Genomic DNA, 57,671 nt, shown 5'->3' on the forward strand with positions numbered 1-57,671 from the left:
TATTTCAATTGTTTGCTAAATATAATCTTTTCAATTTTCCTAACTTGAAAAGATTTGATGCCTTTTCACAATTCATTTAGGATTGCTATATTTTGACATTTTTATTAAGTTATTTTAGACTAACGAGCGAGATCGCAATTTTAGATTTTCTTGACTTTGCATATCATAAAGATGGAAAAACAGTTTTTTCTTAATGATATCTTTAGGTTTTGCTCGATGTTCAACAGCAAAGGAGCCTGTAACAGCAAGGACTTCGGTAAAATAATTAAAGTTTGTTGAAATTTATAAAAATAGCTGCAATACTTTGTAATGTAAAAAGGAAAGTTGAAAATTTTCTAAAGACAAACTAATTGGATTGCGATGTCGCTAAGGTAGTATACATGACTGTTTGTCAGAGAAAAAGAGTGTTAAGCTCGGCTAAGCTCAGCCACAGCAAAACCTCAATATTTAATTAAGTTCGATCGACAACAAAGGCTAAGGTAAATTTCATGGCAAACTCAGTTGTAAATCAGCCAAACGCAGCAGCAGGAGTGCAGTGGCAGCCAAAAGATATTATCCGCGGCTTAGTGTGGAAAATTGCGATCGCAACCTGGCTGTTAATGGCTGTAGGCAGCGCCACGCGAGTCATGAATGCGGGGCTCGCTTGCCCCGACTGGCCGCTGTGCTACGGTCAATTAATACCCGCAGCGCAAATGAATTTGCAGGTATTTCTGGAGTGGTTTCACCGTTTGGACGCAGCAGCGATCGGCTTAAGCGCGATCGCACTTTTAGGACTATCTTTGTTTTACCGCAGCCGCCTGCCAAAATGGCTGCCTTGGGCGAGCGCTGGGGCAGTATTTTTAATCGTTTTTCAAGGCGTATTGGGCGGCTTGACAGTAACACAACTGCTGAGATTTGACATCGTTACCGCTCACTTGGGAACAGCTTTACTGTTTTTTGGCGCGCTGCTAGTCATCGGTTTCATGCTGAATCCCTACGAAGCTACAGGCAATACGGGCAAATTGGCTTGGGTAAGTTCGATCGCAGCATTGTTAGTTTACCTGCAAAGTTTGCTAGGAGCATTAGTAGGCTCGAGATGGGCACTGCACCAATGTTTGAGCTCCTCAGAATTGTGCTCGGTAATGAACAGCCACATCGCCGGTATCGTACCAGCTACAGCAGCGACTTTAGCAGTATCAGTCATGGCTTGGCGGCAGCCTGCACTGAGTCCCAACTTGCGAAAACTGGCTAACTGGGCGAGTGTTTGCCTAATTGCTCAATTAGTTCTGGGATTAGCAACTTTCCGGCTGCACCTTCAGGTAGAACCGCTGACAGTCGCCCACCAAGCAGTCGGTGCTGCTTTGCTGGGAACCCTGATAGCTTTTAGTGTTTTAGCTTGGCGCGATCGAGTTTTATCAGCTTGAGAGATCAGACTAAAGTAAGAGGCGGCGGGTTTATTAATCCTTGTAGCTACACCAAATATTTTTCGTAAAACCCGCCCCTCCAACCTAATGACTAATGACGAATTCGCAAATAATTACTAACAGCTTACAACCGATGCAAGAAATCCTTACCAACGACAGGCCCCGCCTCCACGAAAACTTTTCGCAAGTCGTGAAAAGTTACTATCAACTAACAAAACCCAGAATTATTTTACTGCTGCTAATCACTACCTCAGCAGGAATGTGGATGGCCGCCAAAGGAGAAGTAGACCCGCTATTGCTGGTATCAACTATTACTGGAGGCGCTTTAGCTTCTGCGTCGGCGAATACGATTAATTGTGTCTACGACAGCGACATCGATTATATTATGGAACGCACCCGGTGGCGGCCGATTCCTTCGGGGCGTGTCAAGAAGCGGGATGCTTTGATATTTGCGATCGCCCTAGCTACAATATCCTTTACATTGCTGACAGTTGTTGCCAACTTATTAGCCGCATTGCTAGCAATGTCAGGCATCGTTTTCTACGTCCTAATTTACACCCACTGGCTGAAGCGTCACAGCGTGCAAAACATCGTCATCGGCGGTGCAGCAGGGGCGATTCCCCCGCTAGTTGGGTGGGCTGCGGTTACGGGAGATTTGAGTTGGGGTGCGTGGCTGCTGTTTGGGATTATATTCCTGTGGACACCGCCGCATTTTTGGGCATTAGCAATGATGATTCGCGACGAATACAAGGAAGTAGGCGTCCCGATGTTACCCGTAATTGAGGGCGACGAAGCCACAGCCCGCCAAATTTGGATTTACACGCTATTGATGATTCCTGCAACTTTGCTGCTAGTTTATCCCCTGCATTTAGCGGGCGCGGTGTATGCGGGAACAGCTATTTTCCTGGGTGCTATTTTTGCCCAAAAAGCTTGGTTGCTGTTGCAGACTCCAGAGGATAAGGTTGTTGCGCGATCGCTCTTCAAATACTCTATTCTGTACCTGATGCTATTGTGCGCTGGAATAGTCGTTGACAGTTTGCCTGTGACTCATAATTTGACTACTGCTGTTGTACAAAATGTGCAAACTTTGATTAGTGCAGTTGTGATGTAGTCTGCTTTTAGAGCCCCGGCTTCTTGAAGAAGTCGGGGCTCTGGATATATTATAAAATTTAAAGTGGAGGAAAGTTCTGATGGCTGAGAATACTGTGAAAGTAGACATCTCATTTCAATCACTGCTGGAAGCTATTTCGTCACTGGGAATTGCTGAAAGATACAAGATATGGGAATTTTTGGAAGCTGAATTATTCCCTAATGAGGACGATTCTCCAGAAGACATTGCCGAAATTGAAGCGGCCCGTGCTGACTACAATGCTGGAGATTACACAACTTTCGATCGATATATGGCACAACGGGCAAATTGCTGAGGCAAGTTAATGCGGTTTCTGGCAAATGAAAACTTTCCACCAAGTGACTTGACCATTTCGACAGATGAAATTACCCAACGGAGAGAAGGCACTGCTGGGCGACAAGCTTGAGCGATACTCACTAAATATGCAGCATCCCAAAGGAAAAGATAAAGCAATCCTGTTTAGAAATCGATTGGGAATTACACTAGAAAACAAAGCTATTTTAGAAGTCGCTTTATTAGAATGTGCGGTCAATCAGGAGGCAGAAATTTATAAAACAGACAACTATGGAACCCAGTATGATATCAAATTTTTCATGACCACGGAAACCGGAAGCTCTTGGGTGCTGTCATGTTGGATGATTCGCACCGATGAAGACTTTCCCCGGCTAACTAATACCTATCCTGTCAATAAGTGAGGATACTGTGATGACGTTACACGAGTATAATGTTGTTGCCTTGACCGAAGAAATTCACGCAATCCATAAAGCCACCTCTCAGCCAATTTTGCTCCGACCGGGACAAGTTGGCACTATTCTCATGAGCTTTGACGATCGCGCTTATCTAGTAGATTTTGCCGATACTCAAGGCAATACCTATGCAATGGAAACCATTCCCTCAGAAAAACTCATGGAACTTGTTTATGAACCACTTCCTGCCTACGCTTAAGGCACAAATAATACTTTACAGAGTATTTAGCTGGAAGTGGCATCGCAGAATTATATCGCGGTGTGAGTTTGGGGTGATAAATGAAGTAAGCTAGAGACAAAGGTTTAAGACAATTCTAAACCCATGCCAGCATCCGTTCTTCCTCTGTTTGACAGAATCACAGTGAACCCAAGACAATGTGGCGGTCGTCCCTGCATCCGGGGAATGCGGATTCGAGTCATCGATATCCTAGAGTTGCTAGCTGCTGGTTTGAGTTTTGAGCAAATTATCGAAGAATTGCCAGACTTAGAACTTGACGATATTAAAGCTGCGCTTCTGTATGCAGTCCGCAAACTCGATCGTCCAGTTTTAGCCACATGACAATTTGGTTAAATGCTCATCGATCGCCAGCAATTGCTGTGTGGATTAGTGCCACTTTTAGTGACATACATCAGCGAAGCGATCGGCGGTATTTTTCTATTATATTGGGTATTGTACCGCAACTGCGATACAATTATAAGATTTATCGGCAGCACGGTAAACAATCTGCAAAAGCTCAAGGTTTCTTGTATGGGGTGCTTCGATAAATCTAGTCGTTGCAACTGACGCGAATTTAAGATTGTTAGCTTCGTTGAGAGGCGAGCGCGCGGTTGAACTAAATCGTTATGCCGCCTAAGTTCTGGGTTGAGGCAGTAGTTTGAAGTTTATTTGTTAAATGACAAGGTTAAGTTCTTAAGAAAAAGTTGACAGACCTTAACGAATCTTTTGCTTCTCGAATAATTTCCTTCGCATTCATTGCCAAAAGTTGACCGTTTCGCTTTAGAATCCTTCCATCTACGATCACAGTATCCACGTTTGAGGGTTGAGCCGCTTCAACTATTAAATGGGCTGGATCGGTGAACACTCCCAGATTCAGATTTTCCGTGGATATCATAATCAAATCAGCACGCTTACCAGGTTTAAGAGAGCCAACTTGATGATCGATTCCCAACGCTTGCGCTCCGTTGATAGTTGCAAATTCTAAGATTCGTCGCGGAGAGAAAGCAAACTCACTCTTGGCTTGAGCGTTACCAACATTTTGAATTACTTTCATGATTGCAAACATATCTGCATTTCCTGACAAGGCTGTTGTATCGATTCCAAGGCTGATCAACACGCCTGCTGAAAGCAGTTCTTGAATCGGAGGAAAGCCAAAACCAGTTCGCATTTCTGTGAAAGGGGTCAGGCTAACGGCTGCGTTACTTTTTGATAAGTGCCGCATTTCAATTAGCGTTGCCGCAGTCGCATGGACAATGAGTACATCTTTTTCAAGTAAGCCGTCTTTGTAGAGTCGATCGATCTCTCCAGCTTCATCCAGCGAGGAACTTGCATGAACCGTAATTGGAAGCCCTATTTTTCGGGCTATCTCCCAATCCCGGTGATAGTTTTTGTAGGCAGAAACCTCTCGCGGCGCAAATCCTAAAGATATCAAACCATACTGGGAATTTTTCATCTCACGATGCAGCCTCATGATGCTGTCAAAGTCAGTGGCTTCTTCTGACGCTTGATCTTTGTAGTACCCGTAAGAAAAACGAGCACGAATACCTGCATTGGCGATGGCGCGGACGGATGCCCTAGCGTAATCAATCGTGCGGGCGTTGTGGTTAAAGTCGTGTATCGTTGTGATTCCTGAATAGAGTGCCTCAGCCGTTGCCAATTGCGCTGCGCGATACATATCTTCTGGCGTGTATCGCTTGCCCAAACGCTCGGTCATGGAAAAATACCCCTGTTCTCTGGTATCACCGGACATACTTCGCAGCAAGGCAGTCCACAGATGCCAGTGTGTATCAATAAGACCTGGCAAGACGATCATATTTTGTCCATCAATCGTTTCGGCTGTTGGAGCATCTAACTGAGTTCCGATCGCAACGATTTCACCATTCCGCAAATGGATATCCCCGGTCAGATCTCCAAGTGCTGAGTCCATTGTCATGATGTAAGCATTTCGGATGATTATCTCTTTGCGATCGGGCAATCTCACTGCCGATTGTGCCGCCATGACTGGGGATGTCCAAGTCTGGGTTAAGCTAACTGTTCCTAAAACTGCTACTCCAGCTAAAAAACTGCGTCTGTTTAATCTGCCTTGTTCTTTCATCTGCGATCGCTTCCTAATAATTCGTAGCACAACCTTCTCGATGAAGTGAGCAAGACTATGGTTTGAGAGTGATGACTCAATCAACATTTTAACAATACTTCGGACAGTTTTTTAACGGCCCTGTAAGCTTTACGGAGGAAGCTCTGCCATTTTTAACGGATTTTCTGAAACTTAGCGCTGAACTTAAACCTTGAAAAAATAGTCCAGCATATAGCCAGCAAGGGTTTAGGACACTAGACTAGATCTAAAACTGTCCGAATTATTGTTTTAACTATTTGCTTAATTAATCACCTCTCTTATTAGTCAAGGCAATTACGGCGGCATAACAACGCAGTGGAGCGGACATGATAAAAGCTTTGCGCTTCGTTTGGATGATGCTTGCTGCCGCTCACTTTAGCCGTTAGACCGCTAAATCTGAGTTCGGTAGTGGCTTGAATGTATTTATCAAATTCTAACCCAAAGGTGAATGCCATGCAAGCTAAACTTCAAGAACAACTTTCTCCTGCTGATGCCGAAGTTATTTTGGGACGTTTGCCAGAACGAATTAAAGCGGCTCTAATTGCGCGTGCTGCGGAAATTGAATATCCGATCGCAGCGGCGATCGTCATTTCGATCGCCAGTTTTCTCGACACAGAAGCATTAGGTTTCGTATACCAAATTAGAGCGGCTTACTATGCTTAAACCCTTCAAATTCGACTGCAAAGCCTTCACCTTGGGGAGCCGCACACATTAACCCAACTTGAACCATTGGTGACTCAGTGAGATATGCCAGTCGCATCATTGAATACTCTTCCCCATCCAACGAGTATTGCACTTCCACCGTTTCAGCTCGGCGCTTTACCCGCAGCCACAGGGAAACAGGCGGCACTTCAAGTGGAATAACAGACCAATCGGAATAGTCTCGTGTCACAACCGCACTCACGTTTTGCACTCCCTCAACAAACTCAATGCCGCACTTGAGCCAGATATTTTCGCTCTCTCGAATCATCAATCCTGCTTGATCGTACAGCGATTGATAGCAACCAGTAATTTTGACTTCGGCTGTAAAGTCGCCTGAAACTTGACGGTAGTAAAAGTTGCCGTTATCGCGAATGAATCCGTAATGAGTTTGCCGCCAAAAGTCAGTCTTTGCCCCGGCGGTAATATGGATAACACCGTTATCCTCATGCCATTGTAAAGGTTCGTTGTACCATTGCATTGTTTGCATATCCTGCTAACTTCCTCCTATTCCATGCAGTACCAAATCTGCCAAAAAATGAGATAACATAGCGTATTCTAATCCCCAACGCCAGTAAAGAAAACCAAAGGGAATCCCTAAGAGGGCATTGAGCAAAATCGTTCGGAAAATCACGATTGGGGTTAGTCCCCAGAGATTGGCAGCGGCAGGCAAATGGCCCACACCAAACAGAATCGCCGCAGCCACAATTGCCAGCCAAAAAATTGATTCACTAGGTTCCGATCGGCGCCCCTGAAAAATCTTCCAAAGTAGCCATGCAATCAATGTCATACCGAATAATCTAACCAAGAGTTCTTCGGTAATGCCTCCGTAGAAAGAAGCTAAGATGCGTTTCCAGAAGTCAATCTTTAACGCAGTTGTTGAAGTCATTGGAGGCATCCAAGGTTCAAACCCTAAACTCAATCCAATTAATACGATTCCACCCACGCCACCCACTATCAGCGCCGTTTTGATAGCAGATTTAGAAAGGGTGGGAACAGGCTGTCGATACACCAGCGCACGAATGAGGGGGGTATCAAGTCCCATTGAGTTGCCTAGGCGCAGTCCAATCCAATTCAGGAGAATCAAAAAAAGTCCAGTCTGGAGGGCGGACCCAATAGCTATAACAGGTAACGGTGCAGGCAGTTGCCTGACTGCTGGATTCAGAGACAGCGCATAAGGAAATAATGCCAACGCTGCCAGACTCCCCAGTAATGCCCAAAATAGCGCCAATTGCAGGTGATGTTTGTTGGAAGTATCTGTAGTCATAATTTTTGATTGCAGATAGAAACACCCTATTAATAAGTCAGGAATTACGCACTTCCACCAAAGAAACCTGGTTTTTTATCGAATCTGCAGGCTGCAAGGAAATATTATCGTAAAAAACCCGGTTTCTGAACCCCCATGCGTAAGCCCTATATAAGATTAATTCGACTGAATCTGCGAATTCAAAACCTTAGAAATCCGATCGCGCGTTTCCTCCAAATGAGCCCGCGTATAAGCATCAGCATTCCGGTCCAAATTCCGAATACTCTTGCTCAAACCCTCCCGCAACTGCCGCAACTCGTACCAAGCCAAACTCCGCGCATCCTCTGGAACACTCGTTTTTCGCAGCACCATTCCCATCAAAATCGCCAAATGTTCCCGCTGCAAAGAACGCCGAAAAGTTGAAATTTGCATCTTCTTTTCCGCCTGCAAAACCTCTTTCCAGATATCCTTTTGCAAAGTATCCAAAACTTCCGGCAACCTCAAAGCAGTTTCCGGCGCCGATTTTAACTCCGCATCCCGCAGCCTCGCCAGCCGCGTCGGAGATAGCAAAACTCGCAACACAAACCGCTGCAAAAAAGTAATTCGATCGCCGATCGGGTAATCTAGAGGAAACACCAAAGCCGGACTTCCCCAGTGCTCCCAGCGCGAAGGCGCCAATTTGTTGAGCAACTCCGGCGCAAAACTAAACGCATCTGGGGCAAAAACGTACTTCTCTAATGTTGCTAAAGCTTCTCGCTGCTGAGAAAGTTCGATCGGCACAAACGGCAACTTCGCATTAGTATCTCCAGGGCGAATCCGATTAAACGACTGTCCCCCCACATACAAAGTCGCATTCATCACCTGCTGAAGATAATACCCGAACACCGAATCAAACATCACCCGCAGTTCGTTATAACCGTCTTCCCCAACCGGAATTCGCTTTTCTAAACGTTGCCACATCGCCCTCGCATTATCCAATTGCCATTGCGAATACCTCAGCATATTGGCGCTGAGATCGAAGGTATTTGCAGCGGGATCGAGAATGTCAACAGAATCCTCATCCGGCGCGTAAGCTAATTGCTGTTCCGCAGCGCGGCTGGCAACTTGTTGCAGCGCTGGTAAGTCACTGTTCGGGTTTACGCCGCCAATCACCTTGTAACCGTACTCGATCGCCCAATCGTCGTAAGGCCCTACAATCGTCGGATAATAGTCGCCCTGCACAGTTCCCTGCGGTGCCAAATTAATCGGCACATAATCCATCACCGACGCAATCATACCTTGCGTGCGAGTTACCTGAGTATTGTTCAAATCCTCAGGTTGCAGCATCGTACTCCCGTGAAAATTGTGCCTCAAACCGAGAGTGTGACCGACTTCGTGGGCCGTCAAAAATCGGATATATTCATTAACATAATTGTCAATCGTCCCACTGCTAGGCGCTGCATTTTCCAACAGATCCATCGACATTGCCCCGATCGCAAACTGCCGGCTCGATTCTAACCCAAAACACATATCCGAACTCGACATCAACCGCGACACAGGCGATCGCTTTTGCTCTTGGTATCTTTCTACCAAAGTCGGCAAATCATCAGCAATTCCACCTCGAGCATTTTCCCCGCTGCTTTTTCCTAAATCCCCATTTTCTAGCACCTGCAAATAGCGAGAATATATCCCGAACTGACAGGGATTAGTATTAGAATCGTTTCGCCCTTGAAAACTCTTAGATACCGATCGATTTTGTTCCACCAAAGATCGATATCCCTGTTTGATTTGTCCGACAATATTAGCATCCAAAAGAATGTCAGCATCCAAAATTTCCCCCGTCAGCGGGTTAGTGCGAGACGGCCCGATGCCCGCAAACTCAGGCTCAAAAGAACTCGACCAGCGAATAGTATTGTAGCGAACGTCAGCCGGGTCCCATTTAGCATTGTCCGGCATTTGTTTGACCTGAATTGCCTCAGTAAAACCTGCCTTTTCAAAAGCTTTGTTCCACTCCAAAACGCCCTCGCGAATTGCATTTCGGTATTCCACAGGCACATTATTTTCAATCCAAAAGACGATCGGCTGCACCGGAGGCGACATCGGCGCCGTCGGGATTTGCTTTTGCAAATGCCAGCGATTGATATAGCGCACAAAAGGCTCGCGGCTGCTCTTGTCAGAAAAGTCCTTATATGCTGTCAGAAAATAGCCCACTCGCTCGTCCGCAAGTCTGGGGCGGTAGCCGTTATTTAGCGGCACTTCCGAGAAACTGTAGTGAATGCGGAGGTTAAAAGCCCGACTGTCAGGAACCGAAGGTAAATAGTTAACCGCACTGTCATTATCGCTAGAAAAACCGTAAATAGAAGCAATTTCTACATTCAGCGGAAACGCTTTAACATCTTTAAAATAAGACTTGTCTTCATCGATCGAGTAAGAAGCGCCCAAAATCATCGGCAAAATCGCTTTTACCCCTGGTAAATCGCGCTTTTCGCTCATCAGCAAATCGCCTAAATCGATCAGCAGAGTTTGTTTTTGCGGATGAATGCTTTTGAGCGGCAAAGAATAGAGAATCGACTCGCTAAATGCCCTTTCTACCGAACCAGCTTGCGGGTCGCCCGGACTGGTGCGAAAATTGATATTTGGTATCACAAACTGCACGTTATTTTGGACTCGGCGCAGTTGAAACAAGAAATCGCCGATCGGCAATCCGCTAAAAATGCCCCCTTCCCCCAAACCAGAAGCCAATGTCACGAAACACAGGAACTTTTTGTCTAGTTGTTGCTGCGTAATTTCCAGATAAACTTTATTAGTTGCTTGATTGCGGTAAAGGGTAAATAGTCCCTCTAACTTTTGTGCGTCTTTGACAACCTGTTCAAAGGGTTCCAGAGTTTGCTGTTCGCTACTTTGTTCCTGGCTGGGCGGCGGAGATGATAAAGCTAAAGGTAAAAAGAAACCTTTATACAAACTCCAACAGAAAAATGCTAAAGATAATATAAAAAATATCAAAGGCAGATTTTTTTTTGCACTTTTTATCTGTGTATTTTTGCTAGTTTCAGGAAATATCAATCTTTTCATTTTCAGTAGCCGCAGGAAAGAATAGTTTTGAGATAGTCGCGCCGCACTTGCAACGTTGGGATCGTTTAACTTCTAAAATAACTCAAAACTCAAAATTCAAAACTATTGTTTCGCTGGCCAGGGAATCATGGGATCTTGAGCCAACCGTTTAGAAACTGCAACAGCACCGTAACGGTTGAGGTGGCTGGGGTCGGAAAAAGATTCTCGCGCCTGGGGCCACAATAAACTCTTATCTAGGAAAATTAGTCCGCTTTGAGCTGCTAATTGTTGCATATATTGCCGGAATTCTTGTTCGTAGCCTGTCCGCACGGGATCTAAATAATCTTCCGTCAGAGGCATATTCACGAACACGAGATTGATGTTGCGAACCTTAGTAAATTGGATCAGATTTTTGAGTGCTAGAGCTTGTTCGCCTATCAATTTAAAATCTTGATAGTCGGAGTCGTAGTAGCCAGATACTTTCGGGTGGCTCTGAAAGTAAGTATCAGGATTGAAGCGTATATCGATCGGCAAAAAGCCGTTTGGTTGAAACTCGCTGAGGGGTTTACTCGCAGCAGTTGGCTGGGCATTTTCCGTTGTTTCTGAGCCCAGGGCTGCGGTTTGAGGGATCTCGGTTGCAACAGGGGCTGATGGATTGGCGAGCGATCGCAAAAACCCTTTTAGCCGATCGCGCTTTTTGTAAGTTGCAGAACCCTCCACAAACTTTTGACTCACCAATTGCTGAACGTTAGCTTGAGCTTGTTCCAAATTGTCCACCAATTCAGTAGCAGTCGCCACCGGATTGTTGGCACTCTCTTTCGATCCTTCGGCATCTAATTCATTGGTGCGGATCAGAAAACTACCTCGGCTCAATTGCCTGTAACCTTCCGAAGAAGCGATCGCGCTAAAAGTCAAATCCGGCCGCCCGCTGTTGAGAGCCCTCGCCCCGTCCGCCAACACCAGCAATTTTGGCAGTTGTTGCGGCGGCAAAATCCGGCGGACGATCGAATCTACAACCTGGAGAGTAGCTCCATTAACCCCAAAATTGTAAGCCCTCAGCCCCGGATAGCCCGAAGCTGCCAAAGCTGTTTCCAAAACCGCCGGGTCGATGCCCCGCAGCGCCCTGGAACTACCGACAATTAAAATATCCGGCGGTTTTTTGTGTAGGTGGATGTACTCTTGATAGCGCGCTATCTGGTCGTCAAGCTGCTCGCTCCTCAAAGTAGGGAACACCGGAGGAGCAGAAACATCAGCTACAGGAACGCTAATATTTCCCGGTTTCGTAAACCCAGAGCCATTGAAAGCCTCTTCCTGGTTAGCTTCCGGCGACGGTTGCAACGGAATTCGAGGCAAATTTACCTCCCCAGAAGGGGGAACGGGGTTCGCGGTTTCGTTCGGAAGTCGGGCTGTAACGTCGCCAAAAGCCTTGGGGGATGATTTTTGACAATTTGGACCGCTGCAAACTTCGGAAGTGCTAGGAGCTTGACTGACCGTCGCAGATTGCAGAAATAGACCGAGGAGCCAATCGGTATTGAATGTCAGCAGACAGCCGGCGAGCGCCCAAATCAAAGCCATGCCGGCGGCGCGATCGGCTCTCACGCCCCCCGGCGCAGCAGCATTTGTTGACAAACCATCGTTGGGAACAAAAAAACCCGAAGCCACAAGCGGTTGCACTGCAGCTTGAACTAACTGCTCGCCCAGATTGTATCCGGGGAGTCTGATTTTGAAGCGGGGCCGCCAGGAGTTGGGCCCGGGCGCATCGAACACCAAATTCTCGCCCAAACCCGAAAAAGCCCCATCATCCGGCGCAAACTCTGGCACAGGTTCCTTTGCCAACACAGCCAATTGCGAGGGAGCCTGTGCCGGAGTCGCCGCTGATTCCTCGTCAACCGCGGTTCTGAGGTCAATTGCGTAGCGCCACAGGGGTACTTTCTGGCCGGCGCGACGCCCGTAGACTCGCACCCCTGCCACTCCCGGAATTTGTAACTGCCGCAAGAATTTAGCCACCGGCGGCCCTACCTTGGACTGAGAAGGGCAAGTCAGAGCTTCAGTCATGACGTGCAGCACGTCGGCTTTTTGCAGCACGACAGCGCGAATCCCTCCTGTTTCCAGCTTGCGCCTGAGACTGGGGTTGAGCAACCTGTTCAATAAAAAAGTCAGAGCCAATTGGTCGCCCTCGGCCGCCAGCGTTCTGGCGCTTGCAGCCAAGTCGGGGTGGTGGGCTGCTGGCAAGTCCACCCAGTCTATCCACACTGGCGACTCCGGCGCCGCCTGAGAGTCCTTGGCTGGTTCTACGCCGTAGATAGTAGCTGCGCGGATGCCTTGGGGCGCGAAGGAAGCTAACAAAGGGGCGATCGTGTCGGTGGTTTGCTGCTTCTCGGGGTATTCTTGCCGTTTAGGCTTTTGTCCTTTTTTGCCAGTTTTGCTGCAAAACAGGTGGAGGGTTGCTTCTTTGAGGGTGGCCCGCACTTCGACTCTCGATGCTGCCAAGTGTTGGTTTAGCAGTTTGGCGATCGCAGGTACGTCTCCCCACCTGGCCCATTCCTTGAGAATTTTGTCCGGCGAAGTCAAATCCACCCGCAGCACCCAGTCCGGCTTCGCTTCGCCGCTCACTTGGCTGCCGATCAGTGCTTCCCGGAAATCCTCTAGTTGCAGTTTCCGCAGCCGGCCGGCGATGGGTTCGGCCAGCAAGGAAGGGTCGGGGCTGTAAGCTGACTCGCACAGCACCAGCAGCCGGCGTTCCTTGGGCTTGATATTTTCCGGCGCATTCAGCGGCAGGTTTTCCCGGCTGCTTTTGAGTTCTTTTTCGCGAATGCTTACTTTCACCGAAACTCCCATCGGGCCGAGGATTTCGCTGAGATAGCTGGCGATCGCATCTGGATAGCCCCGGCGCGCCAAAGTTTCCGGCGAAACCGTCAACGTTCCACCGCGATCGCCCTCGCCTGAGTCGGCTTCGGGGGATTGAATCAAAGCTACCGCGCCACGGTTCGCTTTCTGCTGCGGGGGAACGGCGGAACTAAAAGCTTCCCGCGTCGCAGCAGCCGAAGTGTCGATCGTCACGGGGGAAGTTTCAAAAGCTTCTGGGTATTGAATCCGCGAGGCGATGGGAAGACTTTCGGCGTCAAAATCCAGTTCTTCCCGTACTTGCGGCGGGTGGGCCGCTGTTTCTACCGGTTTTGGTGTCTGTTTTAGTTTGCGGTTGTCATTCTTAAATTTGCCGAAAAATCCGCCTTTTTTACGGCTTTCTGGCGGTTCGCCGTCGGCGGGACTCTCTGGCGGCGGCACTTCGGCAACTTTCGGTTCCGGTTGCTGCGGCTGTTGCTGTCGCTGGGGACTGCTGCAATCGAGCCGGACTGTCCAGTCATTTTGCCGGGAACCGAGTTTGCGGCCGCACAGAAACAACTGGTAAATTTTAGGTCGATCGGGCAGCAGTCGCGTTAAATCAGTTTGTTCGAGGGCGCTGGTAAATCTCGCCGTCACCAATTCTTGAGACGGACACTGCGCTGCTTCGCACAAAATGTGCAGGTGATTTCCCCGCAAACGCGCTTGTACTTGAACTTCGGGAAGCCCTAAAGCTTCTTGCGCCCACTGCGACGCGGCCGATCGATTATCTGCCAATATGCTCCCGTTCGCATTCAACATGAAACTCTAAATTTTGCCAAAGCTGGTTTTGTTTTCTAGAAATAGCACAGTTACAGATTTTACAGACAATTATTTTATTTGCCGAGCCTAACCTTTTTGTCAGGTTTAAGCCTTGCTGGGCTTACTGTCTTGCCTTGTATCCCCTCGGCTTCGATCCGTTGGGGAATAGTGTTTTGATAATACTACCCCGACATTTTGGCACAGATAGACCCAAATTAAGCCTAGCAAGAAGTTATTCGTTATTCCTGATACCGTTTCCGTTTGTATCGGAATAATCATTTTCGGATTGTAGTGCTGTGGTTTCGCTTGGCTACGCGGAGACAGTCGCCCGCTCGATATCATTCGCCGAGCATCCGGATTTTCTACACAAAGTTTTTTCCGAGTGCGAGCTTAATATCTGGCGAGAAGATATTTATAGACTTGGCTGCGCGGGGACGATCGCTTGCAGGATATCATTCGGATGTCACCGGATTTGATATCAGAAGTCATTAGTCAGAAAGCAGCGGTCAAGATGATTATTTGCCTTGTAAACTGAGGATTACGGATTGACACAGGAGGAATTTATGCCGTCGGAAAACCAAGACTTGCTCAAAACTCAAACACCTAACAGTCCAAAGTTGCCAATTCCCTCAGAAATTTTATTGAGCTTGGTCGCCTTACCCATGCTGGGCGGCTTGGTGGTGGCTAAAGCTGCTGCTGAGTTTGTTGCGTCGATCGGCGTTGAAAGCGAAGAAGTTTTTCGGGGTTCGCGCCTCCCCGTGCTCAACTTTCCTCAATCACAGGACTAGAAGGCATCAGGAAGGATGCTTGCAACTAGAAGCTAATTTTTTTGACCCCCCCAAAAACTTATGCCAGTCCCCGGCTCATCTGGTGGAAAGTTCAAAATTTTAGACTCTTGTTCAAGCTCCCAGATTCATCTTTGGAGTAAATCTAAAATTGTTCGACTGAGTGCTCGCCGAACCTCTCGCGCCGAAAATCTAAAATCGCAGGTTAACCAATCTTAAAGCTTGACAATCGGTAAAATCCGTGCTGTTAAAATTGGTCTTTCTTTATACCTTGTACATAAATGCCTTCTACTTTCTACGTTGCAATAAGTTGTCTCAAATTTGACTGCAAACAAAAGTGTTTTAGGCGAAACTAAACCATACAATTTTCTTGACACCCGCAGCTATTGAGGAACAGCCCGATGAGTTCAGTCCTCCAGTCTTCAGAACAGGCTATTGATGCAACATCTATTTCCCATTCTCCCGCTTACTCAAAATCAGACCTGTTTCTGCGCAATCGCCTCAAAGTAGTAGAGGACTTGTGGGAATCGGTGCTGCGACAGGAGTGCGGGCAGGAATTGGTGGATTTGCTCCAACAAATGCGATCGGTCAATTCCGCCGAGGGACAGGCCACTAACTTTCGCGAGTCGAATGTCGCACAGCTAATCGAAAAGCTCGACCTCAACGCCGCCATCCGCGCCGCTCGGGCTTTTGCACTGTATTTCCAGTTGATCAACATTGTCGAACAGCACTACGAACAGCGAGACCAACAGCTAGCTTACGCTAGCAGCAACGATGCTGGTGGGCGGATGTTTTCTAAACTGCCCGGACAAGCAACGGATGCGCCCGATCGCCCGCGCCACAGGGAAGGCCCCGGCCCCGCCCAAACGGCTCTGAGCAATGCAGACAGCAGCGAGACGATCGCCCGAGACGCCGGAACTTTTCACCAACTGTTCCCGATGCTGCTGCGCTTGAACGTGCCTAGCCAGCAAATCCAGCGCTTGATCGATCAGTTAGACATCCGCTTGGTATTCACCGCTCACCCGACGGAAATTGTCCGCCACACGATCCGCACCAAGCAGCGGCGAATGGCGAAGATTCTCCAACAGCTAGACCAAGTTGACGAGAAATTTCAGGTGTTCGGGGGCGGCTCTCAAAGCCCCTACCCGGTGTCTTGCTGGGAAGCGGCCGCTCTCCAAGAGCAACTTATGGAAGAAATTCGCCTCTGGTGGCGCACTGACGAACTGCACCAATTCAAGCCGACTGTCCTTGACGAGGTGGAATACACTCTCCACTACTTCGAGGAAGTTCTGTTTGATGCTATTCCCGAACTCTACCACCGCTTAAAGCAAGCTCTGCACGCTTCTTATCCTTATCTGAAACCGCCGAGTTACAATTTTTGCAAGTTCGGTTCTTGGGTGGGTTCCGACAGGGACGGCAACCCTTCTGTGACTCCGAAAGTTACTTGGCAAACGGCTTGCTATCAGCGCCACTTAGTGCTAGAGAAGTACATCGGCGCGGTGAAGCGGCTGAACGAACTTTTGAGTTTGTCGCTGCACTGGAGCGACGTGCTGCCGGAATTGCTCGAATCTCTCGATCGCGACAGATCGGAATTTCCGGAGGTTTACGAGCAGTGGGCGATCCGCTACCGCCAAGAACCTTATCGGTTGAAGCTGGCTTACGTGCTGCAGCGACTGGAAAATACGCGCGATCGTAATTGGCGGCTCTACAAAGGAGACGAGTTGCAGCGGGAGCGCGAAGCTTTGTCGGAACATCCCGGAATGACCGGCCTTTATCGATCGGGCGCTGAGTTTTTGATTGAGTTGCAGCTCATCGAGCACAATTTAGTGGAAACAGGTTTGAGCTGTCGGGACTTGGAAAATCTGCTCTGCCAAGTAGAAATTTACGGGTTTAATTTGGCTTACCTAGATATCCGCCAAGAGTCAACAGTACACTCCGACGCTTTGAGCGAAATTGCTGAATACTTGCAAATTTTGCCCAAGTCGTACAATGAAATGTCGGAATGCGATCGAATTATTTGGCTCGCAACAGAACTGCAAACTCGCCGCCCTTTAATTCCAGCAGAATTGCCTTTTTCTCCCAAAACTTGCGAGACGATCAATACATTCCGAATATTGCGGCAAATGCAGCAGGAGTTTGGCCCGGAAATTTGCCAAACTTACGTCATCAGCATGAGCCACGATGTCAGCGATTTGCTGGCGGTTTTGTTGTTAGCAAAAGAATCAGGACTTTACGATCCGGCTACAGGAATTAGCAGCATTCAAGTAGTTCCCCTGTTTGAAACGGTGGAAGATTTAAAAAAAGCGCCGGAAGTAATGCAGCAAATCTTCGATCTGCCACTTTATCGAGCTTTGCTAACAGGAGGATACGCACAGGAACTAGCGGAGAAAAGCGAAGAAAATATCCAATCTCCAATCGAAACTCTCAAATTGCAAGAGGTGATGCTGGGCTATTCAGACAGCAATAAAGATTCTGGTTTCCTCAGCAGCAATTGGGAAATCCACAAAGCTCAAAAGGCTTTGCAAATGGTTGCGGAAAAATACAATGTAGAGTTGCGGATTTTTCACGGCCGAGGCGGTTCTGTAGGGCGCGGCGGCGGGCCTGCTTACAAGGCTATTTTGGCTCAGCCTGGAAAGAGTATTAGCGGGCGTATTAAGATTACCGAACAAGGCGAGGTTTTGGCTTCTAAATATTCTTTGCCGGAGTTGGCGCTTTACAATTTGGAAACTGTGGCGGCGGCGGTAATTCAAGCTAGTTTGCTGCACACTGGTTTTGACGGCATCGACCCTTGGAATGAGATTATGGAAGAGTTGTCGGTGAGGTCGCGATCGCACTACCGCCATTTAATCTACGAACAGCCGGATTTAGTCGATTTCTTCCACCAAGTTACCCCGATTCAAGAAATCAGCCAGTTGCAGATTAGTTCTCGCCCCGCGCGTCGCGGTGGCAAAAAAGACATCAGCGGTTTGCGAGCAATTCCCTGGGTGTTTAGCTGGACTCAAAGCCGCTTTTTGCTGCCTTCTTGGTACGGTGTCGGCACGGCTTTGCAAGAGTTTTTGCTGGAGGAACCGGAAGAACATTTGAAACTTTTGCAGTATTTTTACTTGAAATGGCCGTTTTTTAGAATGGTAATTTCTAAGGTGGAAATGACTTTATCTAAGGTGGATTTGCAGATTGCAGAACACTACGTGCAGGAGTTAGCTTTGCCGGCTGACAAGGAGCGTTTTCAGACTTTATTTGAGCAAATTGCTGCCGAATTTCATTTAATTCGGGGTTTGGTTTTAACTATTACGGGACACCAGCGTTTGTTGGACGGAGATCCATCGCTGCAGCGTTCGGTGCAGTTGCGAAATGCGACGATTGTGCCTTTGGGTTTGTTGCAGGTTTCGCTGCTAAAACGCTTGCGGCAGCACGGTAGTGGCGGGGTTCCGGGGGTGATTCACTCGCGTTACAGCAAGGGTGAATTGTTGCGGGGAGCTCTGCTGACGATTAATGGAATTGCTGCGGGGATGCGGAATACGGGCTAGGGAAATTGTTTTGGGTTTTGAATTAGTGGTAAGGTGCGCCGAGGCGCACCCTGCTACTGGTAGTTTCAGAATTCGCGCGATCGCCTTTTGTAGTCACAGCCATAGAAAACTGTTCGCTATGCTAGCTGAGATTTTTTTATGTCTAAACGCAAACAGTCTGAAGGTTGTCGCCCGATGCTGCGGCGCACTTTTTTATTTTTAACGGGCCTAGCTTTGGCGCGGGTTGTGGCTGACTATTTTGCGATCGCCCAAAATCGAGATAGTTTATTGACTCTTATGGGTCAACTGTGGCAAAAGTCACTCGCTTTTTTATCAAGTATACAATCAAATCAAACTCCTCAACCTCTCCCTAACAATCCCATTATAAAATCTGGAAAAACCAATCAACCTCTGCCGAGTAATCCTATTGTAAAATCGCCAGAAAATTCTCCCGCAGCGCAGCCGTCTCAACCTCAAACTATCAAACGTTCTGCTAAGCAAGCAAAACCTGTACAAGTCAGCAGCCAAAATGTAGCTGGCACAAGTTTTTATCTCACAACTATTGACCTCGCCGACCCGGAAATTTATATCACAATTGGGTTAGCTAATAATGCAGATTTTGCAAATACTTCTAAAGCCACGCGGGGCGATGAACCTTTTGAAAATATGGTGGCGCGTTACCGGGCTGCTGTTGTTGCTAACGGGACTTTTTTTAGTAAAGATGAGCAGAAATCTGTGCTGGGAAATATGGTGGCGGCGGGTAAGTTTCTGAAATACAGCCGATGGGAAAATTACGGCACGACTTTGGGAATTAAAGCCGGAAATCAATTGGAAATGGTGACGGCTAGAATCGAAGGTAAGCCGGATTGGAGTCAACATTGGTTTTCTCTGACTTGCGGGCCGAGATTGGTTAAAGGGGGAAAAGTTGGACTGTCTCCTTTGTCGGAAGGTTTTAAAGATGCTCATGTTTTGGGCATGGGTTCGAGAACGGCGATCGGCTTTCCGGCTTCGAGAGATAAGTTATTTTTGGTGACTTTTCTTGATAGTTTGTCTTTGGAAGCAGAAGCTAAGGTTATGCGGGCGATGGCGTCCCGCCCCGCAAGCTACGGCTGTTTTGAAGCGATGAATTTGGACGGGGGCGCTTCGGTGGGTTTGGCTCATCAAGGGCAGATTTTACAGCACTTCCGGGTGTTATGAGGTACAATAAGAATAGATTAAAAAAATACACCAATGAAAGCATATTCAGTTGATTTGCTTTCCAAAAATAGTAGCAGCCCATCAACATCAGAAGCTGTCGATCAGAAAAACAGCAGCGATATTTTCCGTCAGTAAAAGCTCTTTTCAGAAACTGGTCAAGCAACAAAAAATCGAGGGAAATTTACCATTATCCCAGCCTAGGACGTGGAAGTGCGGAGGCTACGTCAGGTTATGGGCTTTAGCCATTCTTAGAGTTTTTGAGGATCAGGACGTTTTACGGGGAGCATCCGAGTCTTACTCCCTTCCCGCTATAAGATACAGTTTTTTTTGACGAGTTTGCCGTTTACGATTGTCCCAGTTACTCCTGTTCTACCTGATCGCACGCCTGGAATTTTGAGGCGGATACGGTAAAGACCATTACTTGCAGTTCGGCAATTGCATTTCTCAAGCAAACTCGGCGAGAGCGGGTCTGTAATCTTTAGCCGATATCAGATGCCAATTGGTATTATCAACTAGCCTTAAGACCTGCTCGTGATACTGTACCAAAGTCGGACGGTGACCGACACTGATAAAGGCAGTTCCTGTTCCTTTGAGCAACTGATAGAGCCGTCTCTCGTTAGCCACATCCAATGCACTCGTTGATTCATCCAAAATAGCGTAGCGAGGTTTAGTCAGCAGTAGGCGTGCAAATGCTAACCGTTGTTGTTCTCCTAGTGACAAAACATCAGCCCATTCCAATTCCACATCAAATCCACCTACCCGTTCTGGCAAATGGGAAAGATTGACTTGTTCGAGTACTTCCTGCAGTTGTTCATCAGTAACTTGACCGCTGGTGTTGGGATATAGCAATTGGCTGCGTAAGTCCCCTAGCAGCATATAAGGCCGTTGGGGCAAAAACAGCGTTTCCTCCGGTTTAGGACGGACAATGCAACCCGTACCCGCATTCCACAATCCTGCGATCGCTCGCATTAACGAACTCTTGCCAGCGCCAGAAGGTCCAACAATCAAGACGCTTTCACCCTGCCCCACCTTGAAAGATAAATCTCTAACTAAGATTCGCTCATAGTTAGGCGTCTCTAAGGTAACCCGTTGGAGGGCTAGATAGTGCTGTTCCACAACATCAATCGTTGCCATGCCGGCTCGAGGTGCTGCCATTTGCTCGGACAGAACCTGATCAAATGTTCCTAAACGATTAATCTGAGTGGTAAAGTTAGTTAGCATATCAAAATTCTCGGCAATAAAGCCCAGGGCACTTAAAATAGACACAAACGCTCCAGAAGCTTGCGTTACCTGCCCAAAATCTATCTGACCCGCAAAGTATCGAGGAGCTAAAAAAACTATAGGTAAATTTGTAAATATCATCCCGGTTCCTTGGGTAAAGAAACCAAGGTTACGCTGCAAGACAATCAGGTTATTAAAATTATTCAAGACTTCATTAAATCGCTGTGATACTGCACTAAATTCACGCTCTTCACCTCGGTAAAATGCAATGGATTCACTATTGTCTCGAAGATGAACCAAACTATAGCGAAAATTTGCTTCTCGTTGTAACTGATTGAACTTTAACCTACTTAACCTCTTACCTATAAAGATAGTGAAAACAGTTCTAAAAGCAGCCAGTATCAATACAACTAAAGTCAGTGCCTTGTCAATTGTAAAGAGAACGCCGAGAAAAGAAATTATGGTGACAACTTGGTTGAATAATAATCCCCAAATATCAATATTTTGCTTGACAAACAAATTAACGTCTTCAGCTAAACGCTGATCGGGATTATCAACCTTATCATTGAACTTAATTTTGTAGAAACCTTGATTGCTAAAATATTTCTTCAGTAAGTGATTCGTTAGCCACTTTCGCCAGTGGAGTTGCAGTACATTTTGCGAATAGAAGAAGAAAACCATAATGGGCGTGAATATGGCAAACAGACCCAATAGCATCAGCCACATCTTATAGAAGTCTGAAACATTCTTTCCCGTGATTGCATTCATCAAGTCCCGCATAATATAGCTCTGGACTATGCCCACAGCATTGAAACCTAGCATTAATAACATTACGAGGGCGAACAACCCCCTAGCTCCCCATTTTTCTCGGGAAAAGAAGTAGGGGTTGGCGATCGACCAAAACTGCTTTACCGACTGCTTCAATTGATTCATCTTTTCTTATGGGTAGGAAAAATTGTGCTTTGGTGGAAACTACCTGTAGCGGATGGGGCAATTCTCATCGTTCTTGTCCATCAGCGATACCTGGTATGGGTAATGCTCCCATGGTACTTCCCTAATGATGCTCGGATCACTTCATGATTTCTATCTTAAGATAGATGACACATCTTAAACATCAGTAAAATTACTGTTTTAAAATCAGTAAAATGGATTATCCCCGCCTAAACACACAGCGGGATTTTTTCGACGGGCTGCTAAATTCTGACGAAGGGATATTGCCGCCGGGACGGAATTTGACGAATGTCCTGGTGGTTTACGATCGCGAATATCCGGCGCCGGCTCAGTTAAAGGAGTCCTGGGAACGCTTTCAAAAGGGATCTCGACCTTCCCCCGATCCGTCCGTTTTTTTTTATTGATTTAGCAGAAGGAAGTTCGGCAACGAAGCACGCGATCGGGATGTAACGGATGGAAGAAAGAAGGAAGAAGGAATAGAGGGAGCATCCAGATTTTGGGTAGTGCTCCCGAGGGAAGGATGAGAGAATTAGAGATAATGCTATAACCAGTGCTTGGGATACGTCCTGTCTGCCGCTAAATTATTAAAGATTACGGCGCACAAGACCAAGATTATTGATCCCTCAAAAGCAGGTGTTAGCAAAAATTGCCAGTCTGGTTTGGTCATCATGACGACTAAGGCAACTGCTCCCGAAGGCGGATGTAGAGTTCTGGTAATCTGCATAATTCCGATCGCACTAGAAACAGCCATTCCCATCGCCCAGGGAGAAGAACCGAGAAAATGCAGAATCATTAAACTAATGAGAGCAGCTAAGAAATTGCCCCCAATGACATTCCGGGGTTGAGCCAAAGGGCTGTCAGGGACACCAAAAATCAGAACGCTTGTAGCGCCAAACGGAGCCATTAGTAAAGGAGAATTAGTTTTTACAGCAAGATAAGACGTTGCAGTAATTGCCAAAAAGCTGCCAATCCAACTCCAAAAAATATGCCGAGGATGAGGTCTGTCTACTGGGCAGGTCAATGAACACGATCGCCATCTCCCAAAGGTTTTAAACCAATAACTTTCCCATTTCAGTTGAATTTTTTTAGTGTCAATCATAAATCAGGTTAGTTGATAACCAGGCTTCTTAAATTGTCTGAACTAGCCTCCGGTAAAGTTAAGATATCATAACAATTGCTCAAAAAGTAGTTAAAGGCACAGATTTTTTACTTCTATGCCACTCAAGCTGCTGCTAACCACTCGGTTGGAACCGACTAGCAAGTTTGGTCGGTTTTGCAACAGACGTTATCGGCAGTCGCACAACTTCACCGTTAGCCGTCAGAGTTATTGATGAGGGTAAAGCCAGAGGTTATTTGTAAGGTGCGATGCCCAATAAGCATGAATTGAAAGATCGCACCCACACTTTGAATAAGTCTCTAGTTCAGAATGCGATCGCCGTTTTCTGGTTAGTGCGATCGTCTCGCTCGCACTCGGATATAATTACGAACTTAATCTTCGCTACGGAGAGTTTTGCCACTCGGCGGTAAGCTTGCGGAAATTGTATTGAGATGCACCGGGGTGACAAGTAACGCAACTGCTGATATTTGCGGGTTGTGGCAGTTTGACTTTGGGGTGCAGAGCTTTGAAATAGCGAGAGTTAGCGACTCGATAGGCGAGTTCTTCGTCTTTGGCTTGGGAACGGGAAAAAGTTTGCAGGTAGTTCCAGACTAGCAGACGGGGCGGGTCTACTAGCAGTTTGATGGTTTGCCCGTAGTGTTGGGAATCTTGCAGCAATCTGCGCCAAGTTTCTGTAGGTAAGACTTGCGGCGGTAAAGCGATGTGACAGGTGGCGCAGTTTTCTAGGTACAGTTGCTGTCCGAGTTGGTAGCGTTCGGGGATGCGATCGACAGTGCCATTATCCTCAATTGCAGAGACTTGAGCAAGTCGCGCCGGAGTGTTGGAGCCGGCTGTCTGGGCTGCTACCCATCCGCCTCCGGTACAGCAGACAATTATCAACACCAGCAAAGTTGAGTAAAGCCCCCGCAAGCCACGAGAGCGACGCTTCTTGGGGGGGTTTTTGTGGTTCATGGTGTTTCTGCCTTCTCGCTGCTAATTTTTGCCTTCGGTCGGCGGTTTTTTTGAGCCTGCATTGATTTGTTGCCTAAATCACTGGTATGCTCATGCCTTCGCGGGCCAAGCAGCCATTGGCGAACGCGGCCTGCACGTCTGCTTCGACGCGATCGAGAAAATTGTCGTCGTGACCCGGATCGTGGTGAAACATCACGATTTTTTTGACTCCAGCAGCTTTCGCTATTTCTACTCCTGCTTGCCAAGTCGAGTGTCCCCAGCCGACTTTTGGGGTATTGAAATCGTAATACTCTTCGTTGGTGTAGTTAGCGTCGTAAATCAGCACGTCGGCGTCGCGAGCTAGGTGTACCACATTGTCGTCGAGCCGATCGGGAAAATGTTCTGTATCGGTGCAGTAGACGGCTGTGTGTCCCTCCCAGGTGACTCGGTATCCGATCGCGGTGTTGGGATGGTTCAGCAGTGCGGTTTCTATTTTCACATCGTCGAGTTCGAGAATATCCCCAGGGGTCAAATCGTTGAATTTGAGGTCTGACTGCATTACTTGGATGGGGACGGGAAAATTGGGGTGCAGCATTTGGTCGGCAAGACGGTGTTTGATTGTAGTGCCGTTGGGGGCGATCGCACCGTAAATGTGAAAGCAGTTTCCCGGGATAAAGGCAGGAGTAAAGAACGGAAACCCTTGAATGTGATCCCAGTGAGTGTGGCTGAAAAACATATGGGCTTCCACCGGCATTTGCCGCAGGAGGTTGAGACCTAGAACTCGCAGACCTGTGCCGCCGTCAAAAATCAGGCGTTTTTTGCCCAAGCGCATTTCTACGCAAGAGGTGTTGCCTCCGTAGCGAATTGTTTTGGTGCCGGGGGTGGCGATGCTGCCCCGCACGCCCCAAAACTGAACGACAAACTCAGTCAAAGGACTATTTTCCATAGTGGCTTTGCCATCTGAAGGCTGTGGATTGGGTAGAGAGGGTGCGGAATCTGGCATCTTTTTTAGCTTTGGGGGCAGGAACTTGGGAGTTGAAATCTTAGTTTTTAGTTTTTAGTTTTTAGTTTTTAGCAATCTGTACTATAAAGCGGTTTATGGGGAAACAATCCGAGTGCCGAACACTTGGGCTGTTAGAAACCTAAACCGTACCGGTTGTTGTAGGAGATGTCACGCTTGAGAGATTATTTTTTCCACCGTGCGGGCTGCCCGGCGTGTTCTGTGTTCTGAGATTAAGATAGCGCCGAACAAGATTGTTCGGGTAAAATTTCCTCAAACGTAGAACGCATTCTCTAGGGGTATAATTTTCGCTCGATCTTACTCTAGGAGGAGTATTTTTTTCAAGATTGGGGTCGGGCCGCGGTTTTGAGGAATGCCGTTCGGGTGACTCGGCATTCACGACTGATTTGACATTCTAGCCACCCGTTCCTCGACTGCATCCCTAGACGTGCAGCGATCGCCTTAAGTTCGGCCCCCTGAGTTTTTAGTCGGGTTGCAGTCGAGGAGTGCGGGCTAGGGACTTATTTGCGATCGGCTGCGATGCACTTTTCCACTAACGGCATTACTAGATCTACATCTTGCCAACCCAGAATTTCTGTGACTTTTTTCTCCAAATTTTTATAGGTTCTAAAAAATTCGGCTATTTCGTCCAAGCGGTGGGGGGCTACGTCTTTGAGGGACTTATAGTGAGCGTAGCGGGGGTCTTTGTCGGGAACGCAAAGCAGTTTTTCGTCCCTGTCGCCTCCGTCGATCATTTCCAGCATTCCGATCGGACGGGCTGCAATGATGCACCCTGGAAATGTGGGCTCATCCATCATTACCATGCCGTCGAGGGGGTCGCCATCATCGGCTAAGGTATTGGGTATGAAGCCGTAGTCGCACGGATATTGGACTGAGGAATAAAGCACCCGATCGAGAGCAAAGGCTTGCAAGTCTTTATCAAATTCGTACTTGTTTTTGCTACCGGCGGTAATTTCGATGAGGACGTTGAGCAGTCCTGGTTTCGGCTGTGCCGGAATTAGCGATAAGTCCACAACAATATCTCCAAGTTAACAGATGATTGGGATGAGTGCTACTTGCCAAATCCCTTTGATAGCATTTTACGGGCGATCGGGGCCGACGGTTGCATGAGATTGAGAGAAAGCGGGGGAGTGCGATCGGGGTTAGACAATTTGAGGATGAGGCTTGTGGGGTGTCCCACCTGCTGTAGAAAATACACCGGAGGGGCGGGACGCATCCCACAGCTTGAAAGGGTAATGCTTTGTTTGGGCGATAGAGAGATATTTTCACATCGATATATTCTTTTTACCGTCTGTCAAAGTTCTTTGAATTTTCAATCCCAACCACTGGCTTAGTTCTGTCGCTAACCACTCGATTTCTGATTCACTTAGTCCTTGCTTCACTCCTAGTCGATATTTTTGGTTGCCGGTTTGAATAATCATCTGAGAAACGTTGTATCCAATTTGTTCAATTTCCAACTGGCAAATGTCCGGTTTGGGGGCTGCCTTGGAATTATTCCATCTCAACCCGAGCAGATGGCTGCTATAGGATATTTGCTGCCGATCGATTCTGAGACGCAATTTCCGAAATAGTGCAAACAGAAACATGACTCCTACCGCACCTAAAACAAAATTTCCTGATATTAGCATAATTTGGTGATTTATCCCTAAGTTATCGGTGAAAAAATTCCACGTTAATAATAAAATACTCGTAGGTACCGCGGCAGAAAGCAGGGCAATTAAACCAAAACCGATTCCTTGTGGCGGAATTACAATTTCTATAAACTCCGAATTTTTTGTTAGTTTAATCTCGCTGCTTGGTGGTCGCTGCACCACCATAGGACTTTTGTGGATAGGGCGGGGATTTTTGAGCGACACCAATGCTTCCCCAGCCGAAGATAAACGTTTGTCCAAACTAGGTTCTGTCATCCACTCCAGCCAATCAATTAAATTAGAATTGAGCTGCGTTACCCGATCGGCAAATTGAATTTTTAAATCCTGCTGCGACAGTTCAGTGGGATGCAAACCCGTTACCAAATAAATTAAAGTTGCACCTAAACCGTAGAGGTCAGAAGCCGGAACCGATCGTCCGCCCAATTGTTCTGGTGCCATATATCCGTAAGTTCCCACTACTGTAATTGTGCCGCCAAATTTTGCCGCTTGGTTCTGCACCGAACCGAAATCAACTAAATAAACTTGTCCCACCGAGTGACCGGATCTGCTGTGCAGTAAGATATTGCTGGGTTTAATATCGCGGTGAATAACAGGCGGATATTGCTGGTGCAAATAAATCAAAATTTCTAACAGCGATTTAGCTAATTCTTTCACCTCGCTTTCGCTAAAAGTACGCCCAGATCGCAAATGCTCTTCCAAAGTTTTCCCCTCTACATAACTCTGTACCAGGGCAAATCCTTTAGTGTCTGGTTCGTCAATTTCCAGGTAGTCGAGGTAGCGCGGAATTGCTGGGTGAGAAAGTGCTTTTAAAGTTTCCGATTCTCGTTCAAATAGCTTGAGGTCTTGCCATTCAAAATCGCTGCCGAGGAATAGCTGTTTGATGACAACTAATTCTTGAGTTTGTAAGTCGCGAGCCAGCAAAGTTTGCCGGCCAGTTTGTTTTCCCAGTTGTCGGTGCACTTCATAGCGTTCTGCTAATATTTTGGTGGTCATGTTTTTTTACATTAATTTTAATTTAAGGTTATCGTCGGAGTCCATAAACCTGGTTGTTTAGCGAGTCTGGCGGTGGCAACGCGTCTTTTCGTAAAAACCAGGTTTCTAGGAGTCGGAGTGCGTCCCGGACTGTAAAATGTAGATTACAGTCCGCTTTCTATTTGATACCACCGGGCAATAGACTTGCTACTTGCCCCCATTGACAGTCCTGCAATCAGCGACGGTGCAAACAGGAAGATAATATCCCAATGAATATCGTGGATCGGCGAACCCCCCATTATCACCTCTATAATCACATTCATGATCCAAAAGAAGACGATGCTTGTCGAGGTACAGAGTAAGATACTAATCGCGGTTAAAACCTGTCGGTGAAGTTTGGGATTAGTTAGGGGAAAAAACCACAAGCGCGTGACGATTCCTACGATTATTCCGTTCCCCAACCCCAGCAGCAAGCCGAGAAAAAGACCGATCAATCCTCCGACAATTGTCCCCAGTACCGGAATAATAAAGGTGCTGTAAATTGCTGCACAAGCTCCTACAGCTAGAATTCCAATCCCAGTGCTGATCCCGATCGCATTGTTGAACAAACTAGAGGTATCTACCGTTTTTCCCTGTCTTAATGGCAGGGAATATTTATGTATTTGCTGTGGTTTTTCGAGAACTTCTTTTGCGATCTGGACTGAAGCGGGACGGCGATCTAAACTGGGATGTGTCATCCACTTCAGCCAATTGGTAAAAGCGGGACTTAGTTGGGTGAGTTGCTCGAATTCGATCTGCAAATCTTTCTGTGGCAAGTCCGCAGGATGCTGCTTGGTAATTAAGGCGATTAATGTTGCTCCCAAGCCGTACAAGTCGGAAGCGGGAACGGCTCTCCCGCCAAATTGTTCGGGCGGCATATAGCCGTAGGTTCCGACAACGGTGACTGTTTTTCCTTGTTGGGTTGCTAGAGTTTGAACAGCACCGAAATCAACTAGGTAGACTTCGCCGACGCTGTTGCCCGATCGATTTTTGAGTAAAATATTGCTGGGTTTAATGTCGCGGTGAATCACCGGGGGCTGTCGCTGGTGCAGGTAGGCGAGGATGTCTAATAATGCTGTTGCTAATTGTTTGACTTCGCTTTCGCTGAAGGTGCGGCCGTCTGAGAGATATTCTTGTAGGGATTTGGCTTCGATGTAACTCTGAACTAGGGCGAATCCTTTGCGGTTGAGGGTGTCGATTTCAAAGGAGTCTAAATATCGGGGAATTGCGACATGGGATAGGGATTTTAAGGTTTCGACTTCTCGCTCGAACAGTTTTAAGTCTTCCCAGTTAAAGTCGCTGCTGAATGAGAGGAGTTTGACGACTACTTGCTGTTGCGTTTTTAAGTCGCGGGCGAGTAAGGTTTGCCTTCCTGCTTGCTTGCCGAGCCGCCGATCGCACTGATAGCGATCGGCTAATATTTCTTTTGACAAATCGCCGATGTTTTGTCCGCTCATGTTCTCTTGCCCTAGAACCGATTAAACCTAGTGTAGTTGACAAAAGTGCAATAATCGGAAATGTTCGGGCTACGGCAAAAAATTTTTATGTCAAAGGGCAACCGCCTTTAAGAGCCAGCGATCTCGCACAATAAAGACGCGCCTGATTTAAGCTTGAATTTAATTTTCGATTTGCTTGTAAATTGACTGCACTACGTCGAGCAGGCTCAAGACTTGCTGCCATTCGGGGGCATCGGGGTTGTAGCTTTTGGCGCGCTGAGTTTTCAAACTGTGGTGCAATAGGGAAAGCAGCGCGTCTGGAGACTGTAAGGAATTTTCATCTTCATCTGCTGGGGTTCCGGCTGCATTTTCTTCGATGTCTTCTTTAATTTTTTGTGCTCGATCGGCGAGGGCTAAAGCTCTGCCTGCAAGGTTTTCCGGCATTTTGGGCTGTGCGGACAAAGACGCGCCGGTTAGTTCTACCAATAGTTGGCAGACTCGATCGACCCATTCGCGATCGTTTACTGAAAAGGAACCTGATTTGAACACTTGCCCGTCAGGTCTTTGTTGAATGCTTTGTACCTTCTGGATCAGAGGGATGGCCTTAACAGTGATATTTTCCGGGATTCTGGGGATATCTGACAGGGAGCTCCGAGCAATCTCCAGCAATAGTTGGTAAACATGATCTACCCACTCAACATCTCCCGATTGCGAATTCCAATTATTCATAACTGACGCTAGTGATTTTCTATATCTAAGACTAGAACATTGACTATCTGCGAAGGAAGCTCTTTTTAGGAGCCACTAACGCTATTAAGACTTACGCGGACCGGGTGAGAAACCCGGTTTTCGATCGGATGTTTCGTCGCCTTTCTCCAAGATTTTTCTCAGAAACCGGCTAACGCTGCCGCAAGTCTTAACTATTTTTAAGCGCTTCAAATACTAGAAGTGCTAAGTTTGTTGCGGTAGGTAGTGCGAACGAAACAGGTAGGGCGAAACACAGGCATCTGGCTTGCGAGTTCAAATCCGGTTATCTAACCATAATACCTGTTGGAGCTTCTTTATAATTAATCTCAATAGGATATTGAGGTTAATGGGTGGTCGGATGGGAGGCGCACCCCGATCGCGATTGCCCCCGCCCCCCCGGAACCCTGGCGCCACCGCCAGCATTTGCTGCGGGCCACTGTTATTTTTCTGTAAGATTCCAGACCCCATCCCAGTTGAGTACGTCTGAAAAACCATGCTGAAATAACATACAGCGATCGACGTGCAATTTAGCTGCCTTGTTTTTCGAGTCAACTTCCAGAACGGCGTTAAATTCGCCTTCAGCGTCTTTAAAGGCTTGCTTGGCTTTGGGTTCTAAGGCTTTCTTAAACTCGCTCAGTAGTTTTTTCACCCGATCGAGTCCCAGATTTTCAAATTTCTCATCTAACATTTCTGCAACTGTCTCGGAGGCCCGACTTTTAATTTTAGCCTGCAATAGCCGCCTGATCTCTGCAGGTTTCAGCTTCTTGATTTTGGGATTTGATGGTTCTAAGATGTCTGCTTCCAACAGCTTTTTGACTTCGCCTTCTTGCAAGTATTTAATCTCCTCTGCTGATAGCGGCTTGATTTTTGCTTGCAGCAGCATTTTGGCTTCCTCTTCCGAGAGGTTTTTGATGCCTTCCAATCTCAGCAGTTGGATTTCTGACTGTAGCAGCACAATGAGTTGGTCTGCTTCGGACAGGTTTTTTGGGTCGTATTCTGACAGCTTTTTCAGTTGACGTAACAGGTTCTTGAGTTCGTCTTCCAACTGTTGATCTAAATTGTAGGAGAGGTTCTTAATCTCTGCCTCCGGCATTGCGGCGACATTATCTAAGATGTTTTTCACCTCACTTTCTGAGAGTCTTTGGGTGACTGGAGCTTTGTAATGTTCGCGCCCCTTGGTGTAATGTTCTATAATTTTTTGCTGTTTTTCGGTTAGTGACTTGCCCACTGGCGAGTATCCCTCGCGGATGCCGACGAGTTCGTAAACGATTACGGGTTCGCTTTTGCCTTTGACAGTAATAAAGTCGAGTTCTCGCACGTACAGCCGATCGGCATAATCTCTGTAAGTATTGTCGCTGATGATCAAGTCGGTGCCGTACTGTTTGCTGGCGCCTTCTAAGCGAGAGGCGAGGTTTACGCCGTCTCCGATCGAAGTCAATTCCATGCGTTTGCTACTACCGATGTTGCCGCTGACAACTTCATCAGAATGTACGCCCATACCGATGCCGATCGGCAGTTCGCCATTTGCCACCCGATCTTGATTGAACTCTGCCAGTTTTGCCCGCATTTTCACTGCCGTTTGCATCGCGCACCAAGCATGATCCTCTAGGGGTGCTGGAGAGCCAAAAACAGCCATCAGAGCGTCGCCGATGTATTTGTCTAGAGTCCCTCCGTACTCGAATACGACATCTACCATCACTTCAAAATATTTATTGAGCATCACTACCACTTCTTCGGCTTGCAATTTTTCCGTAAGTGTGGTATAGCTGCGAATGTCTGAGAACAGCACCGAAACGTTTTTGCGCTTGCCGCCCAATCCAGTATCCCCTGAAGCTAACAAAGCTTCGGCTACTTCTGGGGTCATGTAACGGTACATCAAGTTTTTGACTTGCTTGGCGCTGCTAATATCTTCCATGACAACTAATGCGCCGTTGACCTTGCTGGAGTCGGTAGCGTCGGTCATTGAGTTAATCGAGAGATTGATACTCTGCGATTCTCCTTTAAAGGAGAGCAAAACTTGATCGGGGTAATACTGCTGGCGGTCGTTATCGTCTTCGGGAGACAAAGACGCATCGAACCATTTGGCAAAATCGCCTTTTTCTAACTTAATTAACTCGCGCACAGATTGACCTTCGGCTAATTCTGCATCGCTGACACCCAGTAATTTTTTGGCACTGGGATTTGTCGCTACTATATTACCTTTTTTATCGGTAGAAATCACGCCGTTAGTCAAGGCGTGCAGCATATCTTTTTGTCTTTGTTCTTGCTGTTTGACTTCAGCAAACAGTTTGGCATTTTGCAGGGCGACTCCTGCTTGGATGTTAAACGCCTCCATAAATTCCATGTCGTTGCGATTGAAACTCGCTTTCCACTGTTCGGGGGCGTGCGGCCAATCTTCCGGGTTGTAGGGCGGAAATTCTCCTTGTCGTTTTTTATTAACTAATTGGGTGACACCAATCAATTTGTGGTTGGAGTTAAACACCGGCATACACAGCATACTGCAAGTGCGATACCCCGACTTTTGATCCACTTCTTTGGAAGTTGCAGCGCGGGGATCGTCGTACACGTCAAAAGGAATCAGCAGCGGTGCACTGGATTGGGCGACGATGCCTGCGAAACCGGCTGTTCTGGGTATGCGAATTTCTTGAAGTTGACCTGCGATCGGGATTTTTGTCCACAGTTGATTTCTATCTTCGTCAATTAGCCACAGGGTGCTGCGATCGGCGTTCATCAGTTCTTGGGCCTGATCCATCACCCGCTTTAGGGTATCTTCTAAGTCTAAACCGCTCTGAGAAAGAGCGTTGACGGCGTTCATCAGCGCTGTCGCGGCACGTTGTCTTTGAGTTGCTGCGTAAAAAGACTTAGAAGACTCTAGAATTAGGCGAATCGACGGGGCAAATTCTCGAAAAACTTGTTCGTCTTCTTGAGTAAAACCTACCTTATCAATCTGTGATTCTAAAGTACCATAATGTTCGTGGTTGGGCTTGAGTTTATTAATCAGTTGAACGACTGCTACTAACTCTCCTGTTTCTTCGTTGATCAGGGGCATCGCCAGCATTGTATAAGTGCGATATCCTGTTCTTTCGTCAGTTTTTTTGGCGTTAGCCGAGCGCGGGTCGTTATAAAAATCATAAGGAATGTTCACCACTTTTCTCTCTGTGGCTACTTCTCCCGCAATGCCCACATGGGCGGGAAATCGGAACTCTAAGTTGTTGCCATTTTCGTCTTTAGCAACGATCGCCCAGAGTTCATTTTTTTCGTCGTCTAATAAAAATATCGTGCTGCGAGCGGCATTTAGCAATTCCCCTGTTTTGAGGGTAATCGACTGCAACATTTCGTTAAGAATGGCGTCAAATCCCTGGCTGTCAAGGATATTGTCGAGCATTCCCAGCGTTTGATTGACAACCCTCAGTTTTTCCTCTACTTCCCTGGCGACTCCTTTAAAACTATCTTTGTTTAGGGGTGCGAGGAAACTGGAGAAGTTTCCTTGGCTTTTGACGATTTGATTATTACTAGAGGGATAATGAGAATGCTGTTCCTGATGATTTTCACTTACAGGAGTGACATCTATCACGTTTTCCATAGCTGACAGATTGGAAGATGCAGATTTCATAGACCTTTACAGAAGCTTAAGTGTAAGGGTTAGTCTCTAAGCTAGGATAGCGGGCAAGTTCATTAGTGAGTGACCTGTCGCACAAAACTCAAGTATGTGTGAAAGTATTTCCCAGTTTACAGAACTCCGGCCACAGGGCAAGGGCAATTTAGTTGGAATTGCTGGTGAACTGCTGGTGCGACGGTAACGCTGCTGTGGCATTGCTGCACTCTTTTTAGAGAATGCGAATCCTGTTTAAATGGTTTATTAACTGATTTTGACATTGTGCGTGCCTGGTTTAAGTAGGTTCGGCAGGTCTAAGAGCCGATCGCCCGCAATAACATGAATGCGTACTGCAGGGAGGACTGCTGAAAGAGGGATGGCATTGTGGGACTAGCTGCAATTGTGACACCACCAGTTGCTAGTGATGTGTGCCCTTCTGTACACAATTGTGGTTTTTAACTAGAATTTCTCTCAATTTTGCTGCTCTTAGCTTTCCTCCCGTGACTAAACTCACGGGCCTTCCAGCTTTTTTTTTGTAAAACTTGCTGTTGCCATTTTTAGTGTAACCTCCGGCTCGGAAAAACTCCGCCTTTTGGCCCCCCGATCGGCTGGAGGGTCGGGTAAGGGTATGAAAAACAGAGTTTGACGCCGTTCGATCCTCGGTTTCCGTTGCAGCTTTTTTTCCCGTCTTGGACGCATAAACCGGGTTTTTTTACTCCCATACTTTTTTCAACCCTCAATAAAAATTTAAGACAATCGGTTTTGGAGACTCAAAGATTGTTGTATTTTCAGGGTTTTGCCCACTGAGTTTGGCGCAGTCCGGCGGCTTCGACAAGCAGGGATTCGGCGAAGGCGATGGCTTCTGTTGCTGAACGGCCGCTGGCGAGTTGGGCGAGTTCTTCGCGCCGCTGTTCGCTGTTGAGGGCGGCAACTCTGACTACTGTGCGTTCCAATGGTTCGGAATTGGCCGCGGGTTCGCCGATACTCGGTTCTGCTTCGATCGTCTGTTTGTTGACGCGAAAATGAAAATCAGCCATCGCCGCGACCAGCGGCTGGTGCGTGACGCAGAGAACTTGGTGTTTGTCGGAAAGTTGGTAGAGTTTTTTGGCGATCGCGCCGGCGACTCTCCCGGAGACTCCGGCGTCGATTTCGTCAAAAATCAGCGTACCAGCGCTTTCTATTTGGGAAAAACAGGCTTTGACGGCGAGCAAAAAGCGGCTCATTTCTCCCCCGGAGGCGATCGCGCCCAGGGGTTGCAGGGGTTCGCCCGGATTGGGACTGAAACAAAAGGCGATTTGGTCGGCACCGCTAGCGGTTGGGGTAGAAGGCGAGATCTCGACTTGAAATTGCACTTTTTCCATTGCTAACGGCTTAAGTTCTCCTACGAGGTGCGTTTCTAGTTTGAGGGCTGCTTCGCGCCGCAGGGTAGTGAGGTGGCTGCAAGCGTCTTTTAATTGCTCTAAAGCGGTCTGATATGCGAGTTCTAAGGCTTCCATTGAGTCGCCTCCTTCTAAAAGTTCGTTTAGTTCGTTTTGAATGCTTTGGTAGTAGGCGATCGCTTCTTTGAGCGGCCCGTATTTGCGGCAAATTTGTTTGAGTTCGCGAATCCGATCTTCTACTTCTTCGAGTCTTTCGGGATCTGCTTCTAATTGTTCGCCGTAGCTGCTAATTTGCCGGCTGGCTTCTGTGGCTTGAGCTAAAGCATCGCTGACCATTTCTAGGATTGGTTGCAACTGCACATCGTAAACGGCCATGTCGCTTAAAATTACTTCCGCTTTGCTCAACAAGTCGGCGGCTGATGCGGTGTCGCCCTCGTTTTGATACAGGGCTTGGTGAACTTGGTAACTTTGCTGCTGCAATTCCACTACGTGGCCCAGCCGGATTGATTCTTGTTCTAGTTGTTCGAGTTCGTCGGCATCTTCGATGTGGGCTTCGCCGAGTTCTCGGACTTGGTATTCTAACAAATCAAGTCTTTGCAGCCGCTGCTGTTCCGACTGACGCCTGCGCTTGAGGGCTGTTTTGGCGCTGCTGGCTGAGAGCCACGCGGAGCCGATTGTCGATCGCGCTTCAGCGAGCCTTTGGCCCCCGTAGAGGTCGAGCCATTCTCGCTGGAGGGTTTCTTGTCCGAGGTGGACGGTTTGGCCTTGAGCGGTCATTTCCACAAGCCGATCGCGCAGTTGATCCATTAACTGGCGGTTGACCAGAATTCCGTTCAAGCGCGATCTGGTGCGCAGAGCACCGCTAGATGCGTTAATTTCCCGGCTGCAAACGGCTAAATTTCCGTCTATGGGTTCGATTTCTTGCTCGCCCAGCCACAAAGCTGCGGCTTTGTCCAATTCAAAGGTAGCTTCCAATATTGCCCGCGTTGCTCCGGTGCGAATCGATCGGCGATCGACCTTCCCGCCCAACACTGCATCGATCGCATCTAGGATAATCGATTTACCGGCACCTGTTTCGCCTGTAAATACGTTCAAACTCGGGCCAAATTCTAAGTCGAGGCAGTCAATTAGAGCAAAATTTTCAATTCTCAGGGATAGTAACATGGGGAATGGGGGAATTGGGAATTGGGAATTGGGAATTAGGAATTGGGCATCGATGCACGATCGCATTGGGAATTGGGTATTGGCTCATCCACTCTCGGGCGCGTCCAATTTTCCGAGTCCTATTTTCACTTTCATCGAGAATACTTTTGATTTTGCCATTCTAACGATGGAGTCTCAACCTCTATGCAAAATAAATTTCTGCTTCCCGTTGTTATATTAAGTGTTGTCCTGATTGGAGCTTTTGGCTGGGAGCTGCACCAAGACAAGCAGCGAGTCTATGAATTAACCCTGGCGACGGGAACGAAGAAGGGAATTTATTATCCTTTCGGACAAGCAATTGCTGAGGTAGTTTTCCAACAAAATCCGCGCCTGCGGATTCAAATTGTTGAGACTCAAGGCGCTGAGGAAAATATGCAGCGGCTTCAGGCAAATCAGGTTCAGTTAGCTATTGTTCAGAACGATACGGCGGCAGTGCCTTCGGCGAGGGTAATTGCTTCTTTGTTTAAGGAAGTTTTTCATTTAATTGTTTCGGAAAAATCTGGAATTAAAAGTTTTTCGGATTTAAGGGGTAAACATATTGCGCTGATGGTTAAAGGCAGCGATTCTTACAGCTTTTTTTGGTTTGTGAGCCAACATTACGGTTTAAAAAACACCGATTTTGAGTCTACTCCTTGCTCTTGGAATGAGGCTACTAAACTGTTTGCCAACGGCGAGGTTGATGCTATTTTTATGATGCTACCTCCGGGTAGCTATTTGGTTAGTAATTTGCTGCAAAAGACGCAGGGAAAGTTAGTCGCAATCGATCAGGGGGCCGCGATGAAAATTAAGTTGCCTTATCTGGAAGCTGACTTGATTCCTAAGGGTACTTACAAGGCAGAGCCGGCTGTACCAGATGCGGATTTGCCTAGCATTGGGGTGCAGGCTAGTCTGTTGGTTCGTGAAGATGTAGATCCGGTAATAGTTAAGGAAATTACGCGGATTTTGTTCGAGCACCGCCGCAATTTGGTGGCTGCTAATTCTTTGGCGGCCACGATCGGTCAGCCGGGAGGAAGTGGCGGTTTAACTCTACCAATACATGAGGGCGCTCAGGCTTATTACGATCGCGAAAAGCCGGATTTTTTAGCGACTAATTCCGAGCTGATCGGTTTGTTTTTGTCGCTGATTACTCTTTTGGTTTCTTGGCTTTGGCAGTTGCGATCGAGCTTTTTGCAAAAACAAAAAAATCACGCTGACAAGTTTAATTTGGAGATTCTAAGTTTAATTCAAAAAATCCGCAAAGCCCAAACTTTTGAAGAAATAGAGCTGTTGCAAGAAGAGTTGTTTGATATTTTTAAGCAAGTTATTGTGGATTTGGATGAAGATAGAATTGATTCTGATTCTTTTCATTCTTTTACTTTTACTTGGGAAACTGCTATGAAAACTGTAAGCCATCGAGAAAAAGCATTGCAGAATTTGCAGTGGGTTTCCCACGATTTAGAAGGTGAGTTGACATCAGTCAGAGAGCGGGAAACTTAATTTATTAGTTTTTAAATCTAAAATTGCCCCATCCCCCATGCGATGCCTATTTTGATACTTTTTTTATTCAATAAAACCCAAGTGTTTCTTAGCAGCAACCGTTACCATTCTCCCGCGACTTGTCCGCTGCAAAAATCCGATTTGCATTAAATAAGGTTCGTATACATCCTCAATGGTTTGAGTGTCTTCTCCTGTAGAAGCTGCGAGGGTTTCTAAGCCCACTGGGCCGCCGTTAAAGTTCTCAATCATTGCTGTCAAAATCCGCCGATCTGTCCAATCTAAACCTAGCGGATCGACGTTGAATAATTCCAGGGCGAGTGAGGCAACTTCGGCATCAATTGGCTTTAAATTTTTGACTTCGCTGTAGTCTCTAACTCGTCGCAGCAAGCGGTTAGCGATCCGGGGGGTTCCGCGAGCTCTGCGGGCAATTTCTGTGGCTCCTTCTGGGGTAATTTGAGTGTCGAGAACTTGGGCGGTTCTTTGGACAATTAGACTGAGTTCGTCTATTTCGTAGTAGCGCAATCTTTGGATCAAGCCGAAGCGATCGCGCAATGGAGATGTTAGAGAACCGACTTTGGTTGTTGCTCCTACTAAAGTAAACGGTTTCAGAGGTATGCTGCGGATTTTTGCGGTTTTTCCTTGTCCGATCGTAATATCTAAGCGGCAGTCTTCCATCGCCGGATAGAGGATTTCTTCTGTAACTTTAGATAAACGGTGAATTTCGTCGATAAACAGCACGTCGCCTGCTTTGAGGTTGATCAGCAATCCGACAATATCGCGGGGTTTTTCCAGGGCTGGGGCGGTGGTAATTTTGCATTCAACTTCCATTTCTGCTGCTAGAATTAGCGACATTGTGGTTTTTCCCAACCCTGGAGGCCCGTAGAGTAACAGGTGATCCATCGGTTCGCCGCGAGATTTTGCCGCTGCAATTGCGATCGCCAAAACTTCTCTCAAGTCTTTTTGCCCGATGTATTCAGCTAACCGCTGGGGTCGGATTTTGTCGTCTTGTTTGCTGTTGATTTCGTCGGGTAGTTCTTGCGATTCTAGCAAAGATTCCGTCTGGGGTTTGACGGCTTTTTTGCGACGGGCTGGGGCTATGTCTTCGGGTAGATTTGGGTCGGGGGGCTGTTGTTTGGAGGAGATAATAGCCATATTTATTTGCGATCGGGCAGCGGGAATTGTTTACAATTATTAGCAGAATCTTTACAATTATTCAGTCCGTGATAAATATTCCATCTTCTTTATTAGCATCGGAAAGCATAACTTTTGAGGGGGCGATCGAGCTGACTCAATCTTTACTGTCGTTCATTGAGGCCGATCGAGTTTCAGAGGCCGACATCGAGCAAGCTGTTAGATCTCTGGTGAAAACACAGAACGGCGCTAGGGGTTTTTTTGTCACCTATCTAACGGACGATCGACAGGAGGCAGATCGACCGTCACCCGGAGTAGTCGAGGCGCTGCGATCGGCTCCTGAGATCGTAGCAGAACTGCTGGTAAAAAATTTGGCGATGTCGGCGGCAATGGTCGTGCATCACTCGCGCCAGCAAAAGGAGAAAATGGCGGCCGATTCTGCTAGAGTGCAGGAGCGATCGCGCAATTTAATTCAAATCCTGCAAATGCCCGCCTGTCAAACTATAGCGTCGCAAATGCTAGAAAGTTTGCAGAGTGCCAACGGCGAGTACGGGGAATTTTTCCAGCGGTGGGGCTACGACAACGAGCAAAAACTAGCAATCGGTTCGGCAGTTCGATCGGCGATCGGCTAAAATAACATCCTTCGCCAGAGTGACAGATGCTTGCTCAAAGCGACGGGGCTGTGGAATAATTGCGGTTTAGCAAAAGCTGCACAATTGTAGCTTGAGTTGATTTAGGTGTGAAGGTAGTGAACGAGGGCGAAAAAATTGCATAGAACGGTGAAAGGAGTTGCCCAAAAAGCCCGAAGGGTGGGCGGCAGGCTGCCCGGAATTAGCCAGCGCTGGGCGAAGCTGAATCTGCTGGCAACATTGGTACGCCGGGACTTGGAAGCTCAATACAAAGGCTCGATTCTGGGCAATTTCTGGCCGCTGCTGAATCAGCTATCGCAATTGGTGATTTACACATACGTATTTTCGATCGTCCTCAAGGTAAAACTCAGCCTTGCAGGCTTCCCGGAAAACAGCGACATTACATTTGGAGTCTGGCTGTTTGCAGGTTTGTTGCCTTGGAGTGCCTTCACCAGCGGTTTGATCAAGTCGGGAGTATCGGTGGTGGGGCAGCCGAATTTAGTGAAAAAAGTGGTATTTCCCCTCGGTTTGCTGCCGCTAGTACCGATTTTTACAGCTTTTATTGAAAGTTCTCTGGGTTTAGCAGCTTTGATTGTCATAGTGGCAGTGTCGTCGCAAAAGCTCAACGCTACTTTATGCTTGCTGCCGCTGGTTTGGGTTCCTCAATTGCTGCTGACAGCGGGTTTGGGATTTTTGACAGCGGGCTTGACGGTGTTTTTGCGAGACATTCCTCAGACATTAGGTGTTATTCTAAATTTTTGGTTTTATTTGACGCCGATCGTCTACCCAGCATCAGTAATCCCCGAACAGTGGCGAGCGTGGATATTTTGGCTGAATCCAATGGCCGCCATCTCCGAGGTTTATCGAGACCTCATACTGCTTGGAGAAGTGAAGCACTGGGGCGAATGGGGTGTCGCCACGCTAATTTCTGCTGCTATATTTTGTGGAGGTTTGGCGGTTTACCGGCGTTTGCGTCCCGCTTTTGCTGACGTGCTGTAAATTTGTTTGAGAGCGAAAATCCATCTAAAATCTCAAATCGAGCGTGCTGTAAATTTGTTTTATATCTACAGTCAATCTAAAATCTAAAATCTAAAATCTAAAATCGATTGTGCTGTAAATTTGTTTGAGATTTCAAGTCAATCTAAAATCTAAAATCTAAAATCTAAAATCGATTGACTGCCGCCAATGACAGAAAATGTAATTTCACTAAAAAATGTTTCCAAATGCTTTAAGCGGTACGATCGTCCAGGAGACCGCTTAAAGGAAATTATTTACCCCAGCAAAAAACTCGCTGACGAATTTTGGGCGCTGCACGATATCAATCTGGAAATTCCTCAAGGACAAACTTTGGGAATCGTCGGTCGCAACGGTTCCGGAAAAAGCACTCTCCTGCAAATAATTGTGGGGACGCTGACGCCTACCGCAGGAAGCGTGGATGTTAAAGGGCGAGTCTCCGCTTTGTTGGAACTCGGAAGCGGGTTTAACCCGGAATTTACCGGACGGCAAAATGTGTTTTTTAACGCTCAATTACTCGGATTCAATAAACAAGAAACTGAAGCAAAGTTTGACGATATAGCTGCCTTTGCTGATATTGGGGATTTCATCGAACAGCCAGTCAAAACTTATTCGAGCGGTATGTTTGTCAGGCTAGCTTTTGCCGTTGCGACTAGCGTCGAACCGGATATTTTGGTGGTTGATGAGGCGCTTTCGGTGGGCGACGAAGCTTTTCAACGAAAGTGTTTTGCCCGCTTGCAAAGCATTCAAGAAGGTGGCGGAACGATTTTATTTGTTTCTCATGCTGCTACTTCTGTGGTGCAACTTTGTACGTCGGCGATTTTAATGGATAGCGGTGAATTGCTGCTCGCTCACACTCCGAAGGTGGTAATTTCTAAGTATCAAAAGCTGATTTATGCCGATCCGGATAAGGTTCTGGGGTTGAAGTCAGATATTCGGACCCTGAACCAACTAACAAAACAGGAAAGTCAAGAGAAACTTCAGGATGCTAATTTAGAAAGCACAAAAAAAGAAGTTAAACCCGAGCAACATCTCTCCAAACCCAAGGAATATTATGATGAATTTTACGATCCGGGGATGATACCGTCGAATACGGTGAGGTATCCGTCTCGCGGAGCGGAAATTATCAACCCCCGCATCGAGACGCTAAAGGGAAATGTGGTAAATCACTTGATCGGTCGTCAAGATTATATTTACACTTACTCTGTCACTTTCTCGCGGTCAACTTCCAAAGTTAGGTTTGGAATGTTGATTAAAACGATTAGCGGTTTTGAGTTGGCGGGTGCTTCTTTGAAGGGTTCTACTCAGTCAGTTCGGTATGTGGAAGCGGGAACGACAATTGTAGTGAAGTTTCAGTTTAAATGTTTGCTGAATCCCGGGGTTTATTTTCTGAATGCTGGGGTTGTGGGAACGGTAGATGGAGATTTAACTTATCTGGATCGCTGCGTTGATGTGGCGATGTTTAGAGTTCAGTCTTGTACAGAGTCGTGCGGTAACGGCATCGTTGACTTGCTGATCGAACCGTGTTTAACTGTTGTTAATCCTGAATCTCTGGTGAAAGAGCCGTCAACCGAGGTAATCTAAAATTCTGTGAAAACCATGAGCAATATCAATTTAGATTTAGTAGAAAATCCCGTAATCAAAGCATTTATTCGAGATAAAGCTAAGTTTCCCGAAGATTTTAAACAGAATATCTGCGAAGACGATGAAATGTATTTGTTCAGCTTGAGCAATGTCAAAGACGATCGCGATCGGGCTTTCGTGCGCTATTATGCGATCGGGCGTCGCATCCTGGATACCGTTAAACAAGTTGTGGATTGGCATTTTGGGAGTTTTGAAAATGTACCGTCTTTTCTAGATTTTGCCTGCGGTTACGGTCGATTTACCCGGTTTTTGATTCAGGAAATGCCGCCGGAAAAAATTTGGGTTTCTGATATTTATGCTAACGCGGTCAAGTTTCAAACTGAATACTTTGGCGTCAGCGGTATTGTCTCGACGGGAAAACCAGAAAATTATTTAATTGACCGAAAGTTTGACTGCATTCTGGCTAATTCTTTTTTCAGCCATATGCCGGAAAGAACTTTTACGAGTTGGCTGCAAAATTTGTACGATTTGTTGACTCAAGACGGGATTTTGATGTTCAGTGTTCACGATGAGAGTCTGCTGGAATCTCACATAGAAATGCCGGCAAAAGGAATTCTGTTTAGCGCCGATAGCGAAAGTCAATCTTTAGATAAGGAAGAATACGGCACAACTTATGTAACGGAAAAGTTTGTTAGAGAAATTGTCGATAACGTTAGTGGTGGCAAAGCATTTGTGCATCGAATTGAAAAAGGCATATGCAGGTTTCAGGATTTGTATGTTGTTACAAATCAACTGAACAGAGAATTTTCTAGTTTGAAATTCAGTCACCACCCGGAAGGATATGTTGATGTTGCTGCTTTAACTAATAAGGATAATTTGTATCTGGAAGGGTGGGCTGCCGATGTGAACGAGGAGGGCCGCATTGAGGAGGTGCAAGTGCTGGTAAACGGCGAATTAGTAGAGAGATGCGAGCCTTTTTACAACAGGTCGGATGTGGCTGGATATTTTAAAACAGATGCTGCTTTGCAGTCTGGTTGGCGCTGTTATTTACCGAAAAACACTGTGACGCCACAGGATGTGTTAATAGTTAAAGCAATCAATAACTACGGTGCGGAGTGGATTATGGAAACTTGCACTGTGAAATCGCTGCTGAGCCAAAGGCAATCGCAGTCTCTTTTGGGGTCTACTCAGACTAAAATCCAACTAATGGAGACTCAGTTAGCTTCGGCTCAAATAGAATGGGAGCAAAGTCAAAGTAAGTTAATGATTACTCAAACGAAGTTGGAAGAATCTCAAACGCATTTGCAAGAAACTCAAAGTCAATTAATTTCAGCTCACACGCAGTTGGAGCAAACTCAAAATCAGTTAATATCTGTCCAAATGCAGTTGGAACAAACTCAAAATCAGCTAATTAATGTCAAAAAAGAACTAGAGCGATCGCACAATCGAGTTTTGGCAATGGAAACGAGCAAGTTCTGGAAGGTGAGAACCGCCTGGTTTCAAGTCAGGCGGTCGCTCGGCTTAGCGGGAGACTAGCGATCGAGTAAAATTGGTGTGGGAATTAGGGCGAGGGAGAGAAATTGTGAGTACAAATGACACCAAACCGTCGGTTTTTATTGTTACCGGAATGCACCGTTCCGGTACGTCTTTAACAGCTTCTTTGTTTCAGGAAGTCGGGGTTGATATTGGCAAAAAGTTAGTGGGCCCGGCCGACGGAAATGTGAAAGGTCATTTCGAGAATGTTGATTTTGTGGAGTTTCACAAAAGTGTTTTGCGATCGCACGATATTGATGAACTCGGCTGTACGTTTGAAAAAACGATTCCGGTAGCAGCAGAATACGTGGAAATCGCCAAACGCGCGATCGACCAAAATCAACAAACTCACAAACATTGGGGTTGGAAAGACCCGCGAACAACTCTTTTTTTGGATTTTTGGCTGACTTTGCTCCCAGAAGCTAATTTTATCTGTGTTTATCGATCGCCCTGGGAAGTAGTGGATTCCCTTTACCGCCGGGGAACCGATGTCAGCTTGCTGCAAAATCCCGAAATGGCAGTAAAAATGTGGGTTCACTACAATCAAAAAGTTTTAGAACTTTACGAACGTTTTCCCGATCGCTGTCTGCTAGCAAACGTTTACCCTATCGGCAATACTCCCGAACTTTTCATCGAGCGAATCAACGAAAAATTTAATGTTAACTTAGGTGCGATACCGGGCGACAATTTTGAAGAATCTTTATTAGTCAACGATATTGTCAAAAGTCACAGACCGAGTTTAATAGAAAAATATTTTCCCGAAGCCTTAGAACTATATGAACTTTTGGAAACCCAAGCTGGCAATCTCAGCAGCGAATCGAAATTCGCGATCGATCGAGTTATTCATTTCCCAGCATCTCCAGTCTGGCCATTTGAAGATTGGTTGAAAATCCGCTTGCTGGAAAAACAGCAAAAAAACAGCAATTCCGAAGTCAAACAGTGGCAAGAACAATTTCACCAAGCCCAGGCGAAAGTGTTGGGATTAGAGACAGAATTAGGAGCAACTCAAGTACAGCTTGCCGGCAAAGAATCAAATTTTCAAGAAGCTTTAGCGAAACTGCTCGGATTAGAAACAGAATTAGGACAAACTCAAGTACAGCTTGCAGGCAAAGAATCGCAATTTCAAGAAGCTTTAACAAAAATCTTACAATTAGAAGCTGAATTAGGGCAAACTCAGGTACAGCTTGCAGGCAAAGAATCGCAATTTCAAGAAGCTTTAGCAAAACTGCTCGGATTAGAAACAGAATTAGGACAAACTCAGGTACAGTTTGCAGGCAAAGAATCGCAATTTCAAGAAGCTTTAGCCAAAGTATTAGAATTAGAAGCAGAATTAGGGCAAACTCAGGTACAATTTGAAGAGACTGAATTTATATTGCAGCAAAAGTTAGCTGAGTTACTTCAGTTAGAAACAGCACAAAGTCAAACTCAGGAAAAATTAAAGGACACTCAGGAAAATTTAGAACAATCCCGCCAAGAGAATGAAAACTTCCGAGCAGAAATTGCTAAAATTAAGTCTTCTAGATGGTGGAAAGCGAGAGAAAAATGGTCGGAAGTTCAGCACAGAATCCGCGACTTGTTCCCTAAATTTATTTTTTCGTTAGATCAACCCACTACGTGGCAAGTTTGCGATTCCAATCTGCTAATTGCGGGCTGGGTTTTTCACAAAAAAAGAGAGATTACAGCAGTCCGCGCCCGAGTTGAAGACAAGAGTTTCGCGGGCGTTTACGGCATAGAAAGAAGCGATATAGCCCTAGCACATTGTAATATTCCGACCGCGAATAAATCTGGTTTTATAATTGAATTGCAAGCGCCTGCCGGACGGCACGAAGTGCTGCTGGAAGCGCAAGACGAGCGAGGTAAATGGCATCTTTTGGCAGCTTATCCGCTGTTAGTTTCAACGATTCAAGCATCGTTAGATGTACCAGTGGTCTGGGAACAGCGTCAGGGTCAAATTTTGTTTGCAGGTTGGTGCTGTCACCACGATCGCAAAATTGCTAAATTAAGCCTTTTGTGCGGCGATACTTCTGTAGAGTGCGCCTACGGTTTGCGGCGAAAAGATGTCGGCGAAGTGTTTCCCGACTGGGTTAACAGTTCGGAAAGTGGCTTTGAGGCCCTTGTAGATTTGCCTGCTGGTGAATGGCACGTTTCTCTGCAAGCTGAGTTAGAAAGCGGGGAAATTTTGTATTTTCAAGCGCCAAAAAAATTGACCGTGCGGCGCTACCATATCTGGCAGCGAAGTGCGGATAAATTTGAGGAGTTGTCGAATTTGATAGAGGCAATCCGGCAGCGGGCGAGGGAGAGAAAACAGCGTCTCGGCAGAATTGTGCCGATGCCTTGGGAAATTGTCAGGGTGATTCGCCAGTTCGGGAAGATTTACCGACAGCAAAAACAGTTAATTTCCCCAGGAGATTTGCTGCCGCCTGCGGGTTTTGTGGTGCCTAAACCTATTGATAGGTACGACGCATGGCTGGAGGTGAATCAGTGGAACGATCGCGCCCGCGATTACTTGATTTCTCGGTTAAAATCCTGCCGGGAACCGCTGCCAAAAATCTCGGTGGTGATGCCAGTTTACAATCCGCAGATAGATTTTCTCGAAAGTGCGATCGCTAGCGTTCTCAATCAAGTTTATCCAAACTGGGAACTCTGCATTGCCGACGATTGCAGCACCGAATTCACTGTTGCTGAAAATTTGAAAAACTGGGCCCAAAAGGACGATCGCATCCGCATCACATTTCGCACAGAAAACGGCAACATCAGCGCAGCAACTAACAGCGCCGCCGCCCTGGCAACAGGCGACATCATCCTGTTTTTAGACAACGACGACGAACTAACTCCCGACGCATTAGGCGAAGTCGCCCTATATTTTGCAGCGCATCCAGCCACCGATTTTCTCTACTCAGACGACGACAAAATCGACACCAAAGGTCGCAGGTTCGCCCCGCAATTCAAACCAGAATGGTCGCCGGAACTGCTGCTTTCCTATATGTATCTCGGTCATTTGTGCGCCGTGAAAAGACACATTTTTGAACAAATAGGCGGTTTGCGGATAGGTTTGGAAGGCTCGCAAGATTACGATTTTGCCTTGAGAGCAACCGAAATTTGTCGCCACGTCGCGCACCTGCCGCTAGTGCTGTATCACTGGCGAACAGCACCCGGTTCTACAGCCATATCTGGGGCCGCGAAACCCGCCAGTTTTGCCGCCGGTCAAAAAGCCATTCAAGACGCACTAAACCGCCGAAAAATTAAGGGCAATGTCGCTCAGCACGCATGGGCAATTAAAGAAAATTTGGGAATATTTGCCCAGGATTTCCCGGATAATGGCCCGTCAGTAACGGTGATTATTCCTACTAAAAATCAGCTTAAATTGCTGAAAGCCTGTTTAGATTCTCTGGAAACTACAACCTACAAAAATTATCAAGTTGCCATCATCGACAACGAAAGCGACGACCAGAAGACTCTGGAATATTTAAAGCAATTAAATTGCCAAGTTTTGCGGATAAAAAATCCTGGGGATAAGTTTAGTTTTGCAGCAATTAACAACCGCGCTGCCGAACAAGTTGACAGCGAATATGTGTTGTTTTTGAACAACGATACAGAAGTAATTAACCCGCGCTGGCTGAGTCAAATGGTGGGATACGCTCAAATTCCCGCTGTGGGTGCAGTCGGCGCGAGGCTTTTATATCCCGACGGCCGAATTCAGCACGCGGGCATAATTCACGGGCTGCATCACGGTTTGGCTGGTCACGCTTTTAAGCTGATGAACAGCGAAAATCGAGGCTATCTTTCTCAAGCGATGGTAACGCGAAATTATTCTGCGGTAACAGCGGCTTGCACGATTACTCCGCGTCAATTGTTCTTAGAATTGGGCGGTTTTGATGAGGAGAATTTTGCTGTTGCTTACAATGATGCAGATTACGGATACCGACTGTTAGAACTGGGTTATCGGTGCGTATATTGTCCCGATGCCGAGTTGTTGCACAAAGAAGGAACTTCTAGGGGTTTTACCGACAATCCTCAAGAAGTGGCGGCTTTTAGACGCAAGTATGCGGGGAAAAATGACAGTTTTTACAGTCCTCACTTGTCTTTAGAAGATGAGTATTTTCATATTCAACCCCGACGGTTTTTTATGAAGGAACAAGGAAGTTCTGTCACGGATTCTGTAACGGATTCAGGGGAGAATGAAGAACTAAATTTTGGTAATTTTGGTTCTTTAATATCAGTAAATAATTTTGTAAATCCTATCAGAGTTTTGATGTGCAGCAATTCGCTGGATTTCACGGGTGCGCCGCTGCATCAGTACGAAATCGCGGTGAAATTGGCGGCTGAAGGTGTGATTGAGCCGATCGTACTTTGCACAACAGAAGGGCCGCTGCGTCAAGCTTACGAACAGCAGGGAATTGAAGTAATTGTGCGCGACAATCCTCTCGAACATATCTACCAGCGCGATGCTTATGATGAAGCCATCCGCAGTTTTAGCACAGAAATTGCAATTTTAAAAGTAGATGCAATTTATGCCAATACTTTAGAAAACTTTTTTGTAGTTGATGCGGCGCGGTTAATCGGAATTCCGGCGGTGTGGAACGTGCACGAAAGCGAACCTTGGCAAACTTATTTTAACAGGTTTGGTTCGGAGATTGCGGCGAGAGCTTTAGAGTGTTTTCGCTTTCCTTACAAGGTGATTTTTGTGGCAGATGCAACGCGAGATAGGTATTTGCCTCTCAACAGCCACCACAATTTTACCGTAATTCACAACGGCTTAGATTTGAGCAAACTGGAAAATTCGGAGAATTCTGAATTGGCTAGAAAAAGTTTAGGTGTTGCAGCAGCAGATGTGGTAATTTTGCTGCTGGGAACGGTATGCGAACGCAAAGGACAGCAGGATTTAGTTAAGGCACTTTCACTTTTACCTGACAAATGGCACAATAAAATTAGGTGTTTTATTGTGGGCGATCGCCCGAGTATTTACAGCAATAAATTAGCCGAGTTGGTGGGGGAATTGCCGCAAGAGTTGCGGCAAAGGGTGACAGTAGTCCCGGAAACTGGGGAGACGGGAAAATATTACAAAGCTGCTGATATTTTTGTTTGCACTTCTCGCGTCGAAAGTTTTCCGAGAGTGATTTTGGAGGCGATGGCCTGCGATTTACCAATTATTACATCGCCGGTTTTTGGGATTAAAGAACAAGTGCGGCCTGGAATTAATGGTTTGTTTTATACACCCGATCGCCCGGACGAATTAGTTGCAGCTTTGATTAGTTTATTGGATGATAAATCATTGCGGCAGCAGTTAGCTGAAAACGCTAAATACGTCTTGGATTCACTTAATACTTTTGAGGAAATGACTCAAGCTTATGCAGATATTTTCTGCGAAGCATATTTCAGCAGTCATTAGTCATCTTACAATGTCAGCGTCCCGCCCAGCCAAGCGCAGTAAATCAACTCGTAGACTTTGGGCAGGATTTGATATAATTTGCCCAGACTTGCGGAACATATTGAAAATTGAGCCATCAATACTATAAAATAATCAAAAATGAACGATGAAAAAATGACCGATCGCCCAAGAGTAGATTATGAAAGGGCATGGGACAGTTACGCCCAACAGTGGCAAAAAACTAATGCCGAACTTGCCCATATTGGCGACGAATGGATAGGTAAAGCTGCCGGTGCCGCTAATTCCTTAGCCGAATACGAGGCGCTGATAGAACAGCAATTTATTGCACCGTACATCAAAAAAGAACATAGGGTTTTAGAAATTGGTATCGGCGGCGGAAAAACAGGTTCGCTGCTGCTGAAATATTGCGATCGACTAATTTGTGCCGACATTTCCAGTCAAATGCTGCAAGCTGCCCGATCGCGCTTGGGAGACGATCGCGTTTCTTACGTCAAACTCGACGGTTTAACATTAGACGGCATCGCTCCAGGTTCAGCCGATGTCTGCTTTTGTTACGATACAATGGTACACGTAGAGCCGGTAGATATATTCAACTACCTGACTCGAATTCCCAAACTGCTGCGGGGCGATCGAATTTGCGTGTTTCACCACACAAATATTTTTAGCGAATTAGGGTGGCAAAAATTCGCCGGCGAGTGGGACAAAAACTTGCTAGGGCACAGAGACGGCACAGCATTTTCAGTTATGACTGATACAATTATGGAAAAATTTCTCAACCATTTAAACTATCAAATCATCCTGAAAAATACATCTTCCGTACCGCGAGATTGCGTCTGGATCTGCAAAGCACCAACCCCCAATGAATAAAACCAAAGCTTTTTAGCCGCATCAAAATATTTTATTTCAACTAACAACAGTCAACAGTCAACAGTCAACAGTCAACAGACAACTGACAATGAAAGCATTATTTCTCCATCCCAACTTCCCCGCCCAATACCGCCACATTATCACGGCTTTAGGCGCAGATCCGAAAAATCAAATTGTTTTCGGCACTAAAAACGAGCGCCCAGAGTGGAACATTCCCGGCGTTCGCAAAGCAGCATTTACCCCCAGCCGCGAACCCCACCCGCAGACTCACCAATACGTCCGCCCTTTAGAAAGTGCCGTCATCTACGGACAAGCTGTATTTAGGATGGCAGAACAACTCAAAGCCGATGGTTTTGTACCCGATATTATCTGCGGACATTCCGGTTGGGGGCCGACATTGTTTGTCAAAGAAGCCTTTCCAAATACGCCTCTTTTGTGTTATTTCGAGTGGTTTTATCATGCGATTGGTTCCGACGCAGATTTTGACCCAGCGGAACCTTTAACAGTTGACGACATGGCTCGAATTAGAATTAAAAATGCGCCGATTCTGATTGATTTATACTCTTGCGATTGGGGTTTGTCGCCCACTTATTGGCAGCGATCGCAATTTCCGCCCGAATTACAAAAAAAATTGTCCGTACTCCACGACGGCGTAGATACCGATTACTTCAAACCCGACCCCGGTGCTAAACTGGTTTTGCCTAACTTAGACTTGTCCGGCGTTGATGAAATTGTCACCTACGTATCGCGCGGAATGGAACCTTACCGCGGCTTTCCAGAGTTTATTGAGTCGATCGCCTATTTGCAAGAACGCCGCCCCAACTGTCACGTTGTAATTGTAGGTTCAGAAAGAGTTTGTTACGGGCGTTCTTTACCCAACGGCGAGTCTTACAAAGACCATATGCTCAAAAAAGTGCCGCTAGATTTGTCGCGAGTTCACTTTGTCGGGCCCCTACCTTACGGACTGTATTTAAAAGTAATTCAAGCATCAGACGTACACGTTTATTTGACCAGACCTTTTGTACTATCTTGGTCAATGATTGAATCTCTATCCACAGGATGTTTAGTAATCGGTTCCGACACCGGGCCGGTGAGAGAAGTTATCCGCGACGGAGAAAACGGTTTGCTAGTCGATTACTTCTCGCCGAAACAAGTAGCCGATCGCATTGATGAAGTTTTAGACCATCCTACCCGCATGGCAGAAATTCGCGTCAAAGCCCGTCAAACGGCATTAGAACGATATAGTTTAGCTAAAATGCTGCCGCAACATTTACAACTGATCGAGCAAGTAGCCAATCGTTCCATGCCGCCTACAGTTGGTATGCAACCAGAACGAGAATTAGCAGCCTCTTTTGCAGTGAGAATGTAGCAATAAAGTTGGTCAGGACTAAAGCCATTGTCACAAGCGTTCCTGTGCGACTACACCGCACAGGAACACCAACTAGACGATAAACATCAGAACATTTGGACGTTTTAGTTCAAATTAAATATTTTGAAAGCAATCCGTCAATCCCTTCTAGGCTAGTCGCAAACTACCTTCTAGAGCAATAATTTAATCCTCTAAAATCACTTCTGTATCCTGTGTTGCTTGAGAACTTTAGCGGGACTAACAAATGAAATGCCCTGAGAAAAAGAGGTACTGATCATGACAGCTTCAATGACAGGCTCATAAACCGTTTTTTCTGCAACCCACTCCACAATAAAGTTGGCACCTGAGCCTCCACTTGTATCATTTGCTGCAATGAAAAAGTTTGCGGAAGCAAGCGGCTTGAGTTCTACAGGACTCTTAATATCCTGCCTAATCAATTTCCCATCGGTATCGTAGTAACGCACAGAAGTGATAATAATCGAATTTGTCAGATCCGTATTGCGAATACTGAGCGTGGCTGACAACTCCATCACATCATCCTGGCTATTGTAGTGATAAATATGCGAGTAAATAGGGACATATACGGTTTGTCCCATCACAACTTTTGTTTTATCTAACGTGACCGATCTCAGTGAGGTTTCACGTTTTATATCAGGTTGTTGCCTTTGTGAGGTAGTTTGGTCAGAACAAGAGGTAATGACGCTCGCGGCGATCGCCCAACCAACCCAGAAATCATGTTTCAGCTTCATCGGCATTCATCCAAATACACCACATACATTGCAGTTACCTCTAAAGCAGAGTACACCTTCTCTCTCGTTTGAGGCGGCTTAGTGATAAGGTTTGAGCGGCAGTTCAATCTGAAACGTTGAGCCTTTGCCCACTTCACTCGTCACATGAATTTTTCCACCATGAGCCTGGACAATCTGTTGGACGATCGCTAACCCTAGTCCAAATCCACCACTATCGAGCGATCGCTCAGTGTCCACCCGATAGAAGCGATCGAAAATATAGGGTAAGTCCGCTTCTGAAATACCGATGCCCGTATCGATTATCTGAATGACTGCCAAATTGGAATGAAGAACTAGGCGTATTTTTACAGTTCCGCCCACTGGAGTATATTTACAGGCATTGTAAAGCAAGTTTTCGACTACTTGCCGCAGCAGCTCGGGGTCGGCCAATAATTCAATCCGTTGTGCCGGTGATTCGCAGGTCAGTTTGATATTTTGGGGTTCTGCAAGTGCGACAAACTGGGTTGCTAAATTGCTCAGCAACTCGTTGAGATTGATTAACTTGAGCGATTCCGGCGTAAGTCGCCCTTGATGACGAGCCAACAGCAGTAAATTATTCACCAGGGCTCCCATTGATTTTGCGCTATCTACAATATTTTCTAAGGGAGGATGGTAACGCGAATCATCAGCCGCGATGAGCAACCCAAGCTGGGCATTAGTGAGAATGGCAGAGAGGGGCGATCGCAACTCGTGAGAGGCATCGGCTGTAAAGCGCTGAAGCTGTTGATAGGCTTGCCGAATCGGTTGCATGGCCAGCCCGCTGAGAAACCAACCTGTGAGGGCAATTAAGCCCAGTGCGATCGGGACAGCGAGAGTTAGCACAATCTGAAGCTGAGTGAGCCCGTTTTGAGTTTCTGTCAGGGGAGTTGCAACCTGAAGATAACCGAGTACCCCAGTTCTACCTTCAACGGGCAATGTCACCTGACGCAGCCAGATTCCTGTTCCCAAAAGTGGATCGGTCGATCGAACTGTGACATAACCAAAGCGCGTATTTAACTGCTCTGATGAAGGAGTCCCAAAAAAACGAACTAACCGCCTTTGTGCGTTATACCAGCGTACATACATCAGATCTTCTGCAAGGGGATGAGACCCACTGCCTAACAGGGGGACATGGCTCAGATCGACCTGGCTCTGGTTTTTGCGAACTTCATAATGCACGCTGGCAGCCATGACTCTACTCTTGTCATAGAGCAGTAGGTCAACGGCTTCTAGTTTATCTTGTACCTCAATCTGGTAAATCACCCCCGCAAACAGCACGAGAATGCTTCCCATTGAGAGGGTGAACCAACGAGCCAGATTGCGACGACTTTGATTGAACACAGTTTGCTTTTACGATCGTTACTTTTCAGGGGAAGTCAGGCGATAACCCATACCGTAAATGCTATCAATCCAGTCTGCCGATCCTACAGCCTGCAAGCGTTGGCGGAGTTTGCGAACTAGAACTGCGATCGCATTGCTCTCTGGTTCAGTCCCCCATTCCCACACGCCTTGTTCAATCTGATTCCGAGTCAAAACTTGCCGGGGATGACGCATAAAATACTCTAACAACTGAAACTCGCGACAGGAGAGGGTAACGGTTGCACCTTGTCGCTCAACGGTAAGAGTATCGAGGTGGAGGTGCAGATCCTCAAGGCTGAGCGTATCTCCTTGCCAAAGGGGCGATCGCCGTCTTAATGCCCGCACTCGTGCCATGAATTCAACCAAATCGATCGGTTTCACCAGGTAATCATCTGCGCCTGCGTCTAACCCTGTCACTTTTTCAGGCGTGGTGTCTCTTGCCGTGATCATCAAAACCGGAGCTGTTTTCCCTGCGGCTCGATACTGACGACAGAGATTTACCCCACTGATATGTGGCAACATCCAGTCCAGAATCAACAAATCATAATCTTTTTCTGATAACAGCCACTGCGCCGTCTCTCCATCTTTTACCCCATCTACGCTATGTCCTGCCTGAGACAGCACTGTTTGAAGCGGCATCAGTTGCTTTGGGTCGTCCTCCACAAGTAGGATTCTCATATATTTCTTTAATTTGGCTTATAAACATTGATATATTGATATGCCAGCAATTCTCATTATGACTTTTGACTGTTCAGGGCAGTGAGAACGGGGTTAGTTGACATCCACCCCGGCGTGAACGCACGGGGATTCCATCTATTCAAGCCAATCAAAAATTGACAATTGCTTAAATTCTGGTGGGTTGACGCTTCTTTGGGTGCTGCTATCCTGGGATAGTCTTATGCTTCCTCCACGCCCGTTTAAAGTCTCCGAAAGTCCTCCGGCGACTAAAATGTTAGTTGCGGCGTTAATATCCCTATCATGAGACGTGCCACAGTTGAGGCAAATCCATTCTCGAATTGAGAGATCTAACTTCCCGATTTTAAACCCACAACAAGAGCAGGTTTTAGAAGTCGGTTCCCATCTATCAATGACTCGAAAATCTCTGCCATATTTTTCTGATTTTGCTTCTAGGAAAGTTCTAAATGTTCTCCAACCTAAATCAGAAATTGCACGGGATAATTTGCGGTTCCTAACCATTCCTGACACATTTAAGTCTTCTAACACAATCGTTTGATTCTCACGAATGATTTGAGTTGATAACTTGTGCAGGAAATCTGTGCGAGTATCAGCTAGTTTAGCGTGAAGTTTAGCTAACCGCTTTCTAGAAAATTCATGTCGTTTAGATGCTTTGGTTTTCCGAGAGAGAGATTTAGATAACTTTTTCAGCTTCCTAATCCTTTCCTTTAGGGGTTTGGGAGCTTTTATTTTTTGTCCGTTACTCAGAGTTGCAAAGGTTGAAATTCCTAGATCGATACCAACTGAACTATCAGAATATGGCAAGACTTCGGGTTGAACTTCCACGACAAAACTGAGGAAATATCGGTCAGAACTGTCCTTGATGATTGTGACTGAACTGGGTTCTGAGGGCAACTCTCTTGTCCAAACCACCTTAAGCTTTCCAACTTTCGCTAAATAAACCTTCTCACCTTTGATGGAAAATCCTAGTTTAGTGAATCGGGCGGATTGTTGAGATTTCCGCTTTTTAAAACGAGGGGGTTTAACTTTTTGTCCCTGACGTTTCCCTTTACAGGAATTGAAGAAGTTTTGGTATGCTTGCTCTAAATCGTTTAAGGATTGTTGCAGGGGAACTGCTGAAACTTCTGATAACCATTCCCGTTCCTCTAACTTCTTAGCTTGAGTGATGAATTGCTTTTGAAGTTCGGCATTTTTCGGTTTCTTTTTGCCTCCAATATATTCAGAAATGCAAAAAACTAGACTATCGTTCCATACTACTCTGACACACCCAAATAACTTGGCTAACGCCAATTTATGAGAGGGTGTCGGATAGCATCGGTAGCGATATCTAGCTTTCATTTGTTTTTGATATTTACTGTCTTTATCTTAACATAAACCAGAATAAAAAGCCGTCGAGCGAAGGACGGGGCTTTAAACCCAAAATTTTCGGTAAGAGAGTCAAAAGCTCACCGAGTCGAAGACGTTGACCCCCACCCGCAAGTTCGACGGCATCATTGGGTACTTTCGCGACGTGCTGCAAGCGTTAGTTGATTTTTCATAATGAGAATTGCTGTTATGGCAGAGAAGTTTGAACTGGTTAGGACTCTGGGGTGGACGATGGAAGCGGACAGACTTCCATGGCTTGAATCAAGCCGTGCTCAAGGGTGAATCGATGACCCACGTGCTCATCGACAAGAACTGCTCCAGCCAAGTCACGCACGACCTGATGCACATCGACCAAAATGCGCCCAGCTTCCTCCGAGTAAAAGGAAACCGGCTCGACGTGCGGATCGATCTCGCTCCATTGCTCCGTCCAGTAAGTGCGAACTTCTTCAGGTCCACGGACAAAACCGCCTTTGAACGCTTTCGGCCAAGCCACGTCCGCAGTCATGAGGGCAAGGGCAGCGTCAATGTCTCGCGCGTTGAAGGCTGCGTACGCCGCATGGAGCAGTTCGATTTCTGGTGCAGGTCGATCTGACATAAGTTGATCTGACATAAGAGGTATGGTGACAGCAGGTCTCATTATGCAAGATTATGAGAGTGATTCCCATCCAAACTCGCTATTTTGAGGAATTTCGGTATCTGAAACCCTTATTCCCTCGTTAGCAATCTAGGCTTGAAAGCTCAATTTATGCAAGGGTTTCAAAATGAGAATTGCTGTTGATATGCTGATGAAGTTTACCTATTTTAAGTATTAATCTAAAAATGCCAACACTTACTTTTTTTATACTTGCAGCTCTAGGAGAAATCTCTGGATGTTACGCTTTCTGGGCATGGGTGAGACTTGAAAAAAGTATTTTGTGGATTTTTCCAGGCATTTTAGCTTTAATCTGTTTTGCGCTTTCTCTAACTCAAGTCAATGCTTCAAACGCTGGAAGAGTATATGCTGCTTATGGAGGTATTTACATTCTGGCATCTCTGGTTTGGTTATGGCTGATTGAAGGAGTTAAGCCAGATAAGTGGGACTTGCTTGGTGTTACAATTTCCCTGATTGGAACCGTTGTAATTTTGTTCAGCCCACATCGCTGATTGCTTTTTATATCGAACTCGAACAATTTACGCATCTCTCTTGAGTAGGATTTCAGCAGAGCGATCGCTCCACTAAAGTGCAAATAGATCGCGGACCAAGCGTTTAAAACAGATAGGTGCAGTATGTGGCAGGTTACTAAACGTTGGTTAAAAGCATCAGGCGCAGACTTTTGGTTGCCGCTACCGTTTGTGGCGATCGCGTTTTGGGTTGGTTCCAGTTTCCTAATGGCTCAAGAATTACAACAACCCGAGATTGCAAAGAATAAACTTCAGGCAGATACCCAGCTTAAAGCAACGGTGTCTGTCAATATATTGCTGATCAACGCGGTGATTAACCGAAAACAAGGAACAACCCTGGTTGCGGTAGAAACAGCAGAACCCATTTTGAAGCGATTGCAATTAGAATTGCCAATGACTGACGCAACCCAGATAGAGACAGCGATCGCTCAAGAACTACAGTTATCGCGTCAAAATGTTCGCCAGTTAGTCCGTTACGAGATCGTTGAATAAGTTTATTGTTTCAATATTGCGATCGCATCCAGTCAAATAAGGTTGCCAAATCCATAGGTTTCCTGGCTGCGATCGCGCAATTTTTTTAAAGTGGCAAGAGCCTTTGGCGCTTGCCACTTCACTGTTAGGAACTACTGAGTGACGATTTCGTTAGTGATGGAAACATTTGCTGCAACTTGCCGAGCGAGTTGTTCTGCCAATGCTTTTTGTTCGACCGTTTGAACGCGCCCGGTTAACACAATCGCATTAGCCCGATCGTCTGCGTCCAAATCGAATTGCTTGAGGGTTGTATCGGAGTCTAAGGCATCTTCTACGCGATCGGCAATATCGTCAATGTTTTGATTTTCAGCCGTCTGTGCGGTCGTGGTTGCAGGCGCAGAAGCGGTTGGAGCAGTCGTATTTTCAGTGGCAATTGTGGGAGCAGAAGTAGATGGAACAGTTGTCTGTGAATTATTGGGGGGGGTGCAAGCACCTAAACCCAAAATTGCAACAGTGCTGACGCTGATTCCTTGCACCAAGAGCTTCAATAATTGCATATTATTTGCCTGTTTTGTTGGTTTTGAAACGCAATTTTGCCGAGAAACCTCAGCATGAACTTTTTCATCATCTCAACTTAACAAGTGAATGTACGATAGTTCATCCATCAAAAGTAATGCTTTTTATAACCCTATTAAAAGGAAACACTAAATCAAATGCAGTGAACTAAGGTTGGCAAGTTCACAAGCTACCTCAATCGGTTCTCTGCGTAAGTAGACGGAGCAAATGTGATCGAAATGTGACTAACAGAAATCAGTCGATCATTTTTCCCTCACATTCATCAATGACGCTAGAAACAAGACGAAACAACAGACAAGCACTTGGCT

Annotated in this window: 47 protein-coding genes; 23 read left to right on the plus strand and 24 right to left on the minus strand. The window is 46.5% G+C overall.

The window, feature by feature from the left end; all coding sequences use genetic code 11:
- Window positions 1–488 precede the first annotated feature (488 nt).
- From E5S67_RS09395 to E5S67_RS09425, 7 genes are all read left to right on the plus strand, one after another.
- Window positions 489–1,403 (plus strand): COX15/CtaA family protein, encoded by a 915-nt coding sequence (locus E5S67_RS09395; RefSeq protein ID WP_172186777.1) that lies wholly within the window; start codon window positions 489–491, stop codon window positions 1,401–1,403.
- Between the two features lie 133 nt (window positions 1,404–1,536).
- Window positions 1,537–2,514 carry a heme o synthase gene (locus E5S67_RS09400; protein WP_172186820.1) on the plus strand — a complete coding sequence of 326 codons (978 nt, stop codon included), beginning with the start codon at window positions 1,537–1,539 and terminating at the stop codon, window positions 2,512–2,514.
- Window positions 2,515–2,593: 79 nt separating this feature from the next.
- On the plus strand, window positions 2,594–2,827 hold the full coding sequence (locus tag E5S67_RS09405) for a hypothetical protein (protein WP_172186778.1): 234 nt from the start codon (window positions 2,594–2,596) through the stop codon (window positions 2,825–2,827).
- Between the two features lie 64 nt (window positions 2,828–2,891).
- Window positions 2,892–3,227 carry a DUF6883 domain-containing protein gene (locus E5S67_RS09410; protein ID WP_172186779.1) on the plus strand — a complete coding sequence of 112 codons (336 nt, stop codon included), beginning with the start codon at window positions 2,892–2,894 and terminating at the stop codon, window positions 3,225–3,227.
- A gap of 10 nt (window positions 3,228–3,237) precedes the next feature.
- Window positions 3,238–3,477: a DUF4926 domain-containing protein gene (locus E5S67_RS09415; RefSeq protein ID WP_172186780.1), complete on the plus strand. Its 240-nt coding sequence runs from the start codon at window positions 3,238–3,240 to the stop codon at window positions 3,475–3,477.
- 123 nt (window positions 3,478–3,600) lie between these two features.
- Entirely contained in the window at window positions 3,601–3,837 is a 237-nt protein-coding gene (locus E5S67_RS09420; protein WP_172186781.1) for a DUF433 domain-containing protein, read from the plus strand.
- Window positions 3,838–3,849: 12 nt separating this feature from the next.
- Complete coding sequence (locus E5S67_RS09425) at window positions 3,850–4,062, plus strand: hypothetical protein (RefSeq protein WP_216670320.1); 213 nt, start codon at window positions 3,850–3,852, stop codon at window positions 4,060–4,062.
- A 118-nt stretch (window positions 4,063–4,180) separates the two neighbouring features.
- Here E5S67_RS09425 and E5S67_RS09430 read toward each other — a convergent pair whose 3' ends face one another.
- Window positions 4,181–5,620 (minus strand): amidohydrolase family protein, encoded by a 1,440-nt coding sequence (locus E5S67_RS09430; protein ID WP_172186783.1) that lies wholly within the window; start codon window positions 5,618–5,620, stop codon window positions 4,181–4,183.
- 441 nt (window positions 5,621–6,061) lie between these two features.
- Here E5S67_RS09430 and E5S67_RS09435 point away from each other — a divergent pair, with 441 nt between their 5' ends.
- On the plus strand, window positions 6,062–6,271 hold the full coding sequence (locus E5S67_RS09435; protein ID WP_172186821.1) for a hypothetical protein: 210 nt from the start codon (window positions 6,062–6,064) through the stop codon (window positions 6,269–6,271).
- Here the strand turns inward: E5S67_RS09435 and E5S67_RS09440 are convergent.
- The 4 genes from E5S67_RS09440 to E5S67_RS09455 form a co-directional block, all read right to left on the minus strand.
- Window positions 6,249–6,797, minus strand: a complete 549-nt coding sequence (locus E5S67_RS09440) for a DUF1349 domain-containing protein (protein ID WP_246276704.1) — start codon at window positions 6,795–6,797, stop codon at window positions 6,249–6,251. The genes E5S67_RS09435 and E5S67_RS09440 overlap by 23 nt on opposite strands.
- Window positions 6,798–6,803: 6 nt before the next feature.
- Window positions 6,804–7,574: a CPBP family intramembrane glutamic endopeptidase gene (locus tag E5S67_RS09445; protein ID WP_172186784.1), complete on the minus strand. Its 771-nt coding sequence runs from the start codon at window positions 7,572–7,574 to the stop codon at window positions 6,804–6,806.
- A gap of 156 nt (window positions 7,575–7,730) precedes the next feature.
- Window positions 7,731–10,604, minus strand: a complete 2,874-nt coding sequence (locus E5S67_RS09450) for a zinc-dependent metalloprotease (RefSeq protein WP_172186785.1) — start codon at window positions 10,602–10,604, stop codon at window positions 7,731–7,733.
- 102 nt (window positions 10,605–10,706) lie between these two features.
- Window positions 10,707–14,225: a hypothetical protein gene (locus tag E5S67_RS09455; RefSeq protein WP_172186786.1), complete on the minus strand. Its 3,519-nt coding sequence runs from the start codon at window positions 14,223–14,225 to the stop codon at window positions 10,707–10,709.
- A gap of 563 nt (window positions 14,226–14,788) precedes the next feature.
- On the opposite strand from E5S67_RS09455, the gene E5S67_RS09460 reads away from it, so the two are divergent.
- The 3 genes from E5S67_RS09460 (at window position 14,789) to E5S67_RS09470 (ending at window position 19,713) form a co-directional block, all read left to right on the plus strand.
- A complete protein-coding gene (locus tag E5S67_RS09460) occupies window positions 14,789–15,013 on the plus strand; it encodes a hypothetical protein (protein ID WP_172186787.1) in 225 nt (74 codons plus the stop codon).
- A gap of 398 nt (window positions 15,014–15,411) precedes the next feature.
- Window positions 15,412–18,537, plus strand: a complete 3,126-nt coding sequence (ppc, locus tag E5S67_RS09465; RefSeq protein WP_172186788.1) for a phosphoenolpyruvate carboxylase — start codon at window positions 15,412–15,414, stop codon at window positions 18,535–18,537.
- A gap of 138 nt (window positions 18,538–18,675) precedes the next feature.
- Window positions 18,676–19,713 (plus strand): phosphodiester glycosidase family protein, encoded by a 1,038-nt coding sequence (locus E5S67_RS09470; protein ID WP_246276705.1) that lies wholly within the window; start codon window positions 18,676–18,678, stop codon window positions 19,711–19,713.
- Between the two features lie 444 nt (window positions 19,714–20,157).
- On the opposite strand, the gene E5S67_RS09475 is transcribed toward E5S67_RS09470, so the two are convergent.
- Window positions 20,158–21,867, minus strand: coding sequence for an ABC transporter ATP-binding protein/permease (locus E5S67_RS09475; RefSeq protein WP_172186789.1), 1,710 nt, complete (start codon window positions 21,865–21,867; stop codon window positions 20,158–20,160).
- A gap of 212 nt (window positions 21,868–22,079) precedes the next feature.
- Here E5S67_RS09475 and E5S67_RS09480 point away from each other — a divergent pair, with 212 nt between their 5' ends.
- Complete coding sequence (locus tag E5S67_RS09480; protein WP_216670321.1) at window positions 22,080–22,289, plus strand: hypothetical protein; 210 nt, start codon at window positions 22,080–22,082, stop codon at window positions 22,287–22,289.
- 137 nt (window positions 22,290–22,426) lie between these two features.
- Here E5S67_RS09480 and E5S67_RS09485 read toward each other — a convergent pair whose 3' ends face one another.
- Window positions 22,427–22,984, minus strand: a complete 558-nt coding sequence (locus tag E5S67_RS09485) for an HPP family protein (protein ID WP_172186790.1) — start codon at window positions 22,982–22,984, stop codon at window positions 22,427–22,429.
- 266 nt (window positions 22,985–23,250) lie between these two features.
- Between E5S67_RS09485 and E5S67_RS32345 the strand changes: the two genes are divergently transcribed.
- Complete coding sequence (locus tag E5S67_RS32345; protein WP_216670323.1) at window positions 23,251–23,412, plus strand: hypothetical protein; 162 nt, start codon at window positions 23,251–23,253, stop codon at window positions 23,410–23,412.
- Here E5S67_RS32345 and E5S67_RS09490 read toward each other — a convergent pair.
- The 10 genes from E5S67_RS09490 to recN all read right to left on the minus strand — a co-directional run bounded on the left by E5S67_RS09490 (window position 23,384) and on the right by recN (window position 35,937).
- Window positions 23,384–23,953: a diheme cytochrome C gene (locus E5S67_RS09490; protein WP_172186791.1), complete on the minus strand. Its 570-nt coding sequence runs from the start codon at window positions 23,951–23,953 to the stop codon at window positions 23,384–23,386. The two genes, E5S67_RS32345 and E5S67_RS09490, sit on opposite strands and share 29 nt — an antisense overlap.
- A gap of 73 nt (window positions 23,954–24,026) precedes the next feature.
- The gene (locus E5S67_RS09495; protein WP_172186792.1) at window positions 24,027–24,935 is read right to left on the minus strand and encodes an MBL fold metallo-hydrolase; all 909 of its coding nucleotides are present in this window, start codon (window positions 24,933–24,935) and stop codon (window positions 24,027–24,029) included.
- 518 nt (window positions 24,936–25,453) lie between these two features.
- A complete protein-coding gene (locus tag E5S67_RS09500; protein WP_172186793.1) occupies window positions 25,454–25,966 on the minus strand; it encodes an inorganic diphosphatase in 513 nt (170 codons plus the stop codon).
- A gap of 38 nt (window positions 25,967–26,004) precedes the next feature.
- Window positions 26,005–26,169 (minus strand): hypothetical protein, encoded by a 165-nt coding sequence (locus E5S67_RS09505; RefSeq protein WP_172186794.1) that lies wholly within the window; start codon window positions 26,167–26,169, stop codon window positions 26,005–26,007.
- Between the two features lie 49 nt (window positions 26,170–26,218).
- On the minus strand, window positions 26,219–27,598 hold the full coding sequence (locus E5S67_RS09510; RefSeq protein WP_172186795.1) for a serine/threonine protein kinase: 1,380 nt from the start codon (window positions 27,596–27,598) through the stop codon (window positions 26,219–26,221).
- Window positions 27,599–27,741: 143 nt separating this feature from the next.
- Entirely contained in the window at window positions 27,742–29,073 is a 1,332-nt protein-coding gene (locus E5S67_RS09515; RefSeq protein ID WP_172186796.1) for a serine/threonine protein kinase, read from the minus strand.
- Between the two features lie 159 nt (window positions 29,074–29,232).
- Complete coding sequence (locus E5S67_RS09520; protein WP_172186797.1) at window positions 29,233–29,781, minus strand: inorganic pyrophosphatase; 549 nt, start codon at window positions 29,779–29,781, stop codon at window positions 29,233–29,235.
- Window positions 29,782–30,238: 457 nt separating this feature from the next.
- Window positions 30,239–33,412 (minus strand): GAF domain-containing protein, encoded by a 3,174-nt coding sequence (locus tag E5S67_RS09525; protein ID WP_172186798.1) that lies wholly within the window; start codon window positions 33,410–33,412, stop codon window positions 30,239–30,241.
- A gap of 116 nt (window positions 33,413–33,528) precedes the next feature.
- The gene (locus tag E5S67_RS32350; protein WP_216670325.1) at window positions 33,529–33,675 is read right to left on the minus strand and encodes a hypothetical protein; all 147 of its coding nucleotides are present in this window, start codon (window positions 33,673–33,675) and stop codon (window positions 33,529–33,531) included.
- A gap of 507 nt (window positions 33,676–34,182) precedes the next feature.
- Entirely contained in the window at window positions 34,183–35,937 is a 1,755-nt protein-coding gene (recN, locus tag E5S67_RS09530) for a DNA repair protein RecN (RefSeq protein WP_172186823.1), read from the minus strand.
- Between the two features lie 183 nt (window positions 35,938–36,120).
- On the opposite strand from recN, the gene E5S67_RS09535 reads away from it, so the two are divergent.
- A complete protein-coding gene (locus E5S67_RS09535; RefSeq protein ID WP_172186799.1) occupies window positions 36,121–37,452 on the plus strand; it encodes a TAXI family TRAP transporter solute-binding subunit in 1,332 nt (443 codons plus the stop codon).
- A gap of 63 nt (window positions 37,453–37,515) precedes the next feature.
- Here the strand turns inward: E5S67_RS09535 and ruvB are convergent, their stop codons facing one another.
- Window positions 37,516–38,604 carry a Holliday junction branch migration DNA helicase RuvB gene (gene ruvB / locus E5S67_RS09540; protein ID WP_172186800.1) on the minus strand — a complete coding sequence of 363 codons (1,089 nt, stop codon included), beginning with the start codon at window positions 38,602–38,604 and terminating at the stop codon, window positions 37,516–37,518.
- Window positions 38,605–38,672: 68 nt separating this feature from the next.
- Between ruvB and E5S67_RS09545 the strand changes: the two genes are divergently transcribed.
- The 7 genes from E5S67_RS09545 (at window position 38,673) to E5S67_RS09575 (ending at window position 50,968) form a co-directional block, all read left to right on the plus strand.
- Window positions 38,673–39,215 (plus strand): hypothetical protein, encoded by a 543-nt coding sequence (locus E5S67_RS09545; protein ID WP_422614734.1) that lies wholly within the window; start codon window positions 38,673–38,675, stop codon window positions 39,213–39,215.
- Window positions 39,216–39,362: 147 nt separating this feature from the next.
- Entirely contained in the window at window positions 39,363–40,211 is an 849-nt protein-coding gene (locus E5S67_RS09550; RefSeq protein WP_172186801.1) for an ABC transporter permease, read from the plus strand.
- 186 nt (window positions 40,212–40,397) lie between these two features.
- Entirely contained in the window at window positions 40,398–41,810 is a 1,413-nt protein-coding gene (locus E5S67_RS09555) for an ABC transporter ATP-binding protein (protein ID WP_172186802.1), read from the plus strand.
- Between the two features lie 15 nt (window positions 41,811–41,825).
- The gene (locus tag E5S67_RS09560) at window positions 41,826–43,346 is read left to right on the plus strand and encodes a methyltransferase (RefSeq protein WP_172186803.1); all 1,521 of its coding nucleotides are present in this window, start codon (window positions 41,826–41,828) and stop codon (window positions 43,344–43,346) included.
- 46 nt (window positions 43,347–43,392) lie between these two features.
- Window positions 43,393–48,732 carry a glycosyltransferase gene (locus E5S67_RS09565; RefSeq protein WP_172186804.1) on the plus strand — a complete coding sequence of 1,780 codons (5,340 nt, stop codon included), beginning with the start codon at window positions 43,393–43,395 and terminating at the stop codon, window positions 48,730–48,732.
- Between the two features lie 138 nt (window positions 48,733–48,870).
- Window positions 48,871–49,599, plus strand: coding sequence for a class I SAM-dependent methyltransferase (locus tag E5S67_RS09570; RefSeq protein ID WP_172186805.1), 729 nt, complete (start codon window positions 48,871–48,873; stop codon window positions 49,597–49,599).
- Window positions 49,600–49,687: 88 nt separating this feature from the next.
- Window positions 49,688–50,968 carry a glycosyltransferase family 4 protein gene (locus tag E5S67_RS09575; protein ID WP_172186806.1) on the plus strand — a complete coding sequence of 427 codons (1,281 nt, stop codon included), beginning with the start codon at window positions 49,688–49,690 and terminating at the stop codon, window positions 50,966–50,968.
- Between the two features lie 197 nt (window positions 50,969–51,165).
- On the opposite strand, the gene E5S67_RS09580 is transcribed toward E5S67_RS09575, so the two are convergent.
- From E5S67_RS09580 to E5S67_RS09600, 5 genes are all read right to left on the minus strand, one after another.
- A complete protein-coding gene (locus E5S67_RS09580; RefSeq protein WP_172186807.1) occupies window positions 51,166–51,717 on the minus strand; it encodes a DUF3124 domain-containing protein in 552 nt (183 codons plus the stop codon).
- 78 nt (window positions 51,718–51,795) lie between these two features.
- Entirely contained in the window at window positions 51,796–53,076 is a 1,281-nt protein-coding gene (locus tag E5S67_RS09585; RefSeq protein ID WP_172186808.1) for an ATP-binding protein, read from the minus strand.
- A gap of 18 nt (window positions 53,077–53,094) precedes the next feature.
- Window positions 53,095–53,772 carry a two-component system response regulator RppA gene (rppA, locus tag E5S67_RS09590; protein ID WP_172186809.1) on the minus strand — a complete coding sequence of 226 codons (678 nt, stop codon included), beginning with the start codon at window positions 53,770–53,772 and terminating at the stop codon, window positions 53,095–53,097.
- A gap of 135 nt (window positions 53,773–53,907) precedes the next feature.
- A complete protein-coding gene (locus tag E5S67_RS09595) occupies window positions 53,908–55,128 on the minus strand; it encodes an RNA-guided endonuclease InsQ/TnpB family protein (protein WP_172186810.1) in 1,221 nt (406 codons plus the stop codon).
- A gap of 238 nt (window positions 55,129–55,366) precedes the next feature.
- A complete protein-coding gene (locus E5S67_RS09600) occupies window positions 55,367–55,750 on the minus strand; it encodes a nuclear transport factor 2 family protein (protein WP_172186811.1) in 384 nt (127 codons plus the stop codon).
- 224 nt (window positions 55,751–55,974) lie between these two features.
- Between E5S67_RS09600 and E5S67_RS09605 the strand changes: the two genes are divergently transcribed.
- Complete coding sequence (locus tag E5S67_RS09605; protein ID WP_172186812.1) at window positions 55,975–56,298, plus strand: YnfA family protein; 324 nt, start codon at window positions 55,975–55,977, stop codon at window positions 56,296–56,298.
- Between the two features lie 123 nt (window positions 56,299–56,421).
- Window positions 56,422–56,808: a hypothetical protein gene (locus tag E5S67_RS09610; protein WP_172186813.1), complete on the plus strand. Its 387-nt coding sequence runs from the start codon at window positions 56,422–56,424 to the stop codon at window positions 56,806–56,808.
- A 131-nt stretch (window positions 56,809–56,939) separates the two neighbouring features.
- On the opposite strand, the gene E5S67_RS09615 is transcribed toward E5S67_RS09610, so the two are convergent.
- Window positions 56,940–57,344, minus strand: coding sequence for a BON domain-containing protein (locus tag E5S67_RS09615; RefSeq protein ID WP_172186814.1), 405 nt, complete (start codon window positions 57,342–57,344; stop codon window positions 56,940–56,942).
- Between the last annotated feature and the right edge of the window lie 327 nt (window positions 57,345–57,671).

Origin of the sequence: Microcoleus asticus IPMA8, assembly GCF_013179805.1 — a bacterium.
Taxonomy (GTDB): domain Bacteria; phylum Cyanobacteriota; class Cyanobacteriia; order Cyanobacteriales; family Microcoleaceae; genus Microcoleus; species Microcoleus asticus.

Coding starts and splice junctions, on each gene's coding strand:
- E5S67_RS09515 (WP_172186796.1), bottom strand. CDS start 29,073: ATGAGCGGACAAAACATCGGCGATTTGTCAAAAGAAATATTAGCCGAT.
- E5S67_RS09445 (WP_172186784.1), bottom strand. CDS start 7,574: ATGACTACAGATACTTCCAACAAACATCACCTGCAATTGGCGCTATTT.
- E5S67_RS09455 (WP_172186786.1), bottom strand. CDS start 14,225: ATGTTGAATGCGAACGGGAGCATATTGGCAGATAATCGATCGGCCGCG.
- E5S67_RS09410 (WP_172186779.1), top strand. CDS start 2,892: ATGAAATTACCCAACGGAGAGAAGGCACTGCTGGGCGACAAGCTTGAG.
- E5S67_RS09605 (WP_172186812.1), top strand. CDS start 55,975: ATGCCAACACTTACTTTTTTTATACTTGCAGCTCTAGGAGAAATCTCT.
- rppA (WP_172186809.1), bottom strand. CDS start 53,772: ATGAGAATCCTACTTGTGGAGGACGACCCAAAGCAACTGATGCCGCTT.
- E5S67_RS09610 (WP_172186813.1), top strand. CDS start 56,422: ATGTGGCAGGTTACTAAACGTTGGTTAAAAGCATCAGGCGCAGACTTT.
- E5S67_RS09575 (WP_172186806.1), top strand. CDS start 49,688: ATGAAAGCATTATTTCTCCATCCCAACTTCCCCGCCCAATACCGCCAC.
- E5S67_RS09495 (WP_172186792.1), bottom strand. CDS start 24,935: ATGCCAGATTCCGCACCCTCTCTACCCAATCCACAGCCTTCAGATGGC.
- E5S67_RS09490 (WP_172186791.1), bottom strand. CDS start 23,953: ATGAACCACAAAAACCCCCCCAAGAAGCGTCGCTCTCGTGGCTTGCGG.
- E5S67_RS09555 (WP_172186802.1), top strand. CDS start 40,398: ATGACAGAAAATGTAATTTCACTAAAAAATGTTTCCAAATGCTTTAAG.
- E5S67_RS09510 (WP_172186795.1), bottom strand. CDS start 27,598: ATGACCACCAAAATATTAGCAGAACGCTATGAAGTGCACCGACAACTG.
- E5S67_RS09580 (WP_172186807.1), bottom strand. CDS start 51,717: ATGAAGCTGAAACATGATTTCTGGGTTGGTTGGGCGATCGCCGCGAGC.
- E5S67_RS32345 (WP_216670323.1), top strand. CDS start 23,251: ATGCCCAATAAGCATGAATTGAAAGATCGCACCCACACTTTGAATAAG.
- E5S67_RS09425 (WP_216670320.1), top strand. CDS start 3,850: ATGCTCATCGATCGCCAGCAATTGCTGTGTGGATTAGTGCCACTTTTA.
- E5S67_RS09480 (WP_216670321.1), top strand. CDS start 22,080: ATGGATTATCCCCGCCTAAACACACAGCGGGATTTTTTCGACGGGCTG.
- E5S67_RS09485 (WP_172186790.1), bottom strand. CDS start 22,984: ATGATTGACACTAAAAAAATTCAACTGAAATGGGAAAGTTATTGGTTT.
- E5S67_RS09450 (WP_172186785.1), bottom strand. CDS start 10,604: ATGAAAAGATTGATATTTCCTGAAACTAGCAAAAATACACAGATAAAA.
- E5S67_RS09470 (WP_246276705.1), top strand. CDS start 18,676: ATGTCTAAACGCAAACAGTCTGAAGGTTGTCGCCCGATGCTGCGGCGC.
- E5S67_RS09600 (WP_172186811.1), bottom strand. CDS start 55,750: ATGTCAGATCGACCTGCACCAGAAATCGAACTGCTCCATGCGGCGTAC.
- E5S67_RS09560 (WP_172186803.1), top strand. CDS start 41,826: ATGAGCAATATCAATTTAGATTTAGTAGAAAATCCCGTAATCAAAGCA.
- E5S67_RS09520 (WP_172186797.1), bottom strand. CDS start 29,781: ATGAATAATTGGAATTCGCAATCGGGAGATGTTGAGTGGGTAGATCAT.
- E5S67_RS32350 (WP_216670325.1), bottom strand. CDS start 33,675: ATGTCAAAATCAGTTAATAAACCATTTAAACAGGATTCGCATTCTCTA.
- E5S67_RS09420 (WP_172186781.1), top strand. CDS start 3,601: ATGCCAGCATCCGTTCTTCCTCTGTTTGACAGAATCACAGTGAACCCA.
- E5S67_RS09405 (WP_172186778.1), top strand. CDS start 2,594: ATGGCTGAGAATACTGTGAAAGTAGACATCTCATTTCAATCACTGCTG.
- E5S67_RS09570 (WP_172186805.1), top strand. CDS start 48,871: ATGAACGATGAAAAAATGACCGATCGCCCAAGAGTAGATTATGAAAGG.
- E5S67_RS09475 (WP_172186789.1), bottom strand. CDS start 21,867: ATGAATCAATTGAAGCAGTCGGTAAAGCAGTTTTGGTCGATCGCCAAC.
- ppc (WP_172186788.1), top strand. CDS start 15,412: ATGAGTTCAGTCCTCCAGTCTTCAGAACAGGCTATTGATGCAACATCT.
- E5S67_RS09440 (WP_246276704.1), bottom strand. CDS start 6,797: ATGCAAACAATGCAATGGTACAACGAACCTTTACAATGGCATGAGGAT.
- E5S67_RS09595 (WP_172186810.1), bottom strand. CDS start 55,128: ATGAAAGCTAGATATCGCTACCGATGCTATCCGACACCCTCTCATAAA.
- E5S67_RS09415 (WP_172186780.1), top strand. CDS start 3,238: ATGACGTTACACGAGTATAATGTTGTTGCCTTGACCGAAGAAATTCAC.
- E5S67_RS09505 (WP_172186794.1), bottom strand. CDS start 26,169: ATGCGTCCCGCCCCTCCGGTGTATTTTCTACAGCAGGTGGGACACCCC.
- E5S67_RS09525 (WP_172186798.1), bottom strand. CDS start 33,412: ATGAAATCTGCATCTTCCAATCTGTCAGCTATGGAAAACGTGATAGAT.
- recN (WP_172186823.1), bottom strand. CDS start 35,937: ATGTTACTATCCCTGAGAATTGAAAATTTTGCTCTAATTGACTGCCTC.
- E5S67_RS09400 (WP_172186820.1), top strand. CDS start 1,537: ATGCAAGAAATCCTTACCAACGACAGGCCCCGCCTCCACGAAAACTTT.
- ruvB (WP_172186800.1), bottom strand. CDS start 38,604: ATGGCTATTATCTCCTCCAAACAACAGCCCCCCGACCCAAATCTACCC.
- E5S67_RS09615 (WP_172186814.1), bottom strand. CDS start 57,344: ATGCAATTATTGAAGCTCTTGGTGCAAGGAATCAGCGTCAGCACTGTT.
- E5S67_RS09535 (WP_172186799.1), top strand. CDS start 36,121: ATGCAAAATAAATTTCTGCTTCCCGTTGTTATATTAAGTGTTGTCCTG.
- E5S67_RS09395 (WP_172186777.1), top strand. CDS start 489: ATGGCAAACTCAGTTGTAAATCAGCCAAACGCAGCAGCAGGAGTGCAG.
- E5S67_RS09435 (WP_172186821.1), top strand. CDS start 6,062: ATGCAAGCTAAACTTCAAGAACAACTTTCTCCTGCTGATGCCGAAGTT.
- E5S67_RS09460 (WP_172186787.1), top strand. CDS start 14,789: ATGCCGTCGGAAAACCAAGACTTGCTCAAAACTCAAACACCTAACAGT.